At 75.9% G+C, this 47,027-nt stretch carries 45 protein-coding genes and 1 tRNA gene; 19 read left to right on the top strand and 27 right to left on the bottom strand.

The window, feature by feature from the left end; all coding sequences use genetic code 11:
- Window positions 1-135: 135 nt before the first annotated feature.
- Window positions 136-2,688, top strand: a complete 2,553-nt coding sequence (locus ACI8AK_RS21725; protein ID WP_387984968.1) for a putative bifunctional diguanylate cyclase/phosphodiesterase — start codon at window positions 136-138, stop codon at window positions 2,686-2,688.
- A gap of 22 nt (window positions 2,689-2,710) precedes the next feature.
- Here the strand turns inward: ACI8AK_RS21725 and ACI8AK_RS21720 are convergent, their stop codons facing one another.
- Complete coding sequence (locus ACI8AK_RS21720; protein ID WP_387984966.1) at window positions 2,711-3,304, bottom strand: helix-turn-helix domain-containing protein; 594 nt, start codon at window positions 3,302-3,304, stop codon at window positions 2,711-2,713.
- Between the two features lie 59 nt (window positions 3,305-3,363).
- On the opposite strand from ACI8AK_RS21720, the gene ACI8AK_RS21715 reads away from it, so the two are divergent.
- On the top strand, window positions 3,364-4,962 hold the full coding sequence (locus ACI8AK_RS21715) for an FAD-dependent oxidoreductase (RefSeq protein ID WP_456957975.1): 1,599 nt from the start codon (window positions 3,364-3,366) through the stop codon (window positions 4,960-4,962).
- Here the strand turns inward: ACI8AK_RS21715 and ACI8AK_RS21710 are convergent.
- The 4 genes from ACI8AK_RS21710 to ACI8AK_RS21695 all read right to left on the bottom strand — a co-directional run bounded on the left by ACI8AK_RS21710 (window position 4,932) and on the right by ACI8AK_RS21695 (window position 9,399).
- Entirely contained in the window at window positions 4,932-5,714 is a 783-nt protein-coding gene (locus tag ACI8AK_RS21710) for an esterase/lipase family protein (RefSeq protein ID WP_456957973.1), read from the bottom strand. The two genes, ACI8AK_RS21715 and ACI8AK_RS21710, sit on opposite strands and share 31 nt — an antisense overlap.
- A 101-nt stretch (window positions 5,715-5,815) precedes the next feature.
- Window positions 5,816-6,838 carry an acetamidase/formamidase family protein gene (locus tag ACI8AK_RS21705; protein ID WP_387984957.1) on the bottom strand — a complete coding sequence of 341 codons (1,023 nt, stop codon included), beginning with the start codon at window positions 6,836-6,838 and terminating at the stop codon, window positions 5,816-5,818.
- Window positions 6,835-8,280, bottom strand: a complete 1,446-nt coding sequence (locus tag ACI8AK_RS21700; protein ID WP_456957971.1) for an APC family permease — start codon at window positions 8,278-8,280, stop codon at window positions 6,835-6,837. Before ACI8AK_RS21700 ends, ACI8AK_RS21705 begins: the two co-directional genes overlap by 4 nt.
- Before the next feature lie 78 nt (window positions 8,281-8,358).
- Complete coding sequence (locus ACI8AK_RS21695) at window positions 8,359-9,399, bottom strand: ABC transporter substrate-binding protein (protein ID WP_456951391.1); 1,041 nt, start codon at window positions 9,397-9,399, stop codon at window positions 8,359-8,361.
- A gap of 20 nt (window positions 9,400-9,419) precedes the next feature.
- Between ACI8AK_RS21695 and ACI8AK_RS21690 the strand changes: the two genes are divergently transcribed.
- On the top strand, window positions 9,420-9,878 hold the full coding sequence (locus ACI8AK_RS21690) for a MarR family winged helix-turn-helix transcriptional regulator (RefSeq protein ID WP_456902637.1): 459 nt from the start codon (window positions 9,420-9,422) through the stop codon (window positions 9,876-9,878).
- 211 nt (window positions 9,879-10,089) lie between these two features.
- On the opposite strand, the gene ACI8AK_RS21685 is transcribed toward ACI8AK_RS21690, so the two are convergent.
- Window positions 10,090-10,395, bottom strand: a complete 306-nt coding sequence (locus tag ACI8AK_RS21685) for a hypothetical protein (RefSeq protein ID WP_387984944.1) — start codon at window positions 10,393-10,395, stop codon at window positions 10,090-10,092.
- A 131-nt stretch (window positions 10,396-10,526) separates the two neighbouring features.
- On the opposite strand from ACI8AK_RS21685, the gene ACI8AK_RS21680 reads away from it, so the two are divergent.
- Window positions 10,527-10,796, top strand: coding sequence for a hypothetical protein (locus ACI8AK_RS21680; protein ID WP_456902638.1), 270 nt, complete (start codon window positions 10,527-10,529; stop codon window positions 10,794-10,796).
- A 9-nt stretch (window positions 10,797-10,805) separates the two neighbouring features.
- Here the strand turns inward: ACI8AK_RS21680 and ACI8AK_RS21675 are convergent, their stop codons facing one another.
- On the bottom strand, window positions 10,806-11,987 hold the full coding sequence (locus ACI8AK_RS21675; protein WP_387984938.1) for an acyl-CoA dehydrogenase family protein: 1,182 nt from the start codon (window positions 11,985-11,987) through the stop codon (window positions 10,806-10,808).
- A gap of 38 nt (window positions 11,988-12,025) precedes the next feature.
- Between ACI8AK_RS21675 and ACI8AK_RS21670 the strand changes: the two genes are divergently transcribed.
- Window positions 12,026-13,150, top strand: coding sequence for a glycerate kinase (locus tag ACI8AK_RS21670; RefSeq protein WP_456957969.1), 1,125 nt, complete (start codon window positions 12,026-12,028; stop codon window positions 13,148-13,150).
- Here ACI8AK_RS21670 and ACI8AK_RS21665 read toward each other — a convergent pair.
- Complete coding sequence (locus tag ACI8AK_RS21665) at window positions 13,123-13,629, bottom strand: mycothiol transferase (RefSeq protein ID WP_387984932.1); 507 nt, start codon at window positions 13,627-13,629, stop codon at window positions 13,123-13,125. The genes ACI8AK_RS21670 and ACI8AK_RS21665 overlap by 28 nt on opposite strands.
- Before the next feature lie 99 nt (window positions 13,630-13,728).
- Here ACI8AK_RS21665 and ACI8AK_RS21660 point away from each other — a divergent pair, with 99 nt between their 5' ends.
- Window positions 13,729-14,778 (top strand): NAD-binding protein, encoded by a 1,050-nt coding sequence (locus ACI8AK_RS21660; protein WP_456957968.1) that lies wholly within the window; start codon window positions 13,729-13,731, stop codon window positions 14,776-14,778.
- On the opposite strand, the gene ACI8AK_RS21655 is transcribed toward ACI8AK_RS21660, so the two are convergent.
- Complete coding sequence (locus tag ACI8AK_RS21655; protein ID WP_456957966.1) at window positions 14,749-15,963, bottom strand: serine/threonine-protein kinase; 1,215 nt, start codon at window positions 15,961-15,963, stop codon at window positions 14,749-14,751. The two genes, ACI8AK_RS21660 and ACI8AK_RS21655, sit on opposite strands and share 30 nt — an antisense overlap.
- 40 nt (window positions 15,964-16,003) lie before the next feature.
- The gene (locus ACI8AK_RS21650) at window positions 16,004-16,129 is read right to left on the bottom strand and encodes a hypothetical protein (RefSeq protein WP_387984923.1); all 126 of its coding nucleotides are present in this window, start codon (window positions 16,127-16,129) and stop codon (window positions 16,004-16,006) included.
- Window positions 16,130-16,213: 84 nt separating this feature from the next.
- Here ACI8AK_RS21650 and ACI8AK_RS21645 point away from each other — a divergent pair, with 84 nt between their 5' ends.
- Window positions 16,214-19,372, top strand: coding sequence for a carboxyl transferase domain-containing protein (locus ACI8AK_RS21645; protein WP_456957964.1), 3,159 nt, complete (start codon window positions 16,214-16,216; stop codon window positions 19,370-19,372).
- Window positions 19,373-19,409: 37 nt separating this feature from the next.
- Window positions 19,410-19,607 (top strand): hypothetical protein, encoded by a 198-nt coding sequence (locus ACI8AK_RS21640; protein ID WP_387984917.1) that lies wholly within the window; start codon window positions 19,410-19,412, stop codon window positions 19,605-19,607.
- A gap of 2 nt (window positions 19,608-19,609) precedes the next feature.
- On the opposite strand, the gene ACI8AK_RS21635 is transcribed toward ACI8AK_RS21640, so the two are convergent.
- Window positions 19,610-20,113 (bottom strand): DUF2505 domain-containing protein, encoded by a 504-nt coding sequence (locus tag ACI8AK_RS21635; RefSeq protein ID WP_456957962.1) that lies wholly within the window; start codon window positions 20,111-20,113, stop codon window positions 19,610-19,612.
- A gap of 54 nt (window positions 20,114-20,167) precedes the next feature.
- Here ACI8AK_RS21635 and ACI8AK_RS21630 point away from each other — a divergent pair, with 54 nt between their 5' ends.
- Window positions 20,168-20,638, top strand: a complete 471-nt coding sequence (locus tag ACI8AK_RS21630) for an N-acetyltransferase family protein (protein ID WP_456957960.1) — start codon at window positions 20,168-20,170, stop codon at window positions 20,636-20,638.
- A gap of 16 nt (window positions 20,639-20,654) precedes the next feature.
- Here the strand turns inward: ACI8AK_RS21630 and ACI8AK_RS21625 are convergent, their stop codons facing one another.
- Both ACI8AK_RS21625 and ACI8AK_RS21620 read right to left on the bottom strand, forming a co-directional pair.
- On the bottom strand, window positions 20,655-21,680 hold the full coding sequence (locus tag ACI8AK_RS21625) for a hypothetical protein (protein WP_456957958.1): 1,026 nt from the start codon (window positions 21,678-21,680) through the stop codon (window positions 20,655-20,657).
- A gap of 219 nt (window positions 21,681-21,899) precedes the next feature.
- The gene (locus ACI8AK_RS21620; protein WP_387984906.1) at window positions 21,900-22,814 is read right to left on the bottom strand and encodes an EamA family transporter; all 915 of its coding nucleotides are present in this window, start codon (window positions 22,812-22,814) and stop codon (window positions 21,900-21,902) included.
- Window positions 22,815-22,886: 72 nt separating this feature from the next.
- Here ACI8AK_RS21620 and ACI8AK_RS21615 point away from each other — a divergent pair, with 72 nt between their 5' ends.
- On the top strand, window positions 22,887-23,786 hold the full coding sequence (locus tag ACI8AK_RS21615) for a LysR family transcriptional regulator (RefSeq protein WP_456957956.1): 900 nt from the start codon (window positions 22,887-22,889) through the stop codon (window positions 23,784-23,786).
- 6 nt (window positions 23,787-23,792) lie between these two features.
- On the opposite strand, the gene ACI8AK_RS21610 is transcribed toward ACI8AK_RS21615, so the two are convergent.
- The 3 genes from ACI8AK_RS21610 to ACI8AK_RS21600 are packed head-to-tail and all read right to left on the bottom strand — an operon-like array spanning window position 23,793 to window position 26,079.
- Window positions 23,793-24,245, bottom strand: a complete 453-nt coding sequence (locus ACI8AK_RS21610) for a TspO/MBR family protein (RefSeq protein ID WP_456957954.1) — start codon at window positions 24,243-24,245, stop codon at window positions 23,793-23,795.
- 42 nt (window positions 24,246-24,287) lie between these two features.
- Window positions 24,288-25,142 (bottom strand): SDR family oxidoreductase, encoded by an 855-nt coding sequence (locus ACI8AK_RS21605; protein WP_456902649.1) that lies wholly within the window; start codon window positions 25,140-25,142, stop codon window positions 24,288-24,290.
- A gap of 49 nt (window positions 25,143-25,191) precedes the next feature.
- On the bottom strand, window positions 25,192-26,079 hold the full coding sequence (locus ACI8AK_RS21600; protein WP_456902650.1) for a helix-turn-helix transcriptional regulator: 888 nt from the start codon (window positions 26,077-26,079) through the stop codon (window positions 25,192-25,194).
- 132 nt (window positions 26,080-26,211) lie between these two features.
- Here ACI8AK_RS21600 and ACI8AK_RS21595 point away from each other — a divergent pair, with 132 nt between their 5' ends.
- Window positions 26,212-27,234: a zinc-dependent alcohol dehydrogenase family protein gene (locus ACI8AK_RS21595; RefSeq protein ID WP_387984891.1), complete on the top strand. Its 1,023-nt coding sequence runs from the start codon at window positions 26,212-26,214 to the stop codon at window positions 27,232-27,234.
- Window positions 27,235-27,341: 107 nt separating this feature from the next.
- Window positions 27,342-28,382, top strand: a complete 1,041-nt coding sequence (locus tag ACI8AK_RS21590) for an NAD(P)-dependent alcohol dehydrogenase (protein ID WP_387984890.1) — start codon at window positions 27,342-27,344, stop codon at window positions 28,380-28,382.
- 147 nt (window positions 28,383-28,529) lie between these two features.
- On the opposite strand, the gene helR is transcribed toward ACI8AK_RS21590, so the two are convergent.
- From helR to ACI8AK_RS21560, 6 genes are all read right to left on the bottom strand, one after another.
- Window positions 28,530-30,680, bottom strand: a complete 2,151-nt coding sequence (helR, locus tag ACI8AK_RS21585) for an RNA polymerase recycling motor ATPase HelR (protein ID WP_456957953.1) — start codon at window positions 30,678-30,680, stop codon at window positions 28,530-28,532.
- An 88-nt stretch (window positions 30,681-30,768) separates the two neighbouring features.
- Window positions 30,769-31,653, bottom strand: a complete 885-nt coding sequence (locus ACI8AK_RS21580) for an ABC transporter permease (RefSeq protein ID WP_387984884.1) — start codon at window positions 31,651-31,653, stop codon at window positions 30,769-30,771.
- Window positions 31,653-32,453 (bottom strand): ABC transporter permease, encoded by an 801-nt coding sequence (locus ACI8AK_RS21575; RefSeq protein WP_456957951.1) that lies wholly within the window; start codon window positions 32,451-32,453, stop codon window positions 31,653-31,655. The genes ACI8AK_RS21580 and ACI8AK_RS21575 overlap by 1 nt, the downstream gene beginning before the upstream one ends.
- Window positions 32,450-33,277: an ABC transporter ATP-binding protein gene (locus tag ACI8AK_RS21570; RefSeq protein ID WP_387984878.1), complete on the bottom strand. Its 828-nt coding sequence runs from the start codon at window positions 33,275-33,277 to the stop codon at window positions 32,450-32,452. The genes ACI8AK_RS21575 and ACI8AK_RS21570 overlap by 4 nt, the downstream gene beginning before the upstream one ends.
- Window positions 33,278-33,284: 7 nt before the next feature.
- Window positions 33,285-34,361 (bottom strand): ABC transporter substrate-binding protein, encoded by a 1,077-nt coding sequence (locus ACI8AK_RS21565; RefSeq protein ID WP_387984875.1) that lies wholly within the window; start codon window positions 34,359-34,361, stop codon window positions 33,285-33,287.
- A 136-nt stretch (window positions 34,362-34,497) separates the two neighbouring features.
- Window positions 34,498-34,728 (bottom strand): hypothetical protein, encoded by a 231-nt coding sequence (locus tag ACI8AK_RS21560; RefSeq protein ID WP_387984873.1) that lies wholly within the window; start codon window positions 34,726-34,728, stop codon window positions 34,498-34,500.
- A 104-nt stretch (window positions 34,729-34,832) separates the two neighbouring features.
- Between ACI8AK_RS21560 and ACI8AK_RS21555 the strand changes: the two genes are divergently transcribed.
- Both ACI8AK_RS21555 and ACI8AK_RS21550 read left to right on the top strand, forming a co-directional pair.
- Complete coding sequence (locus tag ACI8AK_RS21555; RefSeq protein WP_456957949.1) at window positions 34,833-35,408, top strand: dihydrofolate reductase family protein; 576 nt, start codon at window positions 34,833-34,835, stop codon at window positions 35,406-35,408.
- Between the two features lie 143 nt (window positions 35,409-35,551).
- On the top strand, window positions 35,552-36,073 hold the full coding sequence (locus tag ACI8AK_RS21550; protein ID WP_456957947.1) for a hypothetical protein: 522 nt from the start codon (window positions 35,552-35,554) through the stop codon (window positions 36,071-36,073).
- Between the two features lie 208 nt (window positions 36,074-36,281).
- Here ACI8AK_RS21550 and ACI8AK_RS21545 read toward each other — a convergent pair whose 3' ends face one another.
- Entirely contained in the window at window positions 36,282-36,521 is a 240-nt protein-coding gene (locus ACI8AK_RS21545; protein ID WP_456902659.1) for a hypothetical protein, read from the bottom strand.
- A gap of 190 nt (window positions 36,522-36,711) precedes the next feature.
- Here ACI8AK_RS21545 and ACI8AK_RS21540 point away from each other — a divergent pair, with 190 nt between their 5' ends.
- Window positions 36,712-36,921, top strand: coding sequence for a DUF4177 domain-containing protein (locus ACI8AK_RS21540; protein ID WP_456957945.1), 210 nt, complete (start codon window positions 36,712-36,714; stop codon window positions 36,919-36,921).
- 1,618 nt (window positions 36,922-38,539) lie between these two features.
- On the opposite strand, the gene ACI8AK_RS21535 is transcribed toward ACI8AK_RS21540, so the two are convergent.
- On the bottom strand, window positions 38,540-38,674 hold the full coding sequence (locus tag ACI8AK_RS21535) for a hypothetical protein (protein WP_456957943.1): 135 nt from the start codon (window positions 38,672-38,674) through the stop codon (window positions 38,540-38,542).
- A gap of 72 nt (window positions 38,675-38,746) precedes the next feature.
- Window positions 38,747-38,820, bottom strand: a tRNA-Ile gene (locus ACI8AK_RS21530).
- Between the two features lie 1,556 nt (window positions 38,821-40,376).
- On the opposite strand from ACI8AK_RS21530, the gene ACI8AK_RS21525 reads away from it, so the two are divergent.
- A complete protein-coding gene (locus tag ACI8AK_RS21525) occupies window positions 40,377-41,132 on the top strand; it encodes a hypothetical protein (protein WP_456957941.1) in 756 nt (251 codons plus the stop codon).
- A gap of 596 nt (window positions 41,133-41,728) precedes the next feature.
- On the opposite strand, the gene ACI8AK_RS21520 is transcribed toward ACI8AK_RS21525, so the two are convergent.
- Window positions 41,729-42,274, bottom strand: coding sequence for a DUF1707 SHOCT-like domain-containing protein (locus ACI8AK_RS21520; protein WP_456957939.1), 546 nt, complete (start codon window positions 42,272-42,274; stop codon window positions 41,729-41,731).
- 449 nt (window positions 42,275-42,723) lie between these two features.
- On the opposite strand from ACI8AK_RS21520, the gene ACI8AK_RS21515 reads away from it, so the two are divergent.
- Window positions 42,724-43,941: a M23 family metallopeptidase gene (locus ACI8AK_RS21515; protein WP_387984861.1), complete on the top strand. Its 1,218-nt coding sequence runs from the start codon at window positions 42,724-42,726 to the stop codon at window positions 43,939-43,941.
- On the opposite strand, the gene ACI8AK_RS21510 is transcribed toward ACI8AK_RS21515, so the two are convergent.
- Window positions 43,938-44,840, bottom strand: coding sequence for a maleylpyruvate isomerase N-terminal domain-containing protein (locus ACI8AK_RS21510; protein WP_456957937.1), 903 nt, complete (start codon window positions 44,838-44,840; stop codon window positions 43,938-43,940). The genes ACI8AK_RS21515 and ACI8AK_RS21510 overlap by 4 nt on opposite strands.
- 83 nt (window positions 44,841-44,923) lie before the next feature.
- Between ACI8AK_RS21510 and ACI8AK_RS21505 the strand changes: the two genes are divergently transcribed.
- A complete protein-coding gene (locus tag ACI8AK_RS21505; protein ID WP_387984856.1) occupies window positions 44,924-46,045 on the top strand; it encodes a GGDEF domain-containing protein in 1,122 nt (373 codons plus the stop codon).
- 355 nt (window positions 46,046-46,400) lie between these two features.
- Window positions 46,401-46,901, top strand: coding sequence for a DUF3145 domain-containing protein (locus ACI8AK_RS21500; RefSeq protein ID WP_387984854.1), 501 nt, complete (start codon window positions 46,401-46,403; stop codon window positions 46,899-46,901).
- Window positions 46,902-47,027: the final 126 nt, after the last annotated feature.

Here is a 47,027-nt window from a genome sequence, read left to right as displayed (position 1 = left end):
CCCCCCCCCCCCCCCCCCCCCCCCCCCCCCCCCCCCCCCCCCCGCCCCCCCCCCCCCCCCCCCCCCCCCCCCCCCCCCCCCCCCCCCCCCCCTGCCGTCGTCGTGGGGGAGGAACCCCCACCGAGGAGACGACACGTGGACGACCAGGAGACCGGCGGGCACGCGGGGCGGCGCCCGTCCCGGCCCACGCTGTGGGTGCTGGGCATCACGACCGCGCTCGTCGCACTGACCGGCCTCGCGCTGTGGGCGGCGCCCGTGGCCCCGGCCCTGCACACCGGCCCGCACGGCGGGCTGTCCCTCCCGTGGTGGGTCCTGGCCCTCGGCTTCGCGGCCACCGAGGCCACCGTGCTGCACATCCAGGTCAAGCGCGAGGCCCAGACGGTCGCCGTCAGCGAGTTCCCCCTCGTGCTCGGCCTCTTCTTCGCCGGCCCGCTCCCCCTGCTGGCCGGGCGCCTCGTGGGGTCGGCGGCGGTGCTGCTGTTCCACCGCCGGTCAGCACCGCTCAAGACCACCTTCAACCTCGCGCTCGCCGGGGCCGAGACGGGGATCGCGGTCCTCGTCTTCGGCGCCGTCGGTCACCTGGGGGAGGGGAGCCCCCTGCTGTGGCTGGCCGCGCTCCTCGCGGCCCTGCTGGCCAACGCCGTGGGCATCGTGGCCATCGGCCTGGTGATCGCCGTGTTCGAGGGCGGGCTGCGGCCCGCGGCGCTGGCCCGCGAGGCGGTGACCGGGCAGGCGGTCGCGCCGATGGTGGTGGCCGTCGCCCTCGTGGCCGTCACCAGCCTGGCGGCCGACGTCCGCAGCGCCGTCCTCCTGCTGCTGGCCGCCGCGGGGCTGCTGGCCGCCTACCGCGCCTACGCCGCCCTCAGCGACCGGCACCTCAACCTCGAGCGGCTCTACCGCTTCACCCAGGCGGTGACCAGCTCGCCCGAGATCGACGTGGTCCTGGGCAACGTCCTCGGCGAGGCACGTGAGCTGCTCAAGGCCGAGCGCGCCGAGGTGGTCTTCCCCGCCCCGGGCGGCGGGCAGGTCGCCCGCGTCCTGCTGGGGCCCTCGGGCCGGCTCTCGCGGTCGGAGGAGCCACGGACACCCGTGGACGAGTGGCTGCTGCAGGCGGTGGTCGGCGGCGACGAGGCCCAGCTCCTGCCGCGGACGACCCGGCACACCCCGGCGCGCGCATGGCTGGCCGCCCGCGCCGCCCACGAGGCGATCGCCGTTCCCCTGCGCGGCGGGGCCGGCACGGTCGGCGTCCTCGTCGTCACCGACCGGCTCGGCGACGTGCGGACCTTCGACGAGTCGGACGTGCTTCTCCTCGAGACCGTCGCCAACCACGCCAGCGTCGCGCTGCAGAACGGCGAGCTGGTCGACAGGCTCCGGCACGACGCCCTGCACGACGCCCTCACCGGACTCCCCAACCGCGCGTTCCTGCAGCGCCGGCTCGCCCCCGCGCTCGACGACGTCCGTGACGGCCGCTCCGCCGGCGCGGTGGTGATGATCCTCGACCTCGACGGCTTCAAGGAGGTCAACGACACGCTCGGCCACCAGCAGGGCGACGCCCTCCTGGTCGAGGTGGCCGCCCGGCTGGTGTCCGCGGTCGGCGAGGCGGGCACGGTCACCCGGCTGGGCGGCGACGAGTTCGCCGTCCTGGTGACCGACACCGCCGACGAGGACCGTGCCGTCCGGCTCGGCCGGCGGCTGCTGCGGGCCCTCGAGCAGCCCGTGGCCCTCGACGGCCTCGAGGTCGAGGTCGGTGGGTCGCTGGGCATCGCCCTGGCGCCGGCACACGCCACCGACCCCGCCGGCCTGCTCAAGCGGGCCGACGTCGCGATGTACGACGCCAAGGGCACCGCACGCGGCCTGCGCGTCTACGCGCCCGACCTGGACACCGGCGACCCGCGCCGGCTCGCGCTGGTCTCGGAGCTGCGCACCGCACTGGCGACCGGCGGCATCGAGGTGCACGTGCAACCGCAGGCGCGGACGACCACCGGCGAGGTCGTCAGCGTCGAGGCGCTCGTCCGCTGGGACCACCCGGAGACGGGGCGGATCTCCCCGGAGGAGTTCGTGCCGATCGCCGAGCGCACGGGTCTGATCGGCGCGCTGACCACCCGCGTCCTCGACCGGTCGCTGGCCGCCTGCGCGGCCTGGCGGGCCGCGGGCCACGACCTCGGCATCGCGGTCAACCTGTCCGCGCGCAGCCTGCACGACGCCGACCTCGTCGACGAGGTCGCCCGGCTGCTCGCGCGGTACGGCGTGCCCGCGGGACGGCTCACCCTGGAGGTGACGGAGGGCTCGGTCATGGCCGATCCCGCCCGTGCCATCGCGCTGCTGCACCAGTTGCGCGACCTGGGGGTGCGGCTGTCGGTCGACGACTTCGGCACCGGGTACTCCTCGCTCTCCTACCTCAAGCGGCTCCCCGTGCACGAGGTGAAGATCGACCGCAGCTTCGTGACGGGACTGCAGAACGGCTCCGAGGACGTGGCGATCGTCCGCGCCGTCACCGATCTCGGGCGGCACCTGGGGCTGGAGGTGGTGGCCGAGGGTGTGGAGGACGCCGCCACCTGGGAGCTGCTGCGCGAGATGGGCTGTGACCTGGTCCAGGGCTGGCACCTGAGTCGGCCCATGCCCGCCGCCGAGCTGCTGCCCTGGCTGCGGCTCCGGCCCGTCGCTCCGGCGGTGCTCCGCGCCGTCTGACCCGCCGGGGCCCGTCCAGCGCTCAGCGGCCGCGGGGTGCGGCGCGCACGTGCACGCGCTCGCCCTGCGGGCCGAAGAGGGCGAGCACCTCGGTGGGCCGGTCGTCGGCGTTGCCCAGCCAGTGCGGCGTGCGCGTGTCGAACTCGGCCGCCTCACCGGCGGAGAGGACGACGTCGGTGTCGCCGAGCAGCAGCCGCAGCCGGCCCGACAGCACGTAGACCCACTCCCACCCCTCGTGCGAGCGCTGCTCGCCCGGCTCCCCGCCCCGGCGCGGCGGCAGCACCAGCTTGTAGGCCTGCAGGCCGCCGGGGCGGCGGGTGAGCGGGATGAACGTGGCGCCGTGCCGGGTGATCGGCTTCAGCCGCACCCGGGGGTCGCCGGTCTCGGGGGCGTCGACCAGCTCGTCGAGCGGCACCTGGTGGGCGCGGGCCAGCGGCAGCAGCAGCTCCAGGGTGGGCCGGCGCTGCCCCGACTCCAGCCGGGACAGCGTGGACACCGAGATGCCGGTGTCCTCGGACAGCTGGGTCAGCGTCGCGCCGCGCTGCCGGCGCAGGTCGCGCAGCCGCGGGCCCACCGCGTCGAGGACGGCGTCGAGGTCCGCGTCGGGATCGGTCACGTTGCCAGTATGGCAAAGGGGTTTGCCTGATCCGCGACGGCGGGTGCACCGTGGGCGGTATGGACGAGACGTACGACGTGGTGGTCATCGGCGGGGGAGCGGCGGGCCTGTCCGGCGCCCTCGCCCTGGGGCGGGCGCGGCGCTCGGTCGCCGTCGTCGACGAGGGGACGCCGCGCAACGCGCCGGCGCACGAGATGCACAACTACCTGGGCCGCGACGGCACGCCCCCGGCCGACCTGCTCGCCGCCGGGCGGGCCGAGGTGGCGGGCTACGGCGGGGTGCTGGTCGACGGCACGGTCACCGCGGTCGGCGGGGCGGCCGGCGCCTTCACCGTGGAGCTCGCCTCCGGGCGGGTCCTCGGCGCGCGGCGGCTGCTGGTCACCACCGGCCTGACCGACGAGCTGCCCGACATCCCGGGGGTGCGCGAGCTCTGGGGCACCGACGTCCTGCACTGTCCCTACTGCCACGGCTGGGAGGTGCGCGACCGAGCGGTCGGGGTGGTCGCCACCGGCCCGATGTCGCTGCACCAGGCCCAGATGTGGCGGCAGTGGAGCGCCGACGTCGTGTTCTTCCTGCACACCGCGCCCGAGCCGGACGACGCCACCGCCGAGGCGCTGGCCGCGCGCGGCGTCCGCGTGGTGCGCGGCGAGGTCGCGGCGCTGGAGACCGAGGGCGGCCGGCTCACCGGTGTCCGGCTGGCCGGCGGCGAGGTGGTGCCGCGCGCCGCCGTCGTCGTGGCCCCGCGGTTCACCGCCCGCTCGGCCGTGCTTGCCGGGCTGGGGCTGGAGACCCAGCCGTTCCGGATGGGAGAGGCGGTCGTCGGCTCGCACGTGCCGGTCGACGCCCGCGGCGCCACCGCGGTGCCCGGCGTGTGGGCGGCCGGCAACGTCGCGGACCCGAGCGCCCAGGTGATCGGCGCCGCGGCGGCCGGGCTGGGGGCCGGCGCGCAGATCAACGCGGACCTGGTCGCCGAGGACACCCGGGCCGCCGTCGACGTCATCCGGGCGATGAGCGACCCGGAGTACGGCGCGCAGTGGTGGGAGGAGCGCTACCGCACGCACGACTCCGGCGTGTGGAGCGGCCGGGTCAACGACGTCCTGGCCACCGAGGCCGCCGACCTGCCGCCGGGCCGCGCGCTGGACGCCGGCGCCGGCGAGGGCGGCGACGCCGTCTGGCTGGCCCGCCGCGGCTGGACGGTGACCGCGCTCGACCTCTCCCGCACCGCGCTCGACCGGGCGGCCGCGGCGGCCGAGGCGGCCGGGGTGTCGCTCGAGACCCGCGAGGTCGACGTCTCCTCGTGGCAGCCCGGCGAGGAGCGGTGGGACCTGGTGACCGCCTCGTTCCTGCACTTCCCGCCCGGCACCCGCGACGCCGTGCTGCGGACGCTGGCGTCGGCGGTGGCGCCCGGCGGCACGCTGCTGGTGACCATGCACGACGGCAGCGACGTCGCCCACGGCATCCAGCGGCCGGGCCTGCCCGACTGGTACGCCACCGGCGGGCAGATGGCCGCGGTGCTCGACCCCGGCGACTGGGAGGTCCAGGTGGCCGAGGCGCGGCCGCGCGCGGCGCGCGGGCACGAGCACGGATCGGCGCACGCCGCCGACGCGGTGCTGCGGGCGCGACGCCGTCAGCCGGTGACGTCGTCCTCGCTCGTGTAGAGCAGCCGCAGCCGGGCCGGCGGGGTGAACGGCCGCCAGCCGTCGCGGGTCTGGGCCAGGCGGTCGGCCACCAGCCACAGCACCGCCGGGTCGTGGCCCATGCCGAGGTGGCTGGCGTGCACGCCGACGTTCTCCGCGCGCGGCCCGGGCGTCTGCCGGCAGGCCCGCCAGTCGACGACGCCGTCCCAGCGCGAGTACACCGCGGTGCTCGGGACCGGCAGGCCGCCGGTGAGGCCGCCCCGGCCGCGCGGCACCGCGTGCAGGTGGCGGTAGCGGGCGTAGGCGCGGGCGCCGGGGGTGTCGTCGGGCGGGCCGCCGGCCAGCCCGAACGGCGAGCCGAGGCTGATCACCTGGCGGACCAGGCGCGGCACGCGCAGCGCCAGCCGCCGGGCGTAGATGCCGCCCAGGCTCTGCCCGACGATGCTCACCGGGCCGGCGTGCTGGTCGGCCAGCCGCTGCACCAGCCGGGGCAGCTCGTCGGTGATCTCCTTGGTGGGGCCGCGGTTGCGGCCGAGCTCCCAGCCGACCACCGGGTAGCCCAGGCCGCGCAGCCAGCGGCGCAGCGTCGCGGTGGAGACGTCGGAGGCCATCAGGCCGGGCAGCACGAGCACCCCGTGCGGCTCGCCGCGGGGTGCGCCGCGCAGCAGGGGGTAGGTCAGCGCGAGCGCGCCGGCGCTGGCCGCCGCCCGCACGGGCTCGGTGGCGGCGAGCAGGCGGCGGCGGGCTTCCGGGCTGTTCGGGGCGTCGGTCACGGTCGTCCCTCCGACGGCGGTGGCGGGTCTGCGACACCGCTACCCGGCCGGGCGCCCGGGACTCGCCTTCCGCGCGCGAAAGGCGGGTCCCGGGCGCGGGGTCAGCGCTCCTGCAGGTAGGCCGCCGCGGTGGCGCGCAGCCGCTCGTGCACGCCGTCGGCGGCGACCGCGCCGGGCAGGTACCGCTTCGCCAGCTTGGCCACCATCGTGTAGTTGGTGTCGACGACGTTGCCCGCCGGCGCCAGCCCCGCCTGGCTGACCAGCTGCAGGGCGTCGAGCTCGTCCCAGCCGGCGAGCTCGGCCGCCCAGGTCACCAGGTCGTGCTGACTGATCCGGTAGGCGTCCTCCAGCGGCCGCACCGACCCGGTCGACATGAGGAACTCGTCGGTCTCCAACCGCGGCCAGGCGGGCCCGCCGCCCTTGACCAGGTCGACGACGACGACCGTGCGCATCGCCGACTCGACCGCGGTGCCGCAGACCTCGCCCTCGCCCTGCCGGCAGTGCCCGTCGCCGAGGGAGAGCATCCCGCCGGGCACGTTGACGCCGAAGTAGACGGTCGTGCCGGCCCGCACCTCGGGGGTGTCCATGTTCCCGCCGTGCGCGCCGGGCGTGATGCTGGCGAACACCTCGCCCGCGGCCGGCGCGACGCCGATCGTGCCGTGCATCGGGTCGAGCGGGAGCTCCACCTCCGGCCCGCCGCGGCGGGGGCGGAACAGGCAGGTGCCCCGCTCGCGGTCGACCTCGTAGAGCCAGACCAGCTCCTCGAGCGGCTCGTGCAGCATCGCCGTCGAGTGGGTGGTGGTCAGCGCGCCGAAGTGCGGGAACGTGCTGGATACCGCCCAGTCGCGCGCCGGCGCGACGTCGACCAGGTGCACCGCCAGGGTGTCCCCGGGCTCGGCCCCCTCGACCGCGATCGGCCCGCTCACCGGGTTGAGGAAGGGGAAGTGGCACACCTGGCTCGGCAGGTCCTCGACGCTGCGCACCTTGCCGCCGTAGCAGTCCTCGGTGGTCAGCTCGACCACCGTGCCCGGCGCCACGGTGAGCAGCGGCTCACCGCCGCCGAAGGAGTAGCGCAGCTGGTCGGGGGTCGGCTCCAGGGAGACGACCTCGAGGGACGCCGTCACAGTCTCTCCTCCGCTCGGATCTCGGGCCTCCGGCCCGTGGCGATCAGGACGATCATCAGCACCACGCCGATGGCCAGCCACACGAAGCCGAGCTCCTGGGCGGCGACCTGGGCGTTGTAGACGACGTAGGCCAGGATGCCGAACCCGAGGACCGGCACCGCCAGGTGCAGCCACCAGTTGCGGCTCTTGAGGCGACCGACGAAGTGCACGACCACGGCGACGTGCAGCAGCAGGAAGGCCGACAGCGCGCCGAAGTTGACCAGGGTGGACAGCAGCGTGATGCCGTCCTCGCGCTGCTCCATGTACAGGCCGAGCACGAGGGAGACGGCCGCGACGAGGAGGGTGGCGTTGACCGGCACGCGGCGGGTCGGGTGCACCTTGCGCAGGAAGCCGGGCAGCTGGCGGTCACGCGCCATCGCGAACAGCAGCCGCGAGGTGGCCGCCTGGGCCACCAGCGAGTTGGCGAAGCCCCAAGCGATCGCCGTCGCCACGGCGGTCAGGGTGCCCAGCCAGGCGCCGCCGGCCACCTCCGCGGCGTCGTAGAACGCGGTGCCCGCGGCGTCGCCCTCGGCGATGAGGATGTCGGGGTCGGGCACCAGCAGCGCGGCGACCCAGGTCTGGACGATGAACAGCGTCCCGGCCAGCGCGAGCGCGGCGATCATCGCCTTGCCGATCGAGCGGGCCGAGTCGCGGTTCTCCTCCGCGAGGGTGGAGATGCCGTCGAAGCCGAGGAAGCTCAGCACCGCGATCGACACCGCGCCGAAGACCAGCTCCAGCGAGAACGTGTCGCTGTTGTAGATCGGCGTGAAGTCGAAGCCGCGGCCCTCGCCGGAGGCCAGCGCGACGACGCCGATGACCAGGAAGATCGCGAGCACGATCAGCTCGGCCACCAGCATGATCTTGTTGACCCGCGCGGTGAACTCGATGCCGAAGTAGTTGACGGCGGTGTTGAGGACGACGAAGCCGATCAGCCAGACCCACACCGGGATCGACGTGACGATCGAGTTCATGGCGATCGCGGCGATGAGGTAGAGCAGCGCCGGGACCAGCACGTAGTCGAGCAGGATCATCCAGCCCGCGATGAAGCCGACCGGCTGGGCGATGCCGCGGCCGGCGTAGGTGTAGACCGAGCCGGCCATCGGGAACGCCCGGGACATCTGCGAGTACGACGCCGCGGTGAAGGCCATCGCCAGCCCGCCGATCGCGTAGGCGAGGGCGACCATGCCGCCGGAGCCCTGGAAGACGCTGCCGAAGATGCCGAACGGCGCGATCGGCACCATGAAGACCAGGCCGTAGACCAGCAGGTCGGTGAACGTCAGCGAGCGCTTGAGCTCCTGGCGGTAGCCGAACTCCTCGACGCCGGCGGCTCCGGCTGCCGGGACCGCGCCGGCACCGGTGCTCCCGGTGGCGTGCGCGGACGGGGTGGTGCGGGGGTCGGTCACGACTCCTCCTCTCGGCCGGCTCGGGGCCGGACGCGGGGAGGGTAGGCCCCGTTGCTTCCGATCGGAAGCAGTGGGGGGTCAGCCGCGCGCGCCGACCTCGCGGAACACCAGCCCGTCGGCGCGCGCCAGCCGGGGCCGGGGGATGCGCGGCGGCTCCGGCGTGCCGGTCTCCAGCAGCCGTGCGGCGGTGCGGACGCCGTCGTGCACGCCGCGGGCGTAGGCGCAGACCACCGGCGCGCTCGGCCCCACCCGGGCGGCGAGCCGCTCCTGCAGGGCGAGCTGCCCCTCGTCGCCGGCGCCGTCGGCCGCCGCGAACGAGGGCATGCAGGCGTAGAGCTCGCCGGAGCCGTCGCCGCCGACGGCGTAGAGGCCGTTCTCCTCGAGCGCGCCGGACAGCCGGACGACGCGGCGGTCGAGCCCGGCCCGGGCGAAGGCGCGGTTGAAGGCGACCAGGTCGCGGCCGACCAGGCTGAGCAGGACGGCGTCGGCGCGGGTGCGGCGGACCAGGTCCAGCGCCGGGCCGGGGTCGGCCGGGCCGAACGGGACGAGCAGCTCGCCGGCGACCTCGGCGCCGAGGTCGTGCAGCACCGACCGCGCGGCGCGGTGCACCGCCTGCGGCCACACGTAGTCGGTGCCCAGCAGCACCCAGCGCCTCGCCCGGCGGTGGCGCACCAGCCAGGTGAGCGCGGCGGCGTGCTGGGCCGGCGGGGACGCGCCGATCCGCAGCGCCCCGCGGGACCCGCGCCCGCCCTCGTGCGGCGGCGTGAACACGTAGCCGGCGCGCCCGGCCAGCGCGGCGGCGACCGCGCGGGAGACGTCGCTGGTGGAGAACCCGACGAGGACGTCGACCGCGCCGGCGGCGTGCAGGGCGGCGACGTCGGCGGCCACCTCCGCGGGGCGGCGCCCGGCGTCGACGGTGACCAGTTCCACCGCGCGCCCGCCGACCCCGCCGGCCTCGGTCACCTCGTCGGCGGCGAGCGCGGCCAGGTCCAGCGCGGAGGGCGCGGTCATCGCCAGCGGCCCGGTCAGCGGGACGGCCAGCCCGATCCGGACGACGTCGGGGGACCGGTCGACGACGGCCGCCTCCCACGCCTCCATCGGGGCGGTCGGTCCGGGCACCTCCTGAGTATGGTGCGGGCATGGCGGTCGAGCAGCAGGCCACGGGCACCGCGGTGCCCGCCGCGCCCGCCGCCTCGCTGGTCGAGCTGCTGGCCGTCGTCTCGCGGCGGGTCGCCCGCGGCGTCGGGGCGGTGCTCGCCGAGGACGGCGCGACGCCGGAGACCTACCGGCTGATGCGCGCGCTCGCCTCGGGACCGGGCCGCACGATGAGCGAGCTGTGCGCGGCGCTGTGCGTCCCGGCGCCCACCGCCACCCGGATGGTCGACGGCCTGGTCGACGCCGCGCTGGCCTACCGGCTGCCCGACCCCGGGGACGGCCGCCGCGTGCGGGTGCACCTGTCGGCCCGCGGCCGCACCCGGCTGGACCGGCTGGAGGCGCTGGTGTCCGCGCACGAGGCGGCGCTGACCACCGAGCTCGGCCCGGCCCGGGTCGCCGCGCTGGTCACCGCGCTCACCGACCTCGCGGACCCGCCCGCCTGATGCCCGCGGGGCACCCGTCCCCGCGATCGCGGACCTCCGGCGGCGCCACGCCGTCACCTACCGGGGTGTCGCCGCCGCGACTCCGTGATCGAGTCGACGGGGGGCCGGGCACCGGGGGCCGTCGGACGCCGGCGGCCCACCGCGGGCGCCCGGACGGGCCGCGCGGGTACACCGGTCCGGTCCGCGCGAGTCCCGACGGCGGGCGCCCGCCTCAGTCGGACGGCGGCAGGATGCGGGGGACGAAGACCTCGTCGATCGGGCGCGGGCCGACGTACTGCCGGCAGGTACACGGCACCCAGGTGTGACCGGCGAACCGGCCGCGCCGGTCGAAGGTGTCGCGGCGCAGCTCGGCGTAGCAGGTGTTGGTCTCGGTGTCGTGCTGGCTCAGGGTGTGCCCGCAGCCGCACACCGGCGTCGGGTTCGGCGGCGGACCCGCGGGACGACGGCGCCCGAGCCGGCCGGCCACGAAGCCCGCGGCCAGCAGTGCCGCACCGATGACCAGGCTGACAGGTTCCACCGTCGTCGCTCCTCCGCTCCGCAGACTCCCCGACGGTAACGCCGCGGGCGCCCTCGAGGTGCCGGGCGCGGGCGCGTCGCCGGTTCCCGGAGGGCGGTTTGATACGGAACCGTCCAGGGCATCAACACCGTGTGGACTCCCTGGCGGTCGGATTCGCCCGTCCGGACCGCTGGGACCAGGGCACTCCGGCCACCCGGCGCACCCCGTGGCACGCCGTCTCGTCGGTGCGGCCGGCGGCGGAGCGCGACGGCGAGGTGGAGCTGGCCCTCTGCGGGTCGATCGTGCAGATCTGGGGCCACCAGCGGTGGGAGCGCCTCGGCGCCGGGCGCACCGGCTGCCCGGAGTGCCGGCGGCTGTCCGGGCCGGCCTGGGAGCGGGCCCTCCTCAGCCGAGCCGGCTGACCGCGGCGGTCAGCGCCGCCGGCCGCTGATCGCCGACAGGCCGGTGATCTCCCGGCCCACGATCAGCGCCTGCACGTGGTCGGTGCCCTCGAAGGTGTAGATCGCCTCGATGTCGGCGTGGTGCCGGGCGATGTGGTGCTCGAGCAGGATCCCGTCACCGCCGAACAGGTCCCGCGCGTCGGCCACGATCCGCCGGGCGGTGGCGCAGCAGTGCCGCTTGGCCAGCGACGCCATCGCCGCGGTCATCCGGCCGGCGTCGGCGAGGCTGGACAGCCGCCAGCACATCAGCTGCATGGTGGTGATCTCGGCGAGCATCGTCGCGAGCTTCTCCTGCACCAGCTGGTAGCCCGCGATCGGCTGGCCGAACTGCTCGCGGTGCAGGCAGTGCGCCAGCGCCAGCTCGTAGGCCGCCGTCGCCACGCCCAGCGCGCGCCACGCGACGGTGTACCGGGTGCGGTCGAGGACCGTGGAGACGTCCTTGAACGAGCGGCAGTTGGCCAGCTTGTTCTCCGCCGGCACGCGGACGCCGTCGAGGCTGATCTCGGCCTGCCACACCGCCCGCAGCGCCGTCTTGCCGGTCATGACCCGCGCGCTGAAGCCGGGCGTGCCCTTCTCGACGACGTACCCGCCGACCGCGCCCTCCTCGTCGCGCGCCCAGATGAGCACGTAGTCGGCGATCGAGCCGTTGCCGATCCACTTCTTCTGCCCGTCGAGGACGAATGCGTCGCCGTCGCGGCGGGCGCTGGTCTCCAGGGCGACGGCGTCCGAGCCGTGGCGCGGCTCGGTCAGGCCGAAGGCGCCGATCTTCTCCATCCGCGCCATCTCGGGGAGGAAGCGCTCCTTCTGCTCCTCGGAGCCGAGCATCGCGATCGACTGCATCGCGAGGAAGCTGTGCACGCCGTTGAAGGTGCCGATGCTGCCGTCGGCGCGGGCGAGCTCGGCGGCCACCAGGCCCGCGGCGACGGCGCTCATCCCCGGCGAGCCGTAGCCCTGCACCGTGCCCCCGGCGATCCCGAGCTCGGCGAACCCGGGCACCAGCTCGAAGGGGAACTCGGCACGCTCCCAGTAGTCGTTGATCCGCGGCGTCACCTCCTTGTCGCACCAGGCGCGCACGCGGTCGCGGACCTCGACCTCCTCGGGGGTGAGCAGCTCCTCCAGGGCGTAGAAGTCGGTGCTCGCGGTCTCAGGCACGGCCCGACGCTACGCGCGGGCAGGGCATGCTGCCGGGCGTGCGGATCGTCGTCTCCCCGGACTCCTTCAAGGGCACGCTGACCGCGGCCGAGGCCGCCGACGCCGTCGCCCGCGGGCTGGCCCGGGTGCACCCGGACGCCGAGGTGCTCGCCCGCCCGGTGGCCGACGGCGGGGAGGGCACGGTGGCCGCCGCCGTGCGCGCCGGGTACCGCCCGGTGACGACGACGGTCGGCGGCCCCGACGGCCGGCCGGTGCGCGCCACGTTCGCCGTCGACGGGACGACGGCGGTGGTCGAGCTCGCCGCCGCGGCCGGGCTCGGGCTGCTCGCGGAGCCGGCACCGACGACCGCGACCACCCGCGGCGTGGGGGAGCTGCTGCTCGCCGCGCTCGACGCCGGCGCCCGGCGGGTGGTGCTGGGCCTGGGCGGCAGCGCCACCACCGACGCCGGCGCGGGGTTGCTGCAGGCGCTCGGCGTGCGGCTGCTCGACGCCGACGGCCGCGACGTCCCGCCCGGCGGCGCCGGGCTGGCGCACCTCGCGCGGATCGACGCCGGCGCCCGCGACCCGCGGCTGCACGGCCTGGAGGTCCGGGTGGCCACCGACGTCGACAACCCGCTCACCGGCCCGTCCGGCGCGGCCGCGGTCTACGGGCCGCAGAAGGGCGCGACGCCGGAGCAGGTCGCGCAGCTCGACGCGGCGCTGGCGCGGTTCGCCGCGGTGGTCCGCCGCGACCTCGGGATCGACCTGGAGGGGCGGCCGGCGATGGGCGCGGCCGGGGGGACGGCGGCCGGGGTGGCCGCCGTCCTGACCTGCTCGGTCGGGTCGGGCGCCGAGCTGGTCGCCGACCTGGTCGGGCTGGACGACGCGCTGGCCGGCGCGGACCTGGCGGTGACCGGCGAGGGGTCGCTGGACGCACAGTCGCTGCGCGGCAAGGCGCCGGCCGTGGTCGCCGCCCGGGCCCGGCGGGCCGGCGTCCCCTGCGTGGGGCTGGCCGGCCGGGTCGCGCTGGGCCCCGACGAGCTGGCCGCCGCCGGGTTCGCCGCCGCGCACGCGCTCACCGAGGCCGAGCCCGACGTCGCCCGCTGCCTCGCCGAGCCCGCGGCCGTCCTCGAGGAGCTCGCCGCCCGCGTCCTGGGTCAGGCGCCGAGCAGCCCCCGCACGTAGGCCGCCTGCCCCACGTGCTGCAGGTCGTCGGACAGCACGCTGACCAGCCGGACGCCGAGGGTCACCGGCGGGTCCCACCGCTCGTCGACGACGCGGTCGAGGTCGTCGTCGGTGAGCCCGCCGAGGAACTCCGCACTGCGGGCGGCGACGGCGTCGGCGTACTCGAGCAGCAGCTCCGCCGAGGGCACCCGCACCGACGCCACCTCCTCCGTGCTCATCCCGTAGCCGGTGGCGGCGTCGTCGACGGGCAGGCCGAACCGGCCGGCGAAGCCCTGCGCCGTCCACACCTGCTCGGTGCCCGCGACGTCGGCGAGGTGGTCGTCCTGCACCCGCAGCAGGTGCCAGGCCAGCCAGCCGACCGGGTTGGCGTCCGGGCCGACGCGCTCGGCCAGCTGCTCGGGGGACAGGCCCTCGACGGCGGCGTGCAGGGTCTCGCCGATCTGCGAGTAGGCGTAGGTGAGCAGGTCACGGGTCCGCATGAGCGGCCGCTACCCGTCCCGCTCGCGGGGGACGCCTGCCGGCGCCGGCCGACGGTAGGTTGCGGTGTCCGCCCGGCCGTCGAGGGAGCCAGCCCGTTGGTGTTCGTCCTGCAGCGGCTGCTCCGCGCCCTCCGTGTCCGGCTCTCGGGCTGGCGCCTGCCGCTGGCGGTCATCCTGCTGGTGTTCCTCACCAGCTGGGCGGCGATGGCGCTGGTCGAGCCGGCCGGGACCGGCATCGCGGCGCCGGAGAGCTACTGGTGGTACTTCGTCATCACCGCCGCGACCGTCGGCTACGGCGACCTGTACCCGTCGTCGGTCGGTGGCCGGGTCGTCGGCGCCTACGTCGTCGTCGGCGGGATCGTCACGCTGACCCTGCTGTTCACCGAGCTGGCCACCGCCCTGCAGACCGCGTGGGGCAGGCGACTGAGAGGAGTGGTCGGCCTGGACCTCCGGGACCACGTCGTCGTGCTGGGCTACACCCCCGGGCGGACCGAGCGGATCGTCACCGAGCTGACCGTCGAGCCGGGCACCCGCATCGCGCTGTGCGCCCACGACGACGTGACGGTGAACCCCATGCCCGAGGAGGCGGCGGTCTCCTTCGTCCGCGGCGACCTCACGCACGCCGACGTCATGGACCGCGCCGGCGTGGCCCGCGCCCGCACGGTCGTCGTCGACGGCCGCGACGACAACGAGACCCTGGCCATCGCGGTCGCCGTCGACCACGCCAACCCGCGGGTGCACATGGTCGCCGCGGTCCGCGACCTGGGCCGGCGCGACACCCTCCGCTACGTCAACCCCGGCGTGCAGGTCGTGCAGTGGCACATGCCCTTCCTGCTGTCGGAGGAGGCGGCCGACCCCGGGCTGACCGAGATCTACAACGAGCTCATGACGGCGGGCGGGCACGGCAACACCTACTCGCTGCGCGTGCCGGCCGGGGCGCGGCCGCGGACGTTCGGCGAGTGGCAGACCGCCCTCGGCCGCGACCACGGCGCCACCGTGCTGGCGCTGCGGACCGCCGAGGACCTGCGGGTCAGCCCCGCCTGGGACACCCCGGTCCCGCAGGGCGCGACGCTGTACTACGTGGCGGCGCAGCGGCTGGACGTCACGCGGCTGGACCGCTCACCACACGCCGACCGCGGCGGCCAGTAGCGCCAGCACCCCGCCGACGGCGGCCAGCACGGCGAGCAGCGCGATCAGCACCGGCACGACGACCCAGCGGCGCCGGAACCGCCGCCGCCGCGCCGGCCGCGGCGGGGGCGGGGGTGGTGCCGGCGGGGGAGCGGCGGCCCGGGCGTGCCGCTCGGCGCGCCGCTCGCGGTGCCGGTCGGCGAGGTACCGCGCCTGGTCCCGGGCGTCGCGGGCGACGGTGCCGAGCACCGCGGCCAGCCCGCGCAGGTCCTCGAGGTCGAAGCGCTCGACCCGGTCCCCGGGGGCGAGGCGCGGGCCGTCGTGGCGGGTGTCGGGGTCCTCGGCGGCGGGGGTCCACGCCGGCGCCGCGGCCGGCCCGGCCCGCTCGGCCAGGGCCTGCAGGGCGGCGCGCGTCCGCGCGACGTCCCAGCGCCGCGCGGGGTCCTTGGTCAGCAGCCCCTCGAGCACCGGCGCCAGCGGGCCGGCCCGCTCGGCCGGCGCGGGGTCCTCGGAGACGACGGCCAGCAGCGTGGCCATCGACTCGGGCCGGTCGAAGGCCCGCCGGCCCTCGACGGCGGTGTAGAGCGTGGCGCCCAGCGACCACAGGTCCACCGCCGGGCCGGGCTCCTCGCCCCGCGCCCGCTCCGGCGCCATGTAGGACGGTGAGCCGATGATCGCCCCGGACGTGGTGATCGACGGCCCGCCCGTGGCGACCGCGATGCCGAAGTCGGTGAGGTGCGCCGCGCAGTCGCGGCCGACGAGCACGTTGGCCGGCTTGACGTCGCGGTGCACGATCCCGGCGGCGTGCGCGGCCTCCAGCGCGGCCAGCACGTCGAGGCCGATGCGGGCCACCGTGGGCCAGGGCAGCGGGCCCTGCCGCTCGACGATCTCCTGCAGGCTCCGGGAGTCGACGAGCTCCATGACCAGCCAGGGCCGGCCGTCCTCCTCGACGACGTCGTAGAGCGTGGTCACGCACGGGTGCACCAGCCGCGCCGCCGCCCGGGCCTCCCGCAGCGTGCGGTCGCGCAGCGCCGCGCGCTCGTCGTCGCCGAGGTGGGCCGGGAAGGTCACCTCCTTGAGCGCCACGGGCCGGCCCAGCACCTGGTCGGTCGCGCTCCAGACCACGCCCATCCCGCCGCGGCCGAGCATCCCGGTGACCGCGTAGCGGCCGGCGACCAGCCGCCCTGCACCCGTGTCGGCGGACATGGGCGGACGGTACGCCGGTGGAGGAGCCGGCGTCCCGCCCTCAGTCGGTCCCGTCCTGCGCCGGCTCCGGGTCGCTCTGCGCCTCCAGGGAGGCCTCGGTCTCCGCGTCCTCCATCTCGAGGGCGATGTCGCGCGGCTGCGGCTGGTCCGGCTCAGGCGTCGTCATGACCGCAGCCTGCCCGCCGACGGCGCGGTCCGCTCCCCGGGACGGCGTCGCGGCGTGACCGGCGCCACCTAGACTCCGGCGCCGATGAGCATCACCCGCCTGCTGGTGGCCAACCGCGGCGAGGTCGCCGTCCGGGTGTTCCGCAGCGCCGCCGCCCTGGGCCTGTCCACCGTCGCCGTCGCGCCGGAGGACGACGCCGGGAGCCTGCACGCCCGCCGCGCCGACGAGGTCGTCCGGCTGCCCGGGACCGGACCGGCGGCGTACCTGGACGTCGGCGCCGTCGTCGGGGCCGCCGTCCGCGCCGGCGCCGACGGGCTGCACCCGGGCTGGGGCTTCCTCGCCGAGAGCCCCGACCTGGCCCGCGCCTGCGCGGACGCCGGGATCGCGTTCGTCGGCCCGGACGCCGCCGCGCTCGCCCTGCTCGGCGACAAGACCGCCGCCCGCGCCCGCGCCGGCGAGCTGGGCCTGCCGGTGCTCGCCGCCACCGACGGCGACACCGACCTCGCCGCCGCGACCGCCTTCCTCGCCGGCCTGGGCGACGGCGGCGCGGGGATGGTCAAGGCGGTGGCCGGGGGCGGCGGCCGCGGGATGCGCCCGGTGCGCGACCCCGCGGACCTGCCCGCCGCGCTGGAGCGGGCCCGCTCGGAGGCGCGGGCGGCGTTCGGCGACGGCGCGGTGTACGTCGAGCGGCTGCTGACCGGCGCCCGGCACGTCGAGGTGCAGGTGGCCGGCGACGGCACGGCCGTGGTGGCCCTCGGCGACCGCGACTGCTCGCTGCAGCGGCGGCGGCAGAAGCTGGTCGAGGTCGCGCCCGCGCCCGGCCTCGACGACGGCCTGCGCGCCCGGCTGGCCGGGTACGCCACCGCGCTGTGCGGGTCGCTGGCCTACCGCGGGCTGGCCACCGTGGAGTTCCTGGTCCGCCACGACGAGGTCCGCGGCGACGAGGTGGCCTTCCTCGAGGTCAACCCGCGGCTGCAGGTCGAGCACACCGTGACCGAGGAGGTCACCGGGCTGGACCTGGTCGAGGTCGGCATCCGGCTGGCCGAGGGCGCGACGCTGGCGGACCTCGGGCTGTCCGCGCCGCCGCCGTCCCGCGGGGCCGCCGTGCAGGCGCGGGTCAACGCCGAGACGCTGCTGCCCGACGGCACCGTGCACCCCGGCGCCGGCCGGCTGGAGCGGTTCGTGCCGCCGACCGGGCGCGGCGTGCGGGTCGACACCGGCGTGGTCGCCGGCGACGAGGTCGGCCCGCGCTACGACTCGCTGCTGGCCAAGGTGGTCGTCGCCGACCGCGACCTGCCGCGGGCGCTGGCCGGCTGCCGCCGCGCGCTGGCCGAGCTCGACGTCGCCGGGGTGCCGGTGAACGCGGACCTGCTCGCGGCACTGCTGGACCTCCCCGAGGTGGCCGGCGGCCGCGCCACCACCGACCTCGTCGACGCGCGCCTGGCCGGGCTGGTGCCCGACCGCCCGGCCGAGGTCGCGGCGGCCGTCGACGGCGTGCTCCCGGTGACCGCGCCGCTGTCGGGCGCGGTGGTCGAGGTGGCCGCCGCCGACGGCGACGCCGTCGCCGCCGGGGCGACGCTGCTGGTGCTCGAGGCGATGAAGATGGAGCACGTCGTGCCCGCGCCGGCCGCCGGCGTGGTCACCGGGCTGGCCGTGCGGGTCGGCGACGTCGTCACGGCGGGGACCGTGCTCGGCGGGGTCGTCCCCGGCGAGGCCGGCGACGCCGGGGGCGGGCCGGGCGGGGAGGACCCGGACGCCGTCCGCCCCGAGCTGGCCGAGCTGCACGAGCGGCGCGCCGCCACCCTCGACGACGCCCGGCCCGAGGCGGTCGCCCGCCGCCACGAGGCGGGGCGGATGACCGCGCGGGAGACGGTGGCGGCGCTGGTCGACGAGGGCACCTTCGTCGAGTACGGCCAGCTCGGCATCGCCGCCCAGCGGGCGCGGCGGACGCTGGCGGAGCTGGTCGCGCGGACGCCGGCCGACGGCATGGTCACCGGCATCGGCGAGGTCGGCGGCACGCCGTGCGCGGTCCTCGTCTACGACTACACCGTGCTGGCCGGCACCCAGGGCCGCACCAACCACCGCAAGACCGACCGGCTGCTCGAGGTCGCCACCGAGCGCGGCCTGCCCGTCGTGCTGGTCGCCGAGGGCGGCGGCGGACGACCCGGCGACACCGACGGCGGTGGCTTCTCCCGGCTCGACGTCCCGACCTTCACCACGATGGCGCGGCTGGCCGGGCGGGTGCCCACGGTCGCCGTCGTCTCGGGGTACTGCTTCGCCGGCAACGCCGCGCTGGTCGGCTGCTGCGACGTCGTCATCGCCACCGCGGACAGCAGCATCGGGATGGGCGGCCCGGCGATGATCGAGGCCGGCGGGCTGGGCGTCGTCGCGCCGGAGGACGTCGGACCGACGGCGGTGCAGGCGGCGAACGGCGTGGTCGACGTCGTGGTGCCCGACGACGCCGCGGCCGTGGCCGCCGCGCGGCAGGCGGTCGGGCTGCTGACCGGGCGGGTCGTGCCGGGGGAGGCCGCCGACCAGCGGCCGCTGCGGACGGCCCTGCCGGCCAACCGGGTGCGCAGCTACGACGTGCGCCCGGTGGTCGCCACGCTCGCCGACGACGGCAGCGTGCTGGAGCTGCGGCCGTCGTTCGGGCGCGGGATCGTCACCGCGCTGGCCCGCCTGGACGGGCGGCCGGTGGGGTTCGTGGCCAACGACCCGCGGCACCTCGGCGGGGCGATCGACGGCGAGTCGGCGGACAAGGCCGCGGCGTTCCTGCGGCTGTGCTCCTCGGCCGGGCTGCCGGTGGTGTCGCTGGTGGACACCCCCGGGTTCATGGTCGGCCCGGAGTCCGAGCGCACCGGCACCGTGCGCCGCTTCGGCGGGCTGTACGTGGCCGGGGCGCAGCTCCGCGTCCCGCTGCTGGCGGTGGTGCTGCGCAAGGCGTACGGGCTGGGCGCGATGGCGATGCTCGGCGGCGACCTGCAGGTCCCGCTGCTCACGCTGGCCTGGCCGACCGGCGAGTTCGGGCCGATGAGCCTGGAGGGGGCGGTGCGGCTCGGGTACCGGCGCGAGCTGGCGGCGCTGCCGCCCGGGGACCGCGACGCCCGGTTCGCCGAGCTGGTCGCGGCGTCCTACGCGCAGGGCAGGGCGCTCAACGTGGCGTCGGCGTTCGAGGTGGACGACGTCGTCGACCCCGCGGACACCCGCGACGTGCTGGTCCGCGCCCTGGCCGGACTGGCGTGAGCGGGCAGTGGGCGGCGCCCGCGGCTACCGTCCGGCCATGCCGCAGTTCCGCCTGACCACCGGTGACGGCGCCGTCCTGCACGAGTGGGACGCCGCCGACGCGACCGCCGCCGAGACCGAGGCCGTCGACGTCGTCGCCCGCCACCGCGCGGAGGACCCGCCCGGTGCCGCGGAGTACGTGCTCGTCGACGGCGCCGGCGGCGACGTGGCGCGCTGGGGCTCGGACGCGCCCTGAGCTCAGCTCTCCCCGAGGCGGCGCTGCAGCACCTCGTGCTCGCGCCGCAGCACGACCTGGGTGACCAGGTCGCGGACCGCGCCCTCGGCCTGGCGCCCGATGAACGGGGCGTCGACCCTGGCGTCGCCGGTCACGGTGGCGCGGGTGCCGCCGCCGGCCGCGGGGGTCAGCCGGCGCTCGCAGGTGACCCGCGCCTCGCGGCCCATGATCTCGGCGCGCAGGTCGAGGGCGCCGCGGTAGCCGCCGTCGCCGTCGGGCCGCCAGGTGGTGGTCTCGGTGACCGGGACCGTCCTGCCCACGAAGCGGGCGAAGACCGGCGGGATGCCCGTCGTCGGCGCCGCCAGCCGCACCCGGGTGGTGGTGCCCGCCCCGTTCGCCTCGCTCGAGACCTCGTGCACCTCGGCGTCCAGGGCCTGGGCGACCTCGCGCAGGAAGACCTCGTCGGTGAGCTCGGCGAACACGCGGTCGGGGGCGGCGGTGTAGCTGGTGGTGGCGTCGATGGGCACGCCCCATCCTCGGCTGTGCCCCAGCGCGCCGCCCGGCGGGGTCAGACTGCGGCCGTGGGCGAGGTGGTGGTCCGGCCGGCGGGTCCCGCGGACGCCGCCGCCGTCGCGGGGGTGCACGCGCGGGCCGGGCGGGCGGCGTGGTCGGCGTTCCTCGGCGACGTCCTGGCCGAGCCGGACGTGCCCCTCTGGCGGGAGCGGGTGGCCGCGGACGGGTTCCTCGTGGCCGAGCGGGACGGCGTCGTCGTCGGGTTCGGGCGGGCCGACGTCGCGACCGGTGAGGTCGCGCTGCTCTACGTGGACCCCGCCGAGCAGGGCAGGGGCACCGGGCGGGCGCTGCTGGCGGCCGTGCTGGACCTGCTGCGGACGGCCGGGTGGGACCGCGCCCGGCTGCGCACCGAGGAGCGCAACGCCGGCCCGCGCGCCTTCTACGAGCGGGCCGGGTGGCGGCCGACGGGCGAGGTGCTCGAGCGCGAGTGGGCAGGCCGGCGGCTGCGCGAGGTCTGGTACGTCCGGGACCTGGACTGAGCGGTCCGCGCCCGGCTCAGGGAGCCGGGGCGGGCTCGCCGGCGGGGGACTCCGCCGCGGTGCACCCCTCCGGCGCCGGGGGCTCGGGGGACTCCGCGGTGGACGGGTCGGCAGGCGGCTCGGGGCAGGCCGGGACCGGCGGGCACCCGGGCGTGGTGGCGTCCGGGTCGGTGGCCGGGTCGGTGGCCGGGGCCGCCGCCGGATCCGTCGTCGGGTCCGTGGTCGGGGCGGCCGTCGGGTCGGTGGCCGGGTCCGGTGTGGTCCCGGTGTCCCCGCACGACGGCTCGTCGGCGGGCGGCTGGTCAGCGGGCGGCTCGTCGACCGGCGGCTGTTCGGCGGGCGGGTCCTCGGCGGGCGGTTCCTCGACCGGCTGCTCGACCGGGGGCTGCTCGACCGGGGGCTGCTCGGCCGGCGGCTGCTCGACCGGCGGCTGGTCCGCGGGTGGCTCCTCGCCCGGCTCCGGTGCCGGCGGCGCGGGGTCCGCCGGTGCGGGAGGCTGATCGGCGGGAGGCTGCTCGGCGGGAGGCTGATCGGCGGGAGGCTGCTCGGCGGGCGGTTGCTCGACCGGAGCCGGCCGGTCCGCCGGCGCCTCGACCGCGGGAGCCACGGGAGCCGGGGCGGCCGGGGCGGGCGCTCGGGGCGCCGGAGTGGCAGGGGCCGGGACAGCGGGCTCGGGGTCGAGGGGCGCGGGATCGAACGGGACCTCCGTCGGCAGGGACCGGTCGTCGCTGGACCCGCGCGGGAACGAGTTCCGGGGGAGGGTGCCGGGAGAGGAGTCGTCGGCGTCGTCGTCCGGGGTGGCCCGGGTGGCGGCCGCGGGGGCCCAGCCGTCCTCGAACCCGGGCGCGGTGACGCCGATGCTCGGCATCACCAGCGGGCCGCCCTCGGGCAGGCCGTCGTCGCCCGAACCGCCCCGCCGGGCCTCGGCGTCGGCCGACGTCGTGTCCGCTCCGACCGCACCCGCGACCGGCGGCCCAGAGACCGCGGCCAGCGCGGCCGCCATCCCGAGCGCGCACGCGCTGGCGCCGAGCCCCGGGATCAACCGGGCGGATCGGACCCCGCGTCGCCTCTTGTCCATGGACGCTTCCCCCTGAGCTGTCACTGCGCCCTCAATCCTGACCCGGGCCGTTCCGTACGTCCACGAATGCCGGTGCTGTTCACCCGTGTGTCGCGGGAACCCCCCGGGAGAGGGCCGGGACCGGGCGTTCGGCACGGCGGCAGGTCGAGGTCGGTCCCGGAGCGCGGTGCAGGGCTGGTCCGGTCAGGCGGTGGAGTGCTCCAGGACGCGAGGTGCCGGCCGGGTCCGGGGCGGCCGGCTGCCGAACAGGACGCCGGCCACGACGAGGGCGCCGCAGGCCAGCTCGACCAGCGGCGACCGCTCGCCGAAGAACAGCCACGCCGAGCCCATCCCGACGACGGGCACCAGCATCGAGAACGGGGCCACGGTGCCCGAGGGGTGCCGGCTCATCAGCGCCGTCCAGATGCCGGAGCCGAGCAGCGTGGCGACCACGACGGTGAACAGCAGGCCGGCCAGCGCGAGCAGCCCCGTCGTCGTCCCGAGCGTCGTCAGCGACGCGCCGATGCGGGCCGGGCCCTCGGTCGCCAGCGACAGCGCGAGCATCGGCAGCGGCGGCACGACGGTCATCCAGAGCATCAGCCGGAACGGGCGGGCCGGGCGCGCCTGCCGGTTGCACAGGTTGCCCAGCGCCCAGCCGAGCCCGCCGCACAGCGTCAGCAGCACCGGCAGCAGCGTGGCGCCGCCGTCCAACCCGGCCCGGTGGACGGCGATGCCGGCCAGGCCGACGACGGCGAGCGCGACCCCGGCCGCCTGCCGCCCCGTCAGCCGCTCACGGAGCAGCAGCCCGGCCAGCACGACCGTGAACGGCGCCGAGGACTGCAGCACCAGCGAGGCGAGGCCGGTCGGCATGCCGGTGTCCATCGCGACGTAGAGGAAGACGAACTGCAGGACGCCGAAGCCGGTGCCGTACCCGAGCACCCACCGCCACGGGACGCCGGGCCGCGGCACGAGCAGCACCGTCGGGACGGCGACCAGCGCGAACCGCAGCGCGACGAGGAAGAACGGCGGGAACTGCTCGAGCGACAGGTGGATCGCCGGGAAGTTCAGTCCCCAGACGACGGCCACGAGGAGGGCGAGCAGGCGGTCGCGGGTCGGCACGCCGTCGAGCGTGCGCCCTGCAACCTTCCAGCACCAGCGAGAACTCGTGACACGACGATGTAGCGTCGCTGCATGGACGTCCGCGCGCTGCAGACCCTCCGCGCGGTGCGGACGCAGGGCGGCGTCACCGCCGCGGCCGCCGTCCTGCACCTGACGCCGTCGGCGGTGTCCCAGCAGCTGGCCGCGCTCTCGCGGGAGGCCGGGGTGCCGCTCACCGAGCGGATCGGACGCGGGCTGCGGCTGACCGCGGCGGGGGAGGCGCTGGCCGAGGCGGCGGTCGACGTCGCGGTCGCCGTCGAGCGGGCGCGGGCCGCCTGCGCCGCCTTCCTCGAGCGTCCCGAGGGCACCGTGCGGGTGTCGGCGTTCCAGAGCGGTGCCCAGCTGCTGCTGCCGCCGCTGCTGACCCGGGTGCGCGAGCTCGGCGGGATCACCGTCGAGTGCTCGGACGAGGACGTCGCGCTCGACGAGTTCCCCGCGCTCACCGACCGGGTCGACGTCGTCGTCGCCCACCGGCCCGACGGCACGCAGTGGCCCGCCCCGGGGCTGCGCGTCGTCCCGCTGCTGCGCGAGCCGCTCGACGTCGCCGTGCCCCGCGACCACCCGCTGGCAGGCCGGTCGCGGGTGCGGCCCGGGGACCTGGTGGGCGAGGACTGGATCGCCGTCCGCGAGGGCTTCCCGGTCGCCACCGTGCTGGCCGCCGTCGCCGCGGGGTCGGGCACCGCGCCGCGGATCACCCACCGGATCAACGACTTCTCCGTCGTCGAGGCGCTGGTGGCCGCCGGTCACGGGATCTCGCTGCTGCCGCGGTTCACCCGCGGCGGCCACCCCGGCGTGCGGCTGCTGCCGCTGGCGGGGGTGCGGGCCGGACGGCAGGTCGACGCGCTGCTGCGGCCGGACACCGCCGAGCGGCTGGTCGTGCGCCGCGTGCTCGACGCCCTCGTGGACGTCGCCGCCGAGGCCGCGGGCGGATGAGACCGGTCAGCGGCGGTTGCGGCGGGCGATCTCGGCGCTGAGCACCGTCGCGAACGCCGTCCACGCCGCGTAGGGGAGCAGGGCCCGGCCGGCGGCGCGGTCCACCCGGCCGGCGCGCCGGGTGAGGTCGCCCGTCGACGCCGCCAGCAGCGCCGCCTCCGCCGCCGCCAGCGGGGGCCGGTGGGCGCGGAAGAAGGCCCACGTCCAGCCCGCGTTCAGCACGAGGTTGCCCGCGAGGGCCCGGGCGTCCGCCGGGTCGCCCCGCTCCAGGAGGCGTCCGCCGGCGAACGCCAGCAGCGCGTACAGCGCCGTCCACGCGATCCCGAACACCGGGCCGGGTGGCTGCCAGCGCGGCGTGTCGAGCCCGCGGTACCAGGACGAGCCGACGTCGGTCCCGGCCGAGCCGACCAGGGCGGTCAGCCCGACGGCGGTCGAGGCGGTCAGCAGGGGGCGTCGCACGGGATCAGCCTGCGCCGCGGGCGGCGGACCCACCCGCGGAGCTCAGGGCTTCCAGCGGTGCAGGCCGGTGACCCGGCGGACGGCGGCGGCCGCCACCCGGTACGGCACCTTGTCCAACACCGCGGCCAGCTTCGCGTCCGGCCCGACGGTCACCCGGAACCGCGGGCGGTCCGCGTCCAGGGCGCGGGCGACGGCGCGGGCCACCTCGCGCGGGTCGCGCGAGCGGGGGAGGTGCTCCTCCTCGACGAACCGCTCCACGGTCCGCAGCAGGCCGGTGTAGGGGCTGCCGGGCGGGGTGACACGGGGCGTCGTCGCCCAGATCGCGGTGTCGTAGTTGCCCGGCTCGACCAGCACCACCCGGACGCCGAACGGCTCGACCTCGTAGGCCAGGGACTCCGCCCAGCCCTCGAGCGCCCACTTCGACGCGCAGTACAGCGACAGCCCGGGGTTGCCGTAGCGGGCGGAGTCGCTGGAGACGAGGACCAGCCGCCCGGACCGCTGCCGCCGCATGACCGGCAGCACGAGCTGGGTGAGCCGCAGGGCGCCGAGCAGGTTGGTGTCGAGGACCCGGCGCCACTCGTCCTCGTCGGTGTCCTCGAACGCGCCCCCGCTCGCGGTGCCGGCGTTGTTCACCAGCGCGTCGAGCCGGCCACCGGTGAGGCCGAGGGTCTCCTCCACCGCCCGCCGGGAGGACTCCGCGTCGGTCACGTCCAGCTGGACGACGTCGAGCGGCTCCAGCCCCGCCTCGCGGGTGCGGGCGTCGAGCGCCGCCCGTCGGCCCGGGTCGCGCATCGAGGCGACGACGTGCCGGCCGCGGCGGGCCAGCTCGACGGCGGTCTCCAGGCCGAGCCCGGAGGAGCACCCGGTGACCAGGACGGTGCGCTGCTCGGTGTCCACGCCACCCGCATCGGCAGTCCGGCCGGCCGACCGGACGACACCCGCCGGGTCAGACGCGGTCGGCCGCCGCGCCGGGCTGCTCCTGTCCCGCGGTCGCGGCCCAGCTGGCGAGCAGCCTGAGGGCGTCCTCCGACGGCGTGCCGGGCTCGGCGGTGTAGATCGTCATGCGCAGGTCCGCGGAGTCCTCGGCCGGCAGGTCGAACGTGTGGTAGCCCAGGTCGAGCGTGCCGACGACGGGGTGGTGGAACCGCTTGGCGCCGTTGTGGTGGATGCGGACGTCGTGCGCCGCCCAGCGGACCCGGAACTCCTCGCTGACCGTGGACAGCTCCCCGACCAGCTCGCGCAGCTGCGCGTCGTGCGGGCGGCGGCCGGCCTCCCCGCGCAGCAGCGCGACGGTGGTGTTGGCGGCGAGCTCCCAGTCGGCGTAGTAGTCGCGCGCACCCGGGTCGAGGAACTGGAAGCGGGCGAAGTTCGCCGGCCGCCGCGGACCGTCGAACAGCGGTGAGTGCAGCGCCCGGCCGAGGGCGTTGGTCGCCAGGACGTCCAGGCGGCCGTTGGCGACGAGGGCGGCCGAGCCCGTCATCGAGTCGAGCATCCACTGCACCCGCGGCTGTATCCGCGCCCTGCCGCGACGCTGCGGCGTGCGGGCCGGGCGGGTGGCGGCGCGGGCCAGGTTGAACAGGTGGGTGCGCTCGGCCTCGTCGAGCCGCAGCGCCCGGGCGACGGCCTCGAGCACGTCCTCGGAGACGCCGGCGATGTGGCCCTTCTCCAGCCGGGTGTACCAGTCGGTGCTCACCCCGGCGAGGACGGCGACCTCCTCGCGGCGCAGCCCGGGCACCCTCCGGCGTCCGCCGCCGGGCAGCAGCCCGGCCCGCTCCGGACTGATCCGGGCGCGCCGGCTGACCAGGAAGTCGCGGATGTCGGCGCGGTTGTCCACTCGTCCGACGGTACGGCGGCCCGCCGGGCCAGGGGGGTCGTGCCAGTACCCCCACAAGGCCGACCCCCCGCGCGTGCGCCGGAGGGGGTTCCGTGGGGTGCACACCCCGAACGACCCACGAGGAGCAGCACCGTGCGAGGAGCCGTCCTGTACGCCCCCGGCGACGTCCGCGTCGAGGACCGCCCGGACCCGCGGATCGAGCAGCCCACCGACGCCGTCATCCGGCTCGCCGCCGCCTGCGTGTGCGGCTCGGACCTGTGGCCCTACCGCGGCATCGAGGCGGTGGCCGGCCCGTCGCCGATGGGGCACGAGTACGTCGGCGTCGTCGAGGAGGTCGGCAGCGAGGTCCGCACCGTCCGGCCCGGGCAGTTCGTCGTCGGCTCCTTCTTCGCCTCCGACAACACCTGCGAGATCTGCCGCGCCGGCTACCAGACGCACTGCGTCAACCGGCAGCCCGGCGCCCCGACCGGCGCGCAGGCGCAGTACGCGCGGATCCCGCTGGCCGACGGCACCCTCGTCGCCACCCCCGACCTGCCGTCGGACGACCTGGTCCCCGGCCTGCTCGCCGCCTCCGACGTGCTGGGCACCGGCTGGTTCGCCGCCGTCGCCGCCGAGGCCGGCCCCGGCAGGACGGTCGCCGTCGTCGGCGACGGCGCGGTCGGCCTGCTCGGCGTCCTGGCCGCCCGGCAGCTCGGCGCCGAGCGGGTCGTCGTCTTCAGCCGGCACGAGGACCGGCAGCGGCTGGCCCGCGAGTTCGGCGCCACCGACGTCGTCACCTCCCGCGGCGACGAGGGCGTGGCGGAGCTGGAGGAGCTCACCGGCGGCCTGGGCGCGCACTCGGTGATCGAGGCCGTGGGCACCCAGGAGTCGATGGTGCAGGCGATCCGCGCCACCCGCGCCGGCGGCCACGTCGGCTACGTCGGCGTCAGCCACGACGTCTCGCTGCCCGGCGAGGAGCTGTTCTTCTCCGGCGTCCACCTGCACGGCGGCCCCGCCCCGGTGCGCCGGTTCCTGCCCGAGCTGATCGACCTGATCTGCAGCCGCACCATCGACCCCGGGAGGGTCTTCGACCTCGAGCTCCCGCTGGAGCAGGCCGCCGAGGGCTACCGCGCCATGGACGAGCGCCGCGCCATCAAGGCGCTGCTGCGCCCCTGAGGCCGACGACCAGCACGCCGCCGTCCACTGGCTGACCCCCGTCACCGACGAGGAGCACGCCGCCGCCCCGCCGTCGACCGACGGCCCCCAGAACGGAGAGCACCCTCATGCGCGTCACCGCCTACGCCACCCCGGCCGCCGGCCGGCCCCTGGCCCCCACGACCATCGAGCGCCGCGACGTCGGCCCGGACGACGTCCTCATCGCCATCGAGTACGCCGGCATCTGCCACTCCGACATCCACACCGTCAACGGCGACTGGGGCCCGCAGCCCTTCCCCGTCGTCCCCGGCCACGAGATCGTCGGCGTCGTCGCCGAGGTCGGCGCCGACGTCACCACCCACCGGGTCGGCGACCGCGTCGGCGTCGGCTGCATGGTCGACAGCTGCGGCGAGTGCGCGAACTGCCGCAACGGCGACGAGCAGTACTGCCTGGCCGGCATGGTGCCCACCTACGCCGGCACCGACCGGGACGGCACCACCACCCAGGGCGGCTACTCCACCCACGTGGTCGTCGACGCCGGGTTCGTCCTGCGGGTGCCCGACGGCATCGACCCCGCGGCGGCCGCGCCGCTGCTGTGCGCCGGCATCACCACGTACTCGCCGCTGCGCCGCTGGGGCGCCGGGCCGGGCCGGCGGGTCGCCGTCGTCGGTCTCGGCGGGCTGGGCCACGTGGCCGTCAAGCTCGCCGCCGCGATGGGCGCCGAGGTCACGGTGCTGTCCCAGTCGCTGAAGAAGCAGGAGGACGGCCTGCGGCTCGGCGCCACCCACTACGCCGCCACCAGCGACCCGGACACGTTCGCGCGGCTGGCCGGCCGGTTCGACCTGATCGTGAACACGGTGAGCGCGCCGATCGACCTCGACGCCCACCTGTCGCTGCTGGCCGTGGACGGCGCGCTGGTCAACGTCGGGGCGCCCGCCGAGCCGCTGAGCCTGCACGCCATGTCGCTGATCGGCGGCCGGCGCACCTACGCCGGCTCGATGATCGGCGGCATCGCCGAGACCCAGGAGATGCTCGACTTCTGCGGCGAGCACGGGATCGGCGCCGAGGTCGAGGTCATCCCCGCCGAGCGGGTCAACGAGGCCTACGAGCGGGTGCTCGCCTCCGACGTCCGCTACCGGTTCGTCATCGACACCGCCACCCTCCGCTGACCCGTGGCGCGGGCCCCGTCCCGCGGGGCCCGCGCCCCCCCCAACCCCCCCCCCCCCCCCCCCCCCCCCCCCCCCCCCCCCCCCCCCCCCCCCCCCCCCCCCCCCCCGGCCCGCCCCCCCCCCCCCCCCCCCCCCCCCCCCCCGCCGTCAGCGGCTCGTGAGGACGACGAGCCGCTGCGTCGCCCGGGTCATCGCGACGTACCGGTCGACCGCTCCCTCGATCCCCTCGCCGAACCGGTCGGGGTCGACGAGGACGACCAGGTCGAACTCGAGCCCCTTCGCCAGCACCGGCGTCAGCGACCGCACGCGCGACGTCGCCGGGAACGCCGGGTCGCCGATGACGCACGCGACGCCCTCGGCGTGCGCGGCCAGCCAGCCGTCCACGACCGCCCGCAGGTCCGCGGCGGACCCGTGCGTGACGGGGACGCCGGTGCTGCGGACCGACGTCGGCACGTTGGCGTCCGGGACCGCGGCCCGGATGACCGGTGCGGCCTCGGCCATGACCTCCTCCGGCGTGCGGTAGTTGACGGTCAGCGAGGCCAGCCGCACGTCGGGGAGGCCGACCCGCCCGAGCCGCTCCTCCCATGACTCCGGGAACCCGTGCCGGGCCTGCGCGCGGTCCCCGACGACGGTGAGGCTGCGGGACGGGCAGCGGCGCAGCAGCACCTGCCACTCCGCGTCGGTCAGCTCCTGCGCCTCGTCGACGACGACGTGCGCGAACGGGCCGGCGAGCACGTCCGGGTCGGCCTGGGGCAGCGCGGCCTCGTCGACCAGGGCGTCGCGGAGGTCCTGGTGGCGCAGGGAGGTCATCAGCAGCAGCTCGGAGTCGTCGGCCGCGATCAGCTCGTCGACGACGCCGGCCATCCGCTCGCGCTCGGCCGCGACGACCGCGTCGTGCCGGCGCCGCCGCCGCTCCACCTCCGGGTCGCCGATCCGCTGCCGCGCCGCGTCGAGCAGCGGCAGGTCCGACACCGTCCACGCCCGCGGGTCCGCGCGCTGCAGCGCCCGGACGTCGTCGGCAGCGAGCCAGGGCGCGCACCGGCGCAGGTAGGCCGGCACCGACCACAGGTCCCCGACGACGTCGGCGGCCTCCAGCAGCGGCCAGGCGCGGTCGAACGCCGCACGCAGGTCGCCGTCCCGCCGCACCGCCCGCCGCACCTCGTCCGGCTCGGCGTCCTCGTCGTCGTGCGCGTCCACGACGATGGAGACCAGCGCCTCCCACGCCTGCCCGCGCGCCTCGTTGTGCGGTGTGCCGGGGTCGGGCGCCTCGAACGCCTCGGCCCAGTCGTCGGGGCCCAGCCACACGTCGGCCCACGGGGTCGTGACCGTCGTCCCGCGGGACGGCGGCTCCTCGTGGAAGCGCACCGCCGCCTCGACCACCTCGGCCATCCGCGCGGACGCCTTCAGCCCGGCCACGTGCGGGTCGGCCTCGACCCCGGCCGTCGCCCCCTCGGGCACCAGGTCCCGCAGCGTGCAGGTCCGCACGCCCTCCTCGCCGAGGCCGGGCAGGACGTCGGAGACGTAGGCCAGGTAGGGCTGGTGCGGGCCGACGAACAGCACGCCGCCCCGGTGGTGCCCGAGGCGCGGGTCGGAGTAGAGGAGGTAGGCGGTGCGGTGCAGGGCGACGACGGTCTTGCCCGTCCCCGGGCCGCCGTCGACGACGAGCGCGCCGCGGGAGCCCGCGCGGATGATCGCGTCCTGGTCGGCCTGGATGGTGGCGAGCACGTCCCGCATGCGGTCCGACCGGTCGCTGCCGAGGCTGGCGATGAACGCGGACTGGTCGTCGAGCGCGGCGTGCCCCCGGAGCCCGTCGGGGGTGAACACCTCGTCCCAGTAGTCGGTGATCCGGCCGCGGGTCCAGCGGTACCGGCGGCGGCTGGCCAGCCCCATCGGGTCGGCGTGGGTGGCGCCGAAGAACGGCGCGGCGGCCGGGGAACGCCAGTCGACCAGCAGCCGGCGGCCCGCGCCGTCGGTGAGGCCGAGCCGCCCGACGTAGACCGGCTCGCCGCCGTCCGCGGGCACCGTGCGCCCGAGGCACAGGTCCAGGCCGAAGCGGCGCAGGGTCCGCAGCCGGGAGGTGAGCCGGTGCACCTCCAGGTCCCGGTCCAGCGCCGCCTGGCCGTGGCCGCCGGGGGACCGGCGCTCGGCGTCGAGGCGGTCGCCCAGCTCGGCGACGGTCCGCTCGAGGCTCGCCGCGACGGCGGCGAGGTGCGCGGCGTCGTCGGCGACCAGCGCCGGGTCCGCCTTGGCGGCGAGGTCGTCGGGGAGGGCGAACACGGTGGTGCTCAGGGGGGTCACGGCGGGCGAGTGTGGGCCCCGACCCGGGCCTTGCCGCAAGCCCCGGGGGGCGCTATACGTTGAGGTGGGAGGACGGACGGCCCCCGTCTCAGGTGCCCTCGCCCGGCGTCATCCCCATCCGGGCCAGCACGACCGTCTCCCCGATCTGCACGAGGTTGTAGAGCACCAGCGACACCGCGGTCACCACCACGACCGCCGACCAGACCAGCGAGAACTGCACCTGCGCGTACGCGGTCTGGATCGCCGAGCCGATGCCGTCGCCGGTGGCCAGCCACTCGACCAGCAGCGCCCCGGTGAGCGCGCCGGGCACGGAGACGCGGACGGCGGCGAAGAACGCCGGCAGCGACGCGGGCAGCGCCACCTTCCGCAGCGCGGTCAGCGGGCCGCCCCCGTACACGTGCACGACGTCGAGCACCTGCGGGGACGCCGACCGCAACCCGAAGGCGATCGTCACCAGCGCGGGGAACAGCACGACGATCCCGGCGACCACCGCGACCGTGGCGACGTCCCGGCCGAACACCAGGATGATCAGCGGCGCCATCGCGACCAGCGGCACCGAGCGCAGCAGCATCGCGATCGGCATGAGCGCGTGCTCCACGCCCCGCGACAGCCGGAACGCCGTCGCGCCCAGCAACGCCGCCGCCAGGCCGGCGACGAAGCCGATCAGGGCGTGCCCCAGGCTGGTGCCCAGCCGGTCGAGCAGCAGCGACCGGTGCTCGCCGGCGTCGTCGTCGGTGACCAGGTACGCCCACACGTCCAGCGGGCCCTTGGCGACGTAGGACGAGATGCCGAACAGCTCGATCACGCCGACCCACAGCACCCCGACGACGACCAGCGTCCCGAGGGAGGTGAGCAGCGAGCGCCCCAGCGCGCGCAGCACCGCCCGGGTGGCCTGCCGCCGGACCTCCCCGCGCCGGGCCGCGGCGTCCACCGGCGCGGCCGCCGTCCGGGGCCCGCCGGGCGTCTGCGCCATCAGGCCTGCCGTCCTCTCGACCAGGGGGTCACGAACCGGGCGACCAGCCCGAGCAGGGCGAAGCCGACGATCGCCACCGCACCGGAGGCCAGCGCGATGCCCCACACCCGCGCCGGGTTGAGGCCCTGCTGCGCGGCGGTCATCGCCGGCCCGATGCCGACGTCGACCTTGCCGAAGTACTCGCCCAGGACGGCGCCCAGGAAGCAGGCCGGCACCGCGATCTGCAGCGCGGTGAGGACGCCCGGCAGCGCGGCGACCAGCCGGACCTTGCGCAGCTGGGTGAGCGCCCCGCCGCCGTGGACGGCGACCACGTCGAGCGCGGCCCGGTCGGCGGCGCGCAGGCCGAGCAGCGTGCCGACGACGGTGGTGAAGAAGCAGCTCAGCGCCGCGAGGAAGACCGCCGTCCCGGAGGCCTCGCCGACGTCCGGGGCGCCGGTGATGATCAGCACCAGCGGGCCGACGGCGACGATCGGCACGCAGTAGGTGATGGTCGCCAGCTGCGTGACGACGCCCTCGGTCCGCGGCACCACCAGGACGACGGCGGCCAGCAGCAGCGCGAGCCCGTTGCCCCACAGGAAGCCCCGCGCGCCCTCCTCCAGCGTCACGCCGAGGTTGCGGCCGTAGAACGCCCAGCCGTCGGCGGCCCACTGGGCCACCACCTCGGGCGGGGTGGGGACCGCGTCGACCGAGCCGGCGCCGACGTCTGACAGCACCGTGACGGCGGCCAGCCACCACAGCGCGACGACCAGTGCCGACCCGAGCGCGCCGACCGCCCAGGACGGCAGCCGGGCGCCGCTCACCCGCCGTCCCCGTCCGTCCCCGCGCCGGTGCCGAACAGCAGCTCCGACGCCCGGTCGACGTAGGCGTGGAACTCCGGCGTCCGCTGCATCTCCGGCGTCCGCGGGCGGGGGAGGTCGACGTCGATGACCTCCCGCACGCGGCCCGGCCGCGGGCTCATGACCGCCACCTGGTCGGAGAGGAACACCGCCTCGGTGATGCCGTGGGTGACCATGAGGGTGGTCGCCGGCTTCTCGGTCCAGATCCGCAGCAGCTCGAGGTTGAGCCGCTGGCGGGTCATGTCGTCCAGGGCGCCGAACGGCTCGTCGAGCAGCAGCACCGACGGTCTGAGGACCAGCGCCCGCGCGATCGACACGCGCTGGCGCATGCCGCCGGACAGCTGCGCCGGCCTGGCCTTCTCGAAGCCCTCGAGCCCGACGAGCGCGACCAGCTCGCGCACGTACGCGTCGTCGACCCGCACCCCGGCCACCTCGAAGGGCAGCCGGATGTTGGACAGCACGCTGCGCCAGGGCAGCAGTGCGGCGTCCTGGAAGGCGATGCCGAGCTCGTGCCCGCGGCGCAGCTCCTGCGGGCTCTTCCCGTCGACCCGGATCGAGCCGCCGGTCGGCTGCTCCAGCCCGGCCAGCACCCGCAGGATCGTGGACTTGCCGCAGCCCGACGGGCCGAGCAGGGAGAGGAAGCTGCCGCGGTCGGTGTGCAGGTCCACCGCGGACAGCGCCTCGACCCGGCGGGTGCCCATCGAGAAGGTCTTGGACAGGCCGGTGATCTGCACGCCGGTGCCCAGGGCGGCGCCCCGGGCACCGGACGTGGTGGTCGTCTCGGTCACCGGGTCATCAGGGCCGGTAGTCCCTGAGCTCCGGGTTCTCCTCGTAGACCTCCTCGAGGAGGGACAGGTCGAACAGCTCGTCGGCCTCGATCTCGACGCCGGCGCCGGCCAGGGACTCGACGGTCTCCTGCTGCAGCTCGTCGGTGATCGTGAACAGGCCCTCGGCTTCGGTGTCCTCGGTGGTGATCAGCTCGTCGTTGGCGGTGTGCGCCGACTGCACCTCGTTCTCCCGGACCAGGCCGAGGTCGGCGCCGTAGCTCTCCAGGCAGACGTCGACGGCGGCCTCGGGGTCGGCCAGGACGTCGGTCCAGCCCTGGATCTCGGCGACGAGGAACGCCTTGAGCCTCTCGCGGTCCTCCGCGATCGACTGCTCCGTGGCGGTGAACGTCTCGGCGACGAAGGGCAGCCCGTTGTCGGCGAAGGGCAGGTTGGTGACGGCCAGGCCCTGGCTCGCCACGGTGATCGACTCGTTGGTCAGGTAAGCGACGAAGCCGTCGACCTCGCCGTTGACCAGCACGGAGGGGTCGTACTGCACCGGGACGACGGTGACCTGGCCGGGGTCGATGCCGTTGGCGGCCAGCAGCGCCTGGAAGAGGCTGGTGTTGGAGTCCTGGACGCCGATCCGCTTGCCGACCATGTCCTGCGGCGTCGCGATGTCCCCGCCGTCGGCCAGCGACAGGATCGTGAACGGGTTCTTCTGGTACGTCGTCCCGATGATCCGGACCGGGGCGTCCTCGTTGGCGACGGCGGTGCCGACCGAGACGGCGTCGCTGAGCGCGACGTCGACCGAGCCCTGCACCAGCTCGGCGACGCCGGTCGAGGGGCCGGCGACGAGGTTGACCGAGGAGAAGCCGGCGTCGGCGTAGTAGCCGTTGGTGTCGGCCACGTACTCGCCGAGGAACTCGGCGTTCTTGATCCAGGACAGCTGGACGGACAGCTCGCCGAAGCCGTCCTCGCCGGATCCCCCCGGTCCGCCGGGGTCGTCGGACCCGCCGCAGGCGCCCAGGGCCAGGGCCAGGCCCACGGCGGAGGTCGCCGCGGCGGCCCGCCGGAGAGGGGAGCGGGTGGGGGACGGGAAGGTCATCGGGGTCCTCGCTCGGGTCGGCTGCGCGGTCAGCGGCGCCCGACACTCGCCGACGTTCGTTTCCGCCCGACGCGCGTCGTGTCACCGCCGGGTTACCGCCGGTCCCGCGCCCGTGAGGAACCCCACGCCGCTCCCGTCAGCCGGCGGATCCCGTCGTCATCCGGTCCAGCACCTCCAGCCACGCCCGACGGACGTGCACGGGCTGGTCGTCGACCAGGGAGCCCAGGTGGGCGGGGTCGAGCCGGCCGGGGTCGACGACGGTGCCGAAGGCGAGGCGGAAGACGAGGTCGCTGACCTGGTCGCCCGCCAGGCCCGCGTCGGTCAACGGCTGCAGGACCCACCGCGGGTCCGCCGGCATCGTGCTCACGGACGATCTTCGTGCGCGGGCCGCCTCCCGGATGCACCCGGCGACGAGTCCCCGTCCTCCGGCCGGTCACCACCGTGCACGCTGCGGACGGGGAGGAGAGCCCGATGTCCGACCTGGTGGTGGACTTCATCGTCTCGCTCGACGGCTACGGGGCCGCGGAGGGCTGGCCCGGCTACTGGGGCATGGAGGGGCCCGAGTACCTCGGCTGGCTGGGGCAGGACGGCGCCCTGGAGCAGACCGTCCTCATGGGGGCGACGACGTACCGGCTGATGTCCGGCTTCGCCGCCGAGATCCCCGACGACCCCGGTCTCGCCGGCCTGACGGCGATGTCGAAGGTGGTCTTCTCCTCGACCCTGCGCGCGCCGCTGTCGTGGGCGAACACCGAGCTGGTCGACGGCGACGCCGTGGCCGCCGTGCGGGCGATGAAGGAGCGCGGCACGCGACCGCTGCGCGCGGTGGGCAGCGTCAGCCTGTGCCGGTCGCTGCTCGCCGCCGGCCTGGTGGACCGCTACCGCGTCGTCGTCTTCCCGGTCATCACCGGCGCCACCGGGACCGACCGCGTCTACGACGGCTATCCCGACGTCGCTCTCGACCTGGTCGACAGCCGCCTGTTCGACGGCCGGCTCCAGCTGCTGGAGTACGTCCCCACGGTGCTCGCCGGTCCGCCCGGGGCGACCTGAGGGAGCCGCGGACCCCTCCGGCGGGGACCTTCGTGTCTTCTCCGGGGAACGGCGCGGTCCTAGCGTCGGGGCGAGCTGACCCCGGTGTCCGGTCAGACGCGGCCGGTGTCCCCGCATCCCCGCTCACCCCGGAGGTGGACGCCATGCGCACCCCGAAGAAGCGCACCAGCCTCGCCCTCGCCGGTTCCGCCGCCCTCGTCGCGGGGGTGGTCGTGTGGCCGGCGGGCGCGGCGGCCGCCCCGGAGGGCGCGGTCCTCGAGGGGACCTTCGAGACCGACCGGGTGGAGGAGGTCTTCCTCGACCACGACGCCAACGGCGTGCCCTCGCTCGGGGACGAGCTCGTCTACACCAACACCAGCACGGGCGGCCTCGGGGACGCCACCGACCGGGGCCACTGCGTGTTCCACCAGGTGGACCTCGCCGCCGACAGCACGGTGCTGCACTGCACCGCGACCAACGTCGGGCCGCGCGGCTCGCTCACCGTGCAGGGCGTGAGCCGCACCGGCATCACGGCCCCGGTGCTGCGGGAGCCGAGCAGCTGGGCCGTGACCGGCGGCACCGGCGAGTTCGCCTCCGCCTCGGGGGAGATCCACATCGAGGAGTTCGAGGGCGCCGGGCTGGACTTCCGCTCCCGCGGGACGTTCCGGATCGTCCTCGGCGGCTGAGGGGCGTCCCGTGCCGGTCGCCGTCCCGGGCGACCGGCACTGCGCTCTCGTGCGGCCGCGCGCGACACGCCGCGTCGCCCATCCCGGCCCGGCGGCCGGCGCCGGGCCGACCGTGTCCTCGCGGGGACCGCCGGTGTGTCCGCCCGTGTCGCCACGGGCCCCGGGGGACCGGTGCCGCGTCTCCCCGGGGCCCGTCCGACCGGTCGGCTCAGCCGCCGAGCCGGGACCTGAGCAGCTGCTTGCCCTGTTCAGCGCCCTTGCGGCTGTCCGCCTGGGCCTTGCGGAAGAGCTCGGCGAGTTCGCCGTCGCCGTCGCGGTCGGCGTCCTGGATGTAGGTCTCCAGCCGCAGCGCGTTGCTCAGGCACTGCTCGGTGAACCAGATGAGGTTGTAGTCCTTGTCCTGGGTGCCGGTGACCTGCCCGGCCTCCTGGCCGCTGGTGGTGGTCATGGCTCGCTCCCTCCACTCGGGTGAGGGGTTCGGTCTACTCGCCGGCGACCGCGTGCGTCCACCACTACCTGCCTGGTGGTCCTCCGTGCCCGTACCCGGGCCGAGCGGTGCCGGACGCGTCGGCCGACGTGGACGCCATGGCGTCCGGCCGACGGACTGACCCGTCGAGCACCGACGAGGGGAGCGGGCGGTGGCCGGACGCCACGAGTACGAGGTCGAGGAGCTCCGCGAGGGCGTGATCGGCGGCAAGACGTCCGGCGACGAGCTCGAGAGGCTGCTCGACGAGCACGCCCGCGAGGGCTGGCAGCTCAAGGCGATCACGTCCGTCGGCGTGAAGGGCCGCATCGGGCCGGGCAGCGTGGAGGGCAGCCTGGTGACCTTCGAGCGCCCCGTCGCCTGAGCACGCCCGGGACCAGCGACCGCTGCGCTGACCCACGCTCTCGCGTGTGGGGCGGGTGGGGCTCGAACCCACGACCCAGGGATTGTGAGCCCTGATGGTCTGAGCGCTGTGCTGACCTGCGCTTGTGCAGGTGGCTGACGAGCGTGACAGCCCCAATCCCTCGTTCTACCCCGAGTCCTCGGGCGAGGCTGCAACTGATGGTCGAAGGTCGCCCGTTCGGCGATCGGGCGGACCCTCCTGGCCGTGATGGTGGCCGACTCGTCAGGTTGTAGCGGTTGCCCTGTTCGGTACCCCAGGCCGTCAGCCCGCAGCGGTGCGGCGTGACACCCTCAGCGTCGCGGGCTTCATCCTGGCGTAGCTAGCGGCGGTGTCGGCTTCGAGCAGGCGAATGAAGTGGTCGTCACGACATCCATGTGGTTCCGTGCAGCAAAGTGCGGGTTGTAAGCGGCGCTGACTCGCGTCAGGCTGACCGGCAACTCTCGCTATCCGTGGAGGTCAAGATGTCGGCTGAAGAAGCTGTACGCGCGAAAACCCCCGGTTGTAGCCGTGAGCCCGTGCCTGTACTCGACCATACGGAACCGTCGAACTAGTCCTTGCCACGGACTCTTGAAGGGCGCTGTCTTCGATGGACCGAACTGTCCGAATTGCCCGTGTTCTGCGATCAGCCAGTTTCCAGCCTCCCAGTAAAGATGGGTGATATAGACAGGCGAATCGCAAATCCAGGCATGACCGGTTGAGCACCTTCTTCTTCGCCAATCGCCACCGCTCTCCGAAGTGTGAGTGAGATGCTTGTTCAGTTCAGAACTGCACTTAATGATGTTCCACTCAGAAGCTGGCCCGGGATCCCACTCGGCCTCGCAGTACTCCCGATGAAATAGAAGGCGCCCCATAATGGGGGCACAGTATGCGATCGGCATCATGACAGCAGGTGTTGGATCCGGCGTCCAGATGCCACCCGACATCGTGGGGGCTTGCAGTCGCACTTCACCGTCCGACCCCAACCTCGCTGTAAGAGCGTCCTCGACGCGATCACAGAATCGCCTTGCGCCAATCAGGTCCAAGCGGTCTTCTTGCTCATGGTCAACAGCCGCGATCAGCCAAGGGATCGGCGCGTCGAGGGGCGCTACTGAAGCGTACAGGCGAAGCGGTGACGGGAAGCGCTGCACAATCGCATTGAAGGTGTCTCCACAGTCCCCGCTAAACGATAATCCAATCTCCCCATGCTCCGGGACTCCAAGGAAGTGAAAGGCGCCGTCGCCAACAGTGACGGATGCCAAGACATCTGGTCGTCGCAAGCGAGCATGGTTTGGGTCAGCGTTAGCCGGGGAGGTGGGGACCACTTCGGCCAGCGGAGAGTCCGGTTCCTCCTCCATCGACCCCGACGGCATACCTCGACCACGCATGGCTTCGAGTTGAGACTTCGTGCTGTCACTCAGGGTGACGTCCAGTAGGTCAGAAAGCTCCGCGTCGAGCCTGCCCATGTCTCGGGACGTGCTCACAGTGCCTCCCCAACCGTGCGAGGCAGGATCGAGCCGTGTATCACGTTTCCGCAGGAAACGGGGCCGCCACCTCTCACGTAGGTTGGCGTACTGCTCATCACGAGCGCGTCACCGCAGCATCAATCGGCACGGGGATAGCTCGCAATCGTGCTCGGCGCGACGTTGCGGGCCCGCAGGTGGGCCCGCCAGTCGGGCAGGACGGAGAGGTCGTCGACAGCCATGTAGGCGGTACGCGCGTGCGCCAGGTCCGCCATCAGGCACGGTACCCGGCTGTTCGAGCGCTGTGCGGGACCGAGTAACCGCGTACTGCCTGATGGCGGGGCGGGTGGGGCGGGTGGGGCTCGAACCCACGACCCAGGGATTATGAGTCCCGTGCTCTGACCGGCTGAGCTACCGCCCCTGGCGACGAACCCGCTGATCAGCGGCCCCCTCCGTGGTCCGGCCTGGTGGCGGTGGTCGTCTCCCCACCGGCGCCGAGGCCGCGGACGAGCGTACCGACTCAGCCAGGCGGTCCCGGCCTCGGCTCCACCGGCAGAGGCTCACTGTGTCCTCCCCGGCAGTGGACCGGGGGGTTTGACGACCTGTTGCGTTACGTGCACACTCGGATGCGTACGGTGTTGATGAACTTGATCGCCCCGAGGTGCCGGCCGGCCTGACCAGTGGCCCCGGCCTCGACCACCTGCCAGACGGCAGCGTGGGTGCACCTCCCTGACCACCCCATCCCGGCAGGCGCCACCGGGGCCACGGAGGTGCCGGCCGACCCGGTCCCGCCCGCCTGACGGCGGTGCGGATGCACCCCTGACGTAGCCACCCCGGCACGTGACGCCGGGGTCCTCGAGGTGCCCGTGGGCCAGCCCAGCTGGCCTCGTCTGCCCCTGGCAGCGCGGACGCACCTCCTCGTCGAGCCCCGCGGTGAAGCCCCCGCCGCGGACTCCGTCCTGCCCCAACGAGGAGCAACACGGCATGACACCCGCCCCGCGCGGCCCCCTCCCACTGCCCACGGACTCTCGGCGCCCGGAGCGCCGTCGGCGTTCTCGAGGCCGCCACGGCATCGAGCGGTCGAGATCACGACGCCGGGCCCGGATTGCCGGGCTGGTCGCCCTCGTCGTGCTCGCGCTGGGGACGACGGCGGTCGCGTCGGCGCTGACGGCCACGGGCACGCAGTCCAGCACGCTCAACCTGTCGGACAACCCGGACCTCGCGTCCAGCACGGCCGGTTGGTCCGTCCAGGAGGGCGGTACCAGGGCGACCCGGGTCGCCGTGTCGGACCACGTCGCCGCCCGCAATGCACTGCGGGTCACCTCCACCGGGACGACCACCCGGGTCCGTGCCCCGATGGAGCCGGTGACGGCCGACGGGACGTGGACCTTCGCGGCGGACGTCAAGGCGTCGGCTCGCGGGGCCAAGGCCCAGATCACGGTGTCCTGGTACACCGCCGCAGGAGCGTTCTCGAGCTGGACGGGTGGCTCCGCGGTCGCGGTGGACGGCGGCTCGTGGACCCGGGTGCAGGCGACGCTACCCGTGCCGGCCGGTGCGGCCTCGGCCCAGACGGTGGTCAACGTCCTCTCCACCGCCCGCAACGCGACCGTCCACGTCACACAGCACGACGTCCGCGCACCGCAGGGCACCTCCCCGGCCTCGACGCCGAGCCCGACCGCGACGCCCGCTCCGACGACGAGCCCGAGTCCGACGCCGGCCCCCACGTCCAGTCCGACCTCGGTGTCGAGCCCGAGTCCGACGTCGAGCCCGAGTCCGACGTCGAGCCCGACGTCGGCCCCGTCGACGAGCCCGAGTCCGACGCCGGCCCCCACATCGAGTCCCAGCTCGACGCCGACAACGCCGTCCTCCGGCACACTCGACAACCGGCCGGCCCAGGCGGCGAGCATCGTGTACGGCACTCCCGCGGACTCTCGGGCTCGTTCCTATGCCCATCCTGGCGGCCTGGTCGTCGCAGGCATGGACAACTACCAGGACCAGGTGTTCAAGGACGTGTCGGCCGGTGGCGGCACCGTCCTCGTCTACCTCGACGCGATCATCGACAACGACCACGGCCGCTATCACGACATGCTCCTGAACGCTTCCGCCTGCGGGCCGGCGACCTCGCTGTGGCCGGGCAACCACCGGGCCAACCAGTGGGGGTACCTCAACGACTTCCGGGTCGGCTCGGTGCTGCAGAGCAAGCTCGAGTGCGTCCTGGAGACGATGGTCCGGGAGAACCCCCACATGGGTGGGTTCTTCGCAGATGACCTGGGCTCACGTTCGTGGTTTCCCGACATCGACTGGGCCAGCTTCCCGGACAAGCAGGCATACCGGGACGGGGCGATCGCCCTGTCCCAGACCTTCCGCCGGGTGGCGGACCGGCACGGGCTCATCGTCATGGTCAACGGCACCTGGTCGGCCAACGACGGCGGCGGCTACCCCGACGCCGGACAGCACGGCAACGCGCTGGCCGACGGCGGGTTCGTCGAGCTCCATGACGGGCAGCTCGCCTTCTTCGGGCCCTACGGCTGCGCTTCCCAGTGGGCGGACCAGTCGGCGGTCACTCGCGGCACGGCCTTCATGTACGCGGTCACCGCGACCGCCGCAGGCAGGGACGAGTTCGTCAACTCCGGCTGCTACGCCTATGTCAACCAGCAGGCCGCGGCGAACTACGACTACGCGCCACCGTGGGGGACGTTCCACCCCACGGGGCTGCCGACGCGCACCCGCTGAGAGATCCGGAGCCCGGTCGTCCCATCGAGGGCGGCCGGGCTCCAGCGTCCCTCAGGCACCACCCGGGGGCTTCCACCCACCGGGTGGTGCTCGCCGTGTCCAGCCGACGCGCAGCCGCAGCCTGGCTGCATCCCAGCGGCGGTCGCCGCCGTGGGTGCTCCCCGGACCACGAGGAGCACCGTGGACGACCAGCAGACCCCGAACGGCACCGGCTGGGAGCCCCCGGCCGTCCTGGCCTGGCACCCCGAGCGCACCCCCCAAGGCACGGCCCCCGCCGCGCCCGCCGCCACCGCCGAGCCGCCGACGGCGCAGCCGCCGGTCGCCGCGACGCCGCCGCGCCGGGCCCTGCCCCCGGAGGTCCGGCGGCGGGCCGCGGTCGGTGCGGCCGCCGCCGCGCTGCTGCTGATCAGTGGCGTCGGCGGCTACGCCCTCGGCTCGGCCGCCGCGGGGGAGGGCACCGCGGCGACGACGTCGGTGGTCCGGCCCGGCACCACCGACGGCACCCGGGGCGGCGTCCCCGGCACCCCGCCCGGCCTCGACGAGGGCACCACCGGCGACAGCCCTGACCCCGTGCGCGGGCGGACCCGGCCGGGGACTCAGCCCCGGCCGGGTCCGTCGCCGAAGCCGTCGAAGCCGCCGGGCCCGCCGCGGAACCCGTCCGGGCCGGCGTCGAACCCCTCGGCCAGCCCGTGCAGCACCAGCGAGCCGAACGCCACGAGCACCAGCAGGGTGACCAGGCCGACCAGTGCGATGCGCACCGCTGCGGGACGGCCGGCGCGCGCCCCGGCGACGGTGGTCCGCAGCTGCTCCCAGGCCATGAGCCCCAGCGGCCGCCAGCCCGGCGCGGTGATCTGCGGCGGGGCCGCCACCGGCGGGAGGTCGGCGGTCAGCGGCGCGAGGTCGCGCAGGTGGACGGCGGCCCAGGCGGCCGCCATCCGGTCCCCGCCCTCGTCGGGCGTGAGCGCCCCGCGGGCGACGCCGTCCTGCAGTCGGTGCACCGTCGCGAGCCGGTCGGCGTCGGTCGCGCGCACCGGCGGTGCCTGCGGCACGGCGCCCGGTCGCACCGTGCCGTCGGCGGCGGCCGCGTACCGCGTCCGGCCGCCGAACGGCGTCGTCGGTCCTGGGATCGGGGTCCCGTCCATGTCGTTCCTCCCCACGAGAGCCGGTCCGGCCGGCCAGCGTGCCCGCGGTTCCTGTGACGGACCTGTGAGCCCGGCCACCACGGGACATGCCTCGAAGGCGGGAGTGGCACTGCGTGTCAAACCGGCCACGATCCGTGAGACTCGCAGGTCGTCGCGGTGTCGAAACGGTTGAGCGCGCAAGCGGACACGCCGGGGCCGTTATGTCCCCGTGACCTCACCCGTCCCATCCGTAGTACCTTCGCCCGCGGTCCTGCCGGGCCGCTGCGCCTCGGGACGACGAGGACCCCGGCCGGACTCCGCCTGACCGTCCCGGCACGCGCCGGGAGCGGGGACCGCACGGAGGTCCCCGGCTCGGTCGCGCCCGCGGACGCCGGACGCGGGCAGGCCGCCCGTCCCGCCGGACGGGCGCCGATCCGGCAGGCGGCCGCGAGAAAGGGAGATCCGCCCTCTTGGCGACCGCGCACCACCGGACCGCCCGCTCCACCTCCCGCCGGCTCCGCCGCGCCGTGCTCGCCGCCGGCGCCGCCGCGCTCCTGATGGCGGCGCCCGTCCCGGCGATGGCGGACCCCGACGACGACGTCGCCGCGGCCGAGGCCGCCGAGGCCGCCCTCGTCGCCGAGGTGAGCCGGATCCAGGGGGCGGTCACCGCCGCCGAGGAGCAGCTCCAGCGGATGACCGTCGAGGCGGAGGCCGCCGCGGACGCCGCACTGGTCGCCCAGGCCGAGCTCGCCGCCGCGCAGGAGGCCGCCGCCGTGGCCGCGGCCGAGCTGCAGGCCGCGCGCGACGCTGTCGCGCAGGCGCAGGACGAGGTCGTCGAGCTCGGCCGCGAGGCCTACATGGGCAGCGGGGGAGACCTGGGCGGCACCGCCTCGGTGCTGCTGGACAGCCAGGGCCCCCGCGAGGTCCTCGAGCGCGCCGCCACCCTCGACCTGCTCGGCGCCCAGCGCGCCGAGACCCTCGAGCAGTACGAGCTGCTGGAGACCCAGGAGGAGGAGGCCGACGCCGCCGCCCGCGCCGCGGTGCAGGAGCGCGACGCGGCCGCCGCGGCCGCCGCGCAGGCCCAGGCCGCCGCCGACGCACGGCTGGCCCAGGCGCAGGGCGACTACGACGCCCTGGCCGGTGAGAAGGCCCGTCTGGACGAGCAGCTGCGCGCGGCCGAGGTCGAGCTGCTGCGGCTGCGCGGCGTCGCCGAGGCCGAGGCCGCCTGGGAGGCCCAGCAGGCCGCCGAGCAGCGGGCCGCGGTCGACGTCCAGTCCAGTGCCGGTGGCGGCATCGCCCCGACCACCGGCCGCGTGACCTCCTGCTACGGCCCGCGCTGGGGGACCATGCACCAGGGCGTGGACATCGCCGCCCCGATCGGCACCCCGGTCCTCGCCCCGGAGGGCGGCGTGGTCCTGCAGGCGGGCCCGGCCAGCGGCTTCGGCCAGGCCGTCTACGTCCAGCACGACGACGGCTCGATCACCCTCTACGGCCACGTCAACCGGTTCTTCGTCTCGGCCGGCCAGGTCGTGGGCGCCGGCCAGCAGATCGCCGAGGTCGGCAACAAGGGCCAGTCCACCGGGCCGCACCTGCACTTCGAGGTGCACGAGGGCGGGCTCTACGCCAGCCGGGTCGACCCGATGCCGTGGCTGCAGGCGCACGGCATCTCGCTGGGCGGCGCCTGCTAGCGGCGCCCGCGGAACCGGCCGAGCAGGTCGCCGGCGCCCCCGACGGTCCGCGCGGCCAGCGCCAGGATCGGCCCGCCGGGGATGCCCGGCGCCGACTCGACGATCGGGGCAAGCCGCATCAGCTCCGGCAGGTCCCGCACCCGCAGCCGGCGCCGCACCAGCGCCGCGGCCGGGTTGGTCCGCCCCGACGCCGCCTCCAGCAGGACGTCGGCCGCGGCCTCGACGACGGCGCCGCGGGGCCGCGTGCCGCCCACCGGCCGCACCGTCCAGCCCGGCGGGTCGGCCGCGAAGACCCACCCGCCGCCGGGGGTCACCAGGGCGGCGCCGCCGGCGATGCCCGAGGAGGCGGCCAGCGCGCCGGTGACGTCGGCCAGCGCGGCCAGCCCGGCGTCCAGGACCCGTGCCGGGACCGGGGGAGCGCCCAGCGGTGCCAGGTCCAGGCCGTGCACGGCGAGCTCGTAGGCCTGACCGAGGACCACCGACAGCATCGGCAGCCGCCCGACCGTGGAGACCGCGGGCGCGGCGTCCAGCTCGACGGGCTCCTCGGTCAGGTAGCGCTCGGTCGCCTCCCGGTTGCGGCGCAGCGCGGCGAGGACCTCCCCCCGCGAGGCGTGGCGGTGGGTGGCGGTCACCCGGGCGTTGGTCGCGTCGACGTCGGCCGGCGTCCCGGTGCCGCCGGCCCGGGCGGAGGCCACCAGGTCGGCCAGGGCGGCGTGGTCGGGCCAGCAGCCCAGGTGCACGCACACCTCGTGCGCCCGCCAGCCCGGGAGCCGCGTCGGCCGGTCCAGGTCCACCGCGGCCGCCTGCTCGAGGAAGGCGTCCCAGGCGCCGAGCACCATCGGCCCCACCACGTCCCGGCCGGCGTCGGCCATCCCGCGCGTCCCGTCGTCCCGTCCCATGCCCCGGCCCCTACCCACCCCGTCGGGGGAGTGGCACGTGCGTCCGAGTGGAGAACGGAACGAGATCGGCCGAGAACCCGAGCATGGACGGGGCAGGGGTGCGGCGTGCCGAGGCGGGGACCCCGCGCCGGCCGCGGCGTGCCGCGCCCGCCTGGCTCGGCGTCGGCCTCTACCGGCCGTTGGCCGAGGACGACGAGCGCGCCCGCTTCTGGGTCCGGCACGTGCACACCGGCGTGCTGCTCAGCGAGATCGCCGGCTGGGCCTGCCTGGTCTACACCCTGACGACCCCGACCCCCGGTCACCGGCACCCCGTCCTCCTGGCGCTGGCCGGCTCGGTCGTCGTCCTGACGCCCCTGCTGCTCCTCCTGCCGCTGCACCGGATCGTCCGCGACCTGCGCGGCCCGCTGCTGTTCTCCGTCTGGACGGCCGCCGTGACGGCCATCGTCGCCACCGCTGCGCGGCTCGACGGCGGCACCGACAGCCCGCTGTCGGTGATCTTCTTCCTGGTCCTCGTCTACATGGCGGTGGCCTATCCGCCGGCCGGCGTGGTGCTCACCGGCACGCTCATGACCACCGCGTACGCGACCCTGGTCGCCGGCCCGCCGGATGCGCACTCGCTGCTGGTGGCCACCGTGCTCGGCACGGTCACGCTGATCTGCACGCTGTCCTCGGCCAACCAGTGGGCCGCCCACGACCGGCAGGTGCTGCTGCTGCGCACCCAGGAGGCGCTGGCCACCACCGACCCGCTCACCGGCGTGCCCAACCGCCGGGTCTTCCTCGACCGCGTCGGCCGGGCCGTGCGCCTCGCCGGCCGGGGCGAGCGGGCGGTGGTCTGCATCGTCGACCTGGACGGTTTCAAGGCGGTCAACGACCGGCGGGGCCACGCCGCCGGCGACGAGGTCCTCCGCTCGGTTGCCGCCGCGCTGGGCCGGGTGGTCCGCGAGACCGACACCGTCGCCCGGCTCGGTGGTGACGAGTTCGCCGTCCTCGCCGGGTCCCTGCTGCCCGCCGACGACGTCCTGCTGGCCGACCGCCTGCGCGCCGCCGTCGCGGAGGTCGGGACCGGCTGCGGGGTGACCGCCAGCGTGGGCTGTGCCCCCGTGCACCCCGACGACGACGTCGCGGGCGTGCTGCACCGCGCCGACGAGGCGATGTACCGGGCCAAGGCGGCCGGCGGGGACCGGGTCGCCGATCTCGCAGGGTGACCGACACTCCCGCAGGCCGCTCACCGAGCGTCACCGGCGGTCGACGGAGTTCCGTATGCGACACGGGCTCCCGCAACGGCCCGTGACGGGAGCCACGGTGTAGCGTCGAGGCGGTCCGACCCCGGGTTGGACTCTGCGCCGGTGGTCGTGGTATGGCGCTGACCAGCACTTCCGTGACGCGCGTGGCGGGTGTGGTCACATCCGGAACAGTCGCTGCATCCGCACTGGCGCGACCGGCACCTCATCGTGCACACTGTCACCGGGAGCCCTGGTCCGCCGCCGTTGACCACAGCCTGTCACCGAATCGATCGTCCGTTGGGGAAGACGAGACCGATCGAGTCGATGGAGGTGCCTCGTGCAGCGACGGTCTACCCAGGGTGTCGTCTTCGTGCACTCCTGCCCGAAGGCGCTCTGCCAGCACGTCGAGTGGGCGCTCGAACGCGTCATCGGCGCGCCGGTCTCCCTGTCGTGGGCCGACCAGCCCGCGGCGCACGGTGCCTACCGTGCCGAGGTCGCCTGGACCGGGGTCCCCGGCACGGGCGCCAAGCTGGTCGCCGCGCTGCGCGCGTGGCCGATGCTGCGCTTCGAGGTGACCGAAGAGGCCAGCCACGGCAACGACGGCGAGCGCATGTCCTACGTGCCCGGGCACGGCGTCTTCCGGGCGCCCACGAGCGCCAACGGCGACATCGTCGTGACCGAGCAGCAGCTGCGGACGCTCGCGGCGACCGCCACGTCGGTGGAGGCGTTCCGCCACGGCGTCGACCAGCTCCTCGGCGCGGCCTGGGACGCCGACCTCGAGGTGTACCGCTACGCCGGCGACGGCAGCCAGACCACCTGGCTGCACCAGGTCGTCTGAGCGTCCGGAGCGGAGTCGCAGGTCACGATCAGGGCACACGACGTGAGGCACCCCGCCCCCTCGTCGTAGGCTGCACACCAGGTCGTCCGGACGCCGTCGGGGAAGCGGCGTCCGGGCGACCTCCAC

It is taken from the genome of Geodermatophilus sp. SYSU D00867 (assembly GCF_054050315.1).
The sequence above is the reverse complement of the archived record's forward strand: the minus strand, read 5'-3'. Positions and strand labels throughout refer to the sequence as shown.

Coding starts and splice junctions, on each gene's coding strand:
- ACI8AK_RS21715 (WP_456957975.1), top strand. CDS start 3,364: ATGGACGAGACGTACGACGTGGTGGTCATCGGCGGGGGAGCGGCGGGC.
- ACI8AK_RS21690 (WP_456902637.1), top strand. CDS start 9,420: ATGGCGGTCGAGCAGCAGGCCACGGGCACCGCGGTGCCCGCCGCGCCC.
- ACI8AK_RS21665 (WP_387984932.1), bottom strand. CDS start 13,629: ATGCGGACCCGTGACCTGCTCACCTACGCCTACTCGCAGATCGGCGAG.
- ACI8AK_RS21655 (WP_456957966.1), bottom strand. CDS start 15,963: ATGTCCGCCGACACGGGTGCAGGGCGGCTGGTCGCCGGCCGCTACGCG.
- ACI8AK_RS21650 (WP_387984923.1), bottom strand. CDS start 16,129: ATGACGACGCCTGAGCCGGACCAGCCGCAGCCGCGCGACATCGCCCTC.
- ACI8AK_RS21645 (WP_456957964.1), top strand. CDS start 16,214: ATGAGCATCACCCGCCTGCTGGTGGCCAACCGCGGCGAGGTCGCCGTC.
- ACI8AK_RS21640 (WP_387984917.1), top strand. CDS start 19,410: ATGCCGCAGTTCCGCCTGACCACCGGTGACGGCGCCGTCCTGCACGAG.
- ACI8AK_RS21615 (WP_456957956.1), top strand. CDS start 22,887: ATGGACGTCCGCGCGCTGCAGACCCTCCGCGCGGTGCGGACGCAGGGC.
- ACI8AK_RS21590 (WP_387984890.1), top strand. CDS start 27,342: ATGCGCGTCACCGCCTACGCCACCCCGGCCGCCGGCCGGCCCCTGGCC.
- ACI8AK_RS21580 (WP_387984884.1), bottom strand. CDS start 31,653: ATGGCGCAGACGCCCGGCGGGCCCCGGACGGCGGCCGCGCCGGTGGAC.
- ACI8AK_RS21565 (WP_387984875.1), bottom strand. CDS start 34,361: ATGACCTTCCCGTCCCCCACCCGCTCCCCTCTCCGGCGGGCCGCCGCG.
- ACI8AK_RS21555 (WP_456957949.1), top strand. CDS start 34,833: ATGTCCGACCTGGTGGTGGACTTCATCGTCTCGCTCGACGGCTACGGG.
- ACI8AK_RS21550 (WP_456957947.1), top strand. CDS start 35,552: ATGCGCACCCCGAAGAAGCGCACCAGCCTCGCCCTCGCCGGTTCCGCC.
- ACI8AK_RS21545 (WP_456902659.1), bottom strand. CDS start 36,521: ATGACCACCACCAGCGGCCAGGAGGCCGGGCAGGTCACCGGCACCCAG.
- ACI8AK_RS21535 (WP_456957943.1), bottom strand. CDS start 38,674: ATGGCGGACCTGGCGCACGCGCGTACCGCCTACATGGCTGTCGACGAC.
- ACI8AK_RS21525 (WP_456957941.1), top strand. CDS start 40,377: ATGGACAACTACCAGGACCAGGTGTTCAAGGACGTGTCGGCCGGTGGC.
- ACI8AK_RS21520 (WP_456957939.1), bottom strand. CDS start 42,274: ATGGACGGGACCCCGATCCCAGGACCGACGACGCCGTTCGGCGGCCGG.
- ACI8AK_RS21510 (WP_456957937.1), bottom strand. CDS start 44,840: ATGGGACGGGACGACGGGACGCGCGGGATGGCCGACGCCGGCCGGGAC.
- ACI8AK_RS21505 (WP_387984856.1), top strand. CDS start 44,924: ATGGACGGGGCAGGGGTGCGGCGTGCCGAGGCGGGGACCCCGCGCCGG.